The organism is Rhodococcus sp. B50 (assembly GCF_013602415.1).
GTDB lineage: Bacteria > Actinomycetota > Actinomycetes > Mycobacteriales > Mycobacteriaceae > Rhodococcus.
In genome coordinates, this window is record NZ_WPAG02000003.1 from 230,687 (window position 1) to 288,053 (window position 57,367).

At 64.4% G+C, this 57,367-nt stretch carries 49 protein-coding genes and 8 pseudogenes (2 of these 57 cut by a window edge); 31 read left to right on the plus strand and 26 right to left on the minus strand.

Translation table 11 applies throughout. The annotated features are described in order from the left end of the window. The 6 genes and pseudogenes from acuI to GON09_RS25540 all read left to right on the plus strand — a co-directional run. On the plus strand, positions 1-565 hold the 3' portion of the coding sequence (gene acuI / locus GON09_RS25515; protein ID WP_213934798.1) for an acrylyl-CoA reductase (NADPH). It extends 419 nt beyond the left edge of the window; the window shows 565 of its 984 coding nt (coding positions 420-984); its start codon lies off the left edge, out of view; its stop codon occupies positions 563-565. Between the two features lie 27 nt (positions 566-592). Next, positions 593-1,786 (plus strand): MaoC family dehydratase, encoded by a 1,194-nt coding sequence (locus GON09_RS25520; protein ID WP_213934799.1) that lies wholly within the window; start codon positions 593-595, stop codon positions 1,784-1,786. A gap of 34 nt (positions 1,787-1,820) precedes the next feature. Continuing rightward, a complete protein-coding gene (locus GON09_RS25525) occupies positions 1,821-3,536 on the plus strand; it encodes a class I adenylate-forming enzyme family protein (protein WP_213934800.1) in 1,716 nt (571 codons plus the stop codon). Positions 3,537-3,771: 235 nt separating this feature from the next. Further along, positions 3,772-4,149: pseudogene (locus GON09_RS25530) on the plus strand (aminotransferase class III-fold pyridoxal phosphate-dependent enzyme); the annotation flags it as partial. Between the two features lie 25 nt (positions 4,150-4,174). Further along, on the plus strand, positions 4,175-5,647 hold the full coding sequence (locus GON09_RS25535) for an NAD-dependent succinate-semialdehyde dehydrogenase (protein ID WP_213934801.1): 1,473 nt from the start codon (positions 4,175-4,177) through the stop codon (positions 5,645-5,647). A gap of 238 nt (positions 5,648-5,885) precedes the next feature. Then, positions 5,886-6,689, plus strand: coding sequence for a FadR/GntR family transcriptional regulator (locus GON09_RS25540; RefSeq protein WP_213934802.1), 804 nt, complete (start codon positions 5,886-5,888; stop codon positions 6,687-6,689). An 86-nt stretch (positions 6,690-6,775) separates the two neighbouring features. Here the strand turns inward: GON09_RS25540 and GON09_RS28510 are convergent, their stop codons facing one another. Continuing rightward, positions 6,776-7,099 (minus strand): hypothetical protein, encoded by a 324-nt coding sequence (locus tag GON09_RS28510; RefSeq protein ID WP_244867025.1) that lies wholly within the window; start codon positions 7,097-7,099, stop codon positions 6,776-6,778. Between the two features lie 167 nt (positions 7,100-7,266). Between GON09_RS28510 and GON09_RS28515 the strand changes: the two genes are divergently transcribed. The 3 genes and pseudogenes from GON09_RS28515 (at position 7,267) to GON09_RS25555 (ending at position 9,167) form a co-directional block, all read left to right on the plus strand. Further along, the gene (locus tag GON09_RS28515) at positions 7,267-7,614 is read left to right on the plus strand and encodes an FAD-dependent oxidoreductase (RefSeq protein ID WP_244867026.1); all 348 of its coding nucleotides are present in this window, start codon (positions 7,267-7,269) and stop codon (positions 7,612-7,614) included. A gap of 204 nt (positions 7,615-7,818) precedes the next feature. Further along, positions 7,819-7,995: pseudogene (locus GON09_RS28520) on the plus strand (single-stranded DNA-binding protein); the annotation flags it as partial. A gap of 830 nt (positions 7,996-8,825) precedes the next feature. Further along, a complete protein-coding gene (locus tag GON09_RS25555) occupies positions 8,826-9,167 on the plus strand; it encodes an STAS domain-containing protein (RefSeq protein WP_213934803.1) in 342 nt (113 codons plus the stop codon). 209 nt (positions 9,168-9,376) lie between these two features. Here the strand turns inward: GON09_RS25555 and GON09_RS25560 are convergent, their stop codons facing one another. Together GON09_RS25560 and GON09_RS25565 are read right to left on the minus strand one after the other, a co-directional pair. Then, positions 9,377-9,547 (minus strand): hypothetical protein, encoded by a 171-nt coding sequence (locus GON09_RS25560; RefSeq protein ID WP_213934804.1) that lies wholly within the window; start codon positions 9,545-9,547, stop codon positions 9,377-9,379. Between the two features lie 29 nt (positions 9,548-9,576). Then, positions 9,577-10,263 carry an arsenate reductase/protein-tyrosine-phosphatase family protein gene (locus GON09_RS25565; protein ID WP_213934805.1) on the minus strand — a complete coding sequence of 229 codons (687 nt, stop codon included), beginning with the start codon at positions 10,261-10,263 and terminating at the stop codon, positions 9,577-9,579. A 561-nt stretch (positions 10,264-10,824) separates the two neighbouring features. On the opposite strand from GON09_RS25565, the gene GON09_RS25570 reads away from it, so the two are divergent. The 3 genes and pseudogenes from GON09_RS25570 (at position 10,825) to GON09_RS25580 (ending at position 13,201) form a co-directional block, all read left to right on the plus strand. Beyond that, on the plus strand, positions 10,825-11,835 hold the full coding sequence (locus tag GON09_RS25570) for an ABC transporter substrate-binding protein (protein ID WP_213934806.1): 1,011 nt from the start codon (positions 10,825-10,827) through the stop codon (positions 11,833-11,835). Between the two features lie 417 nt (positions 11,836-12,252). Continuing rightward, a pseudogene (locus GON09_RS25575) lies at positions 12,253-13,049 on the plus strand (IS5 family transposase). Continuing rightward, entirely contained in the window at positions 13,046-13,201 is a 156-nt protein-coding gene (locus tag GON09_RS25580) for an MspA family porin (protein WP_213934807.1), read from the plus strand. The pseudogene GON09_RS25575 and the gene GON09_RS25580 overlap by 4 nt, the downstream one beginning before the upstream one ends. Before the next feature lie 444 nt (positions 13,202-13,645). Here GON09_RS25580 and GON09_RS25585 read toward each other — a convergent pair whose 3' ends face one another. After that, entirely contained in the window at positions 13,646-15,388 is a 1,743-nt protein-coding gene (locus GON09_RS25585) for a PEP-utilizing enzyme (protein WP_213934808.1), read from the minus strand. Positions 15,389-15,763: 375 nt separating this feature from the next. Between GON09_RS25585 and surE the strand changes: the two genes are divergently transcribed. Beyond that, positions 15,764-16,549, plus strand: a complete 786-nt coding sequence (gene surE, locus GON09_RS25590; RefSeq protein WP_213934809.1) for a 5'/3'-nucleotidase SurE — start codon at positions 15,764-15,766, stop codon at positions 16,547-16,549. A 210-nt stretch (positions 16,550-16,759) separates the two neighbouring features. Here surE and GON09_RS25595 read toward each other — a convergent pair whose 3' ends face one another. Continuing rightward, positions 16,760-17,392: a MarR family transcriptional regulator gene (locus GON09_RS25595; RefSeq protein WP_213934810.1), complete on the minus strand. Its 633-nt coding sequence runs from the start codon at positions 17,390-17,392 to the stop codon at positions 16,760-16,762. A gap of 56 nt (positions 17,393-17,448) precedes the next feature. After that, a complete protein-coding gene (locus tag GON09_RS25600; protein WP_213934811.1) occupies positions 17,449-18,957 on the minus strand; it encodes an AMP-binding protein in 1,509 nt (502 codons plus the stop codon). A 151-nt stretch (positions 18,958-19,108) separates the two neighbouring features. Between GON09_RS25600 and GON09_RS25605 the strand changes: the two genes are divergently transcribed. The 6 genes from GON09_RS25605 to GON09_RS25630 all read left to right on the plus strand — a co-directional run bounded on the left by GON09_RS25605 (position 19,109) and on the right by GON09_RS25630 (position 25,930). After that, positions 19,109-20,311 carry a cytochrome P450 gene (locus tag GON09_RS25605; protein WP_213934812.1) on the plus strand — a complete coding sequence of 401 codons (1,203 nt, stop codon included), beginning with the start codon at positions 19,109-19,111 and terminating at the stop codon, positions 20,309-20,311. Then, on the plus strand, positions 20,304-21,734 hold the full coding sequence (locus tag GON09_RS25610) for an aldehyde dehydrogenase family protein (protein ID WP_213934813.1): 1,431 nt from the start codon (positions 20,304-20,306) through the stop codon (positions 21,732-21,734). The genes GON09_RS25605 and GON09_RS25610 overlap by 8 nt, the downstream gene beginning before the upstream one ends. Beyond that, on the plus strand, positions 21,731-22,522 hold the full coding sequence (locus GON09_RS25615) for a coniferyl-alcohol dehydrogenase (protein WP_213934814.1): 792 nt from the start codon (positions 21,731-21,733) through the stop codon (positions 22,520-22,522). The genes GON09_RS25610 and GON09_RS25615 overlap by 4 nt, the downstream gene beginning before the upstream one ends. Further along, positions 22,519-24,030 (plus strand): pyruvate, phosphate dikinase, encoded by a 1,512-nt coding sequence (locus GON09_RS25620; RefSeq protein ID WP_213934815.1) that lies wholly within the window; start codon positions 22,519-22,521, stop codon positions 24,028-24,030. Before GON09_RS25615 ends, GON09_RS25620 begins: the two co-directional genes overlap by 4 nt. Positions 24,031-24,096: 66 nt before the next feature. Continuing rightward, positions 24,097-24,843, plus strand: coding sequence for a TetR/AcrR family transcriptional regulator (locus tag GON09_RS25625; protein WP_213934816.1), 747 nt, complete (start codon positions 24,097-24,099; stop codon positions 24,841-24,843). Positions 24,844-24,889: 46 nt separating this feature from the next. After that, positions 24,890-25,930 (plus strand): ferredoxin--NADP reductase, encoded by a 1,041-nt coding sequence (locus GON09_RS25630; protein ID WP_213934817.1) that lies wholly within the window; start codon positions 24,890-24,892, stop codon positions 25,928-25,930. 188 nt (positions 25,931-26,118) lie between these two features. Here the strand turns inward: GON09_RS25630 and GON09_RS25635 are convergent, their stop codons facing one another. The 3 genes from GON09_RS25635 to GON09_RS29035 form a co-directional block, all read right to left on the minus strand. Beyond that, the gene (locus GON09_RS25635; RefSeq protein ID WP_213934818.1) at positions 26,119-26,688 is read right to left on the minus strand and encodes a hypothetical protein; all 570 of its coding nucleotides are present in this window, start codon (positions 26,686-26,688) and stop codon (positions 26,119-26,121) included. A gap of 190 nt (positions 26,689-26,878) precedes the next feature. Continuing rightward, positions 26,879-27,181 carry an IS3 family transposase gene (locus tag GON09_RS29030; RefSeq protein WP_374195407.1) on the minus strand — a complete coding sequence of 101 codons (303 nt, stop codon included), beginning with the start codon at positions 27,179-27,181 and terminating at the stop codon, positions 26,879-26,881. 51 nt (positions 27,182-27,232) lie between these two features. Then, positions 27,233-27,586 (minus strand): transposase, encoded by a 354-nt coding sequence (locus GON09_RS29035; RefSeq protein WP_374195408.1) that lies wholly within the window; start codon positions 27,584-27,586, stop codon positions 27,233-27,235. Positions 27,587-27,826: 240 nt separating this feature from the next. Between GON09_RS29035 and GON09_RS25645 the strand changes: the two are divergent. Next, positions 27,827-28,015: pseudogene (locus tag GON09_RS25645) on the plus strand (AAA family ATPase); the annotation flags it as partial. Between the two features lie 64 nt (positions 28,016-28,079). Here GON09_RS25645 and GON09_RS28800 read toward each other — a convergent pair. From GON09_RS28800 to GON09_RS25670, 5 genes are read right to left on the minus strand one after another with little or no spacing between them, the layout of a single operon-like run. Continuing rightward, complete coding sequence (locus GON09_RS28800; protein WP_307854543.1) at positions 28,080-28,499, minus strand: OsmC family protein; 420 nt, start codon at positions 28,497-28,499, stop codon at positions 28,080-28,082. A 38-nt stretch (positions 28,500-28,537) separates the two neighbouring features. Next, positions 28,538-29,875 carry an LLM class flavin-dependent oxidoreductase gene (locus tag GON09_RS25655; protein WP_213935219.1) on the minus strand — a complete coding sequence of 446 codons (1,338 nt, stop codon included), beginning with the start codon at positions 29,873-29,875 and terminating at the stop codon, positions 28,538-28,540. Between the two features lie 50 nt (positions 29,876-29,925). Next, on the minus strand, positions 29,926-31,005 hold the full coding sequence (locus tag GON09_RS25660) for an NrtA/SsuA/CpmA family ABC transporter substrate-binding protein (protein ID WP_213934820.1): 1,080 nt from the start codon (positions 31,003-31,005) through the stop codon (positions 29,926-29,928). Between the two features lie 40 nt (positions 31,006-31,045). Further along, complete coding sequence (locus GON09_RS25665) at positions 31,046-31,798, minus strand: ABC transporter ATP-binding protein (RefSeq protein ID WP_213934821.1); 753 nt, start codon at positions 31,796-31,798, stop codon at positions 31,046-31,048. Beyond that, positions 31,795-32,634, minus strand: coding sequence for an ABC transporter permease subunit (locus GON09_RS25670; RefSeq protein ID WP_213934822.1), 840 nt, complete (start codon positions 32,632-32,634; stop codon positions 31,795-31,797). The genes GON09_RS25665 and GON09_RS25670 overlap by 4 nt, the downstream gene beginning before the upstream one ends. 218 nt (positions 32,635-32,852) lie before the next feature. On the opposite strand from GON09_RS25670, the gene GON09_RS25675 reads away from it, so the two are divergent. The 4 genes and pseudogenes from GON09_RS25675 to GON09_RS25685 all read left to right on the plus strand — a co-directional run. Continuing rightward, entirely contained in the window at positions 32,853-33,488 is a 636-nt protein-coding gene (locus GON09_RS25675) for a GntR family transcriptional regulator (RefSeq protein WP_213934823.1), read from the plus strand. A gap of 1,575 nt (positions 33,489-35,063) precedes the next feature. Then, positions 35,064-35,222: pseudogene (locus GON09_RS28530) on the plus strand (NAD(P)H-dependent flavin oxidoreductase); the annotation flags it as partial. Between the two features lie 175 nt (positions 35,223-35,397). After that, positions 35,398-35,607 (plus strand): three-helix bundle dimerization domain-containing protein, encoded by a 210-nt coding sequence (locus GON09_RS25680; protein WP_244867027.1) that lies wholly within the window; start codon positions 35,398-35,400, stop codon positions 35,605-35,607. 1,047 nt (positions 35,608-36,654) lie between these two features. Next, positions 36,655-36,765 (plus strand): annotated as a pseudogene (locus tag GON09_RS25685) (aldehyde dehydrogenase family protein); the annotation flags it as partial. A gap of 215 nt (positions 36,766-36,980) precedes the next feature. On the opposite strand, the pseudogene GON09_RS29120 reads toward GON09_RS25685, so the two are convergent. The 4 genes and pseudogenes from GON09_RS29120 to GON09_RS25705 form a co-directional block, all read right to left on the minus strand. Further along, a pseudogene (locus GON09_RS29120) lies at positions 36,981-38,033 on the minus strand (IS110 family transposase). A 587-nt stretch (positions 38,034-38,620) separates the two neighbouring features. Next, positions 38,621-39,731, minus strand: a pseudogene (locus GON09_RS25695) (alcohol dehydrogenase catalytic domain-containing protein). Between the two features lie 89 nt (positions 39,732-39,820). After that, the gene (locus GON09_RS25700; protein ID WP_213934824.1) at positions 39,821-40,438 is read right to left on the minus strand and encodes a cysteine hydrolase; all 618 of its coding nucleotides are present in this window, start codon (positions 40,436-40,438) and stop codon (positions 39,821-39,823) included. A gap of 24 nt (positions 40,439-40,462) precedes the next feature. Continuing rightward, positions 40,463-41,536 carry an LLM class flavin-dependent oxidoreductase gene (locus GON09_RS25705; protein WP_213934825.1) on the minus strand — a complete coding sequence of 358 codons (1,074 nt, stop codon included), beginning with the start codon at positions 41,534-41,536 and terminating at the stop codon, positions 40,463-40,465. 270 nt (positions 41,537-41,806) lie between these two features. Here GON09_RS25705 and GON09_RS25710 point away from each other — a divergent pair, with 270 nt between their 5' ends. From GON09_RS25710 to GON09_RS25730, 5 genes are all read left to right on the plus strand, one after another. After that, positions 41,807-42,547, plus strand: a complete 741-nt coding sequence (locus GON09_RS25710) for a GntR family transcriptional regulator (RefSeq protein ID WP_213934826.1) — start codon at positions 41,807-41,809, stop codon at positions 42,545-42,547. Positions 42,548-42,927: 380 nt separating this feature from the next. After that, on the plus strand, positions 42,928-44,304 hold the full coding sequence (locus GON09_RS25715) for an MFS transporter (RefSeq protein WP_213935221.1): 1,377 nt from the start codon (positions 42,928-42,930) through the stop codon (positions 44,302-44,304). A 5-nt stretch (positions 44,305-44,309) separates the two neighbouring features. Further along, positions 44,310-46,217 carry an FAD-dependent monooxygenase gene (locus GON09_RS25720; protein ID WP_213934827.1) on the plus strand — a complete coding sequence of 636 codons (1,908 nt, stop codon included), beginning with the start codon at positions 44,310-44,312 and terminating at the stop codon, positions 46,215-46,217. Beyond that, positions 46,214-47,083 (plus strand): alpha/beta fold hydrolase, encoded by an 870-nt coding sequence (locus GON09_RS25725; RefSeq protein WP_213934828.1) that lies wholly within the window; start codon positions 46,214-46,216, stop codon positions 47,081-47,083. The genes GON09_RS25720 and GON09_RS25725 overlap by 4 nt, the downstream gene beginning before the upstream one ends. Before the next feature lie 138 nt (positions 47,084-47,221). After that, entirely contained in the window at positions 47,222-48,181 is a 960-nt protein-coding gene (locus tag GON09_RS25730) for a 3-carboxyethylcatechol 2,3-dioxygenase (RefSeq protein ID WP_213934829.1), read from the plus strand. 235 nt (positions 48,182-48,416) lie between these two features. Here GON09_RS25730 and catA read toward each other — a convergent pair whose 3' ends face one another. The 4 genes from catA to GON09_RS25750 all read right to left on the minus strand — a co-directional run bounded on the left by catA (position 48,417) and on the right by GON09_RS25750 (position 52,253). Next, complete coding sequence (gene catA / locus GON09_RS25735) at positions 48,417-49,268, minus strand: catechol 1,2-dioxygenase (RefSeq protein WP_213934830.1); 852 nt, start codon at positions 49,266-49,268, stop codon at positions 48,417-48,419. Between the two features lie 328 nt (positions 49,269-49,596). Next, complete coding sequence (locus tag GON09_RS25740) at positions 49,597-50,133, minus strand: flavin reductase family protein (protein ID WP_213934831.1); 537 nt, start codon at positions 50,131-50,133, stop codon at positions 49,597-49,599. Between the two features lie 57 nt (positions 50,134-50,190). Continuing rightward, on the minus strand, positions 50,191-50,991 hold the full coding sequence (locus tag GON09_RS25745; protein ID WP_213934832.1) for an alpha/beta fold hydrolase: 801 nt from the start codon (positions 50,989-50,991) through the stop codon (positions 50,191-50,193). Then, positions 50,988-52,253 carry an LLM class flavin-dependent oxidoreductase gene (locus GON09_RS25750; protein WP_213934833.1) on the minus strand — a complete coding sequence of 422 codons (1,266 nt, stop codon included), beginning with the start codon at positions 52,251-52,253 and terminating at the stop codon, positions 50,988-50,990. Before GON09_RS25750 ends, GON09_RS25745 begins: the two co-directional genes overlap by 4 nt. A 167-nt stretch (positions 52,254-52,420) precedes the next feature. On the opposite strand from GON09_RS25750, the gene GON09_RS25755 reads away from it, so the two are divergent. Beyond that, complete coding sequence (locus GON09_RS25755; RefSeq protein WP_213934834.1) at positions 52,421-53,359, plus strand: LysR family transcriptional regulator; 939 nt, start codon at positions 52,421-52,423, stop codon at positions 53,357-53,359. A 275-nt stretch (positions 53,360-53,634) separates the two neighbouring features. On the opposite strand, the gene GON09_RS25760 is transcribed toward GON09_RS25755, so the two are convergent. The 4 genes from GON09_RS25760 to GON09_RS25775 all read right to left on the minus strand — a co-directional run bounded on the left by GON09_RS25760 (position 53,635) and on the right by GON09_RS25775 (position 57,008). Beyond that, entirely contained in the window at positions 53,635-53,871 is a 237-nt protein-coding gene (locus GON09_RS25760) for a hypothetical protein (protein ID WP_213934835.1), read from the minus strand. Positions 53,872-54,120: 249 nt separating this feature from the next. Further along, complete coding sequence (locus tag GON09_RS25765; protein ID WP_213934836.1) at positions 54,121-55,566, minus strand: NAD-dependent succinate-semialdehyde dehydrogenase; 1,446 nt, start codon at positions 55,564-55,566, stop codon at positions 54,121-54,123. Between the two features lie 130 nt (positions 55,567-55,696). Further along, positions 55,697-56,566: an alpha/beta fold hydrolase gene (locus GON09_RS25770; RefSeq protein WP_213934837.1), complete on the minus strand. Its 870-nt coding sequence runs from the start codon at positions 56,564-56,566 to the stop codon at positions 55,697-55,699. A 34-nt stretch (positions 56,567-56,600) separates the two neighbouring features. Beyond that, positions 56,601-57,008 (minus strand): hypothetical protein, encoded by a 408-nt coding sequence (locus GON09_RS25775; protein ID WP_213934838.1) that lies wholly within the window; start codon positions 57,006-57,008, stop codon positions 56,601-56,603. Positions 57,009-57,225: 217 nt separating this feature from the next. Here GON09_RS25775 and GON09_RS25780 point away from each other — a divergent pair, with 217 nt between their 5' ends. Beyond that, positions 57,226-57,367, plus strand: partial view of a LysR family transcriptional regulator gene (locus tag GON09_RS25780; protein WP_213934839.1) — the 5' end (the start) only. The gene runs 827 nt beyond the window's last position; the window shows 142 of its 969 coding nt (coding positions 1-142); the start codon lies at positions 57,226-57,228; its stop codon lies off the right edge, out of view.

Genomic DNA, 57,367 nt, shown 5'->3' on the forward strand with positions numbered 1-57,367 from the left:
GAACAACGGAGTACGTCCCGACCAGGGTGAAATCTTGGTCACCGGAGCCACCGGCGGCGTGGGCAGCGTAGCAATCGCCCTGCTGACAAAGGCAGGCTTCACCGTGGCCGCATCTACCGGCAAGAGCTCCGAGGTCGCGTACCTGAAAGAACTTGGTGCCACCACAATCGTCGACCGCGGAGAACTCTCAGCCAAAGGCAAGCCACTGCAGACGGAGCGTTGGGCCGGAGTCGTCGACTCGGTCGGTAGCTTTACTCTCGCCAATGCCTGCGCTCAGACGCGGTACGGCGGAACAGTGACCGCATGCGGACTTGCCCAGGGCATGGACTTCCCCGCGTCGGTGGCACCTTTCATCCTCCGGGGCGTGTCCTTGCTGGGTATCGACAGCGTCATGGCCCCCACGGAACGACGGCTAACCGCCTGGACCCGACTGTCCAATGACCTCGAGCCCGCTGCCCTGGACGCAATCGCAGCCGAAGTCTCCCTAGAAGAATCGATAGCCGCCGCCGGCCGACTCATGGACGGTACCGTACGTGGCCGCATCGTCGTCGACGTAAATCGCTAACCCATCACACCAGCCAGGAGCAACTCCATGACGAGTGAAATCGAGGCCGTGCGCGTTGAGCTCGACCTGTCGGACGTCGACCATCGCGTAGGCAAACCCGTTGGCGGCGGCCAGCTCCATGAGCCGTGCAGCAGTTCCGACATCCGTCGTTGGGTCATGGCGATGGACAATCCGAACCCGCTGCACTGGGACAAGGAGTTCGCCGAGAACACTCGGTTCGGCGGCCTCATCGCGCCGCAGTCGATGGCGGTTTCATTGGATTTCGGTCACGGAGCCCAACCGGCGCTGGTCGGCAAGATCCCGGGAAGCCATCTGATCTTCGGTGGCGAGGAATGGTGGTTCTACGGTACCCCGATCCGCCCCGGCGACAAGCTGTTCCAACAACGCCGCTTTCACGACTACAAGGTAACCGACACCAAATTTGCCGGCCCGACGATGTTCTCCCGGGGCGACACCACTCACACCAACCAGTACGGTGCCCTCGTCGCCAAGGAACGCTCGACAGGTATCCGCTACCTGCAAACCGAAGCCAAAAAGCGTGGCATGTACGACACCCAGATCGGTGCCATCAAGAAGTGGACTGCTGCCGAACTGGCCGAGGTCGACAAGCTGCGTACCGAGTGGCTCATGTCCAACCGCCTGGGCGTATCACCACGCTTCGACGAGGTCAGTGTCGGTGACAAGCTCCAGCGACGTGTCATCGGCCCCCACAGCATCGCCAGTTTCACCACCGAATACCGTGCCTTCATCTTCAACATCTGGGGCACGTTCGGATGGGTTGCACCCCCCGGTATCGAAGACCCCTGGATCAACCAGGATCCGGGTTGGGTCGAGGGCTTCGAGTTCGATGAAGAAGGCGCCAAGATCGACCCCCGGCTACGGGACGGACTCTACCTCGGCCCTTCTCGAGGCCACATCGACGCCGACAAGGCCGACGAAGTGGGCATGGCACGCGCCTACGGCTACGGCGCCACCATGGGTGCCTGGTGCACCGACTTCCTGGCCAACTGGGCCGGCCATGACGGCATGGTCCGACACACCAAGGCCGACTTCCGAGGACCCGCCTTCGAAGGCGATGTCACCTACTTCGACGCCGAGATCATCGACAAACAAGCGGAATCGACCTGGGGTGTACCACTGGTCCAGATCAAGCTCAAACTCACAGATCAGAACGGCGTGACACTCGTGTCGTGCATCGCCGAGGTCGAATTGCCATTGTGACGGCCTGTTCTCTGCAACGACAGCGAGGTCAGTAATGAGTACCACCCCTACATTGCCTGCAATCGTCCGTGGCGCACCACTCGAGGACGAGCCCGGTCTCGGCAGTCTCACCCTGCCGGGATTCCTGCGCGAGGTCACCGAGACCTTCTCCGAGCGCGAAGTACTCACGATGCAGGTCGATTCGGAGATCGTACGCTGGACATACGCGGACCTGTGGGAGCGTGCAATCGAAGTCGCGCAAGCACTCCGTTCGACTGGACTCGGCAAGGATGGCCGGGTCGGCGTCCTGATGACCAATCGTCCGGAGTGGCTGTCCGCGGTCTTCGGCACCTCGCTGGCCGGTGGAGTTGCTGTCACTCTCAGTACCTTTTCGACTCCAGCCGAGCTCGATCATCTGCTGAAGGTTTCCAGCGTGTCCGTACTGCTCTTCGAGGGCCAGGTGCTGAAGCAGAATTTCGCCGAAATACTGACCGACCTGGAGCCCAGAATCGCCACTGCGGCACCCGGCGCGCTGCGGTCGTCGAAATATCCGTTCTTGAGGCATCTGGCTGCAGTGTCGGACACAACGCCGGCGGACCGATCAAGCGACGGTTCGATCGAGTCCTGGCCGACCTTCTTGGCACGCGGGGTGAACGAATCACGGGAGGAAGTGGAGGCATGTGCCGCCACCACTGCGCCCAGCGACACCGCGGTGCTGTTCTTCTCTTCTGGCTCAACCAGTAAGCCCAAGGGCATTCTCAGCGCACATCGCGGTGTTGCCATCCAAATGTGGCGCTTTCGGCGAATGTACGATCTGTCACCTGAAGACAACGTCCGCTGCTGGTCGGCCAACGGTTTTTTCTGGTCCGGTAACTTCGGCATGGCTCTGGGCTCAACACTGGCAAGCGGCGGTAGTTTGGTCCTGCAAAGAACATTCGACGCCGACGAAGCGCTTCTTCTGATGGACGCCGAGAAGGTGAACTTCCCTGTTGCCTGGCCGCACCAGTGGGCTGCGCTCGAGGCCTCCCCCAATTGGGGCTCTGTAGACCTGAGCAGCATGCGTTTTGTGGACTTCAATACCCCCATCGCAAAGCACAAGACGGTGTCCACGATATATTTTGAACCGGGACACGCGTATGGAAACACCGAAACCTTCACCATTTCCACCTGCTTTCCTGCCAACACACCCGATGAGGAGATTGCCGGCAGCAGCGGAATACCGCTGCCCGGTAACTCGGTCAAAATCGTGGACGCGCTGACCGGAGCCACTTTGCGCATCGGAGAACGCGGCGAGATCTGCGTCAAAGGTCCGACTCTGATGCTCGGTTATGTCGGCACCCCCCTCATGGAGACTCTGGATGCCGAGGGCTTCTTTCACACCGGCGATGGCGGTTATCTCGATGATTCTGGCAGATTGTTCTGGGAAGGCCGACTCACAGACATCATCAAGACCGGTGGCGCCAACGTGTCACCGCTCGAAGTCGACGAAGTCATTCTCGGCCTTCCCGGCGTGAAAGTCACGCGCACGGTAGGAGTTCCACACGAGACCCTCGGGGAAGTTGTCGTGTCCTGTATTGTCCCCCAAGACAGTGCGACCCTGGACCCGGAGGCGATCCGCACTCTCATCAAAGAGAAATTGGCTAGCTACAAAGTGCCCCGCCATGTACTTTTCTTTTCCGACAACGAGATCAGCATGACAGGTAGCGCCAAGATCAAGACCGATGAACTGCGGAACCTTGCCTCGACAAGAATCGATACCACCCATTGGTAACAGCCGTCCCCTGGCTTCTCACTCATGTGGCCTGCTATAAAGCACTGACGTCACCGGCGAACGGTACGCCCCATGGACGCTATCCTCAAAAGTTTGCCGACGAATGATTGGTATCACCACTTGGATATGAGCGAATGCGTGACGCCAACTCAAATCCGGGTCGCCGGGTCCCACCACGTCGAATCGCCGAGACCGCTGCCGACACCATCCGAAACGACATACCCTCGCCTGTGCCGCAACGCTCGCCGCGATCGACGAGATCATCACCCAGGATCTACCTGACCGCGCACGTCAGATCGAAAGCCTGATGATCACCTCGTTCACGACATTCGCTGATCAACTGAACACCGAAGGACACGGTGTGATCGGTGAGGTGCGAGATCGCGGAGTGGAGATCACTATCGAGTCGGGTCAGACCCGGCAGCGCCGAGCCCAATCCCGACCGGCCGAAGATGTTGGCGCAGCGGCATTGCAAGAATACGCCATCGTCCTGACGTGCGGCACGTACGGCAATGTCATTCGAGTGCTGCCACCGTTGGTGATCACCGATGATGTCCTGACCCAGGCCCTCGACATCCTCGGCTCGGCCATCAGAACCTGCGCCGCACGCTGACATTCGACACACCACGAAAGAACTGATGATTCCTACACACCTATCGGACTTCGCGAAGAAGGTCCTCGCAGCAGCACCCACCGGCCTCTGGATCAATGGCCAGTCGACCCCGGCCGAGGGCGACGCCACCTTCGACGTGATCGACCCCGCCACCGAACAACCGCTGGCGAAGGTTGCCGACGCATCGGTGGCCGATGCCCACCACGCCCTAGACGTCGCGGTCGGCGTCGCCGACGAGTGGGCTGCCACAGCACCACGCAAGCGCAGCGAAATCCTGCGTCGCGCCTTCGAAATCGTGACCAATCGGGCCGACGAGTTCGCCATGCTGATGACCCTGGAACTCGGACGCGCCTTACCCGACAGCGTCGCCGAGACCCGATACGGAGCCGAGTTTCTGCGCTGGTTCGCTGAAGAAGCGGTCCGCATCGACGGGCGCTACACCACCTCACCGAACGGCAGCGGCCGGATCCTGGTCACCCACGGTCCGATCGGGCCTTCGTTGGCGATCACCCCTTGGAACTTCCCCCTGGCCATGGGCACCCGGAAGATCGGCCCTGCCCTGGCCGCTGGCAACGTGATGGTCGTGAAGCCGGCCGGGGAAACACCCCTGACCATGCTTGCTCTCGCCGAGGTCTTCACCGAAGCCGGATTGCCAGCCGGAGTCCTCTCGGTCCTCCCCACCTCACACAGCAGCACCGTGTCCTCCGCACTCATCAACGATGACCGGATCCGCAAGATCAGCTTCACCGGCTCAACTCCGATCGGACGAATCCTGTTGAGCCAGGCCGCGGAAAGGGTTCAACGAACATCAATGGAACTCGGCGGAAACGCACCTTTCCTGGTCTTCGACGACGCCGACATCGATGCGGCTGTCGAGGGTGCATTCGCCGCCAAGATGCGCAACGGCGGCGAGGCCTGTACCGCGGCCAACCGTTTCCTGGTCCAGTCGACGGTCGCTGAGGAGTTTACCGATAAGCTGACCACGAAAATGGCGGCGATGCAGCTCGGTCCCGGATATCAGGACGGCATCACCCTGGGACCGCTGGTCAACGCGTCACAGCGCGACAGCGTCGCAGCCTTGGTCGACACCGCCGTCGCGGCCGGCGCCCGAATCCGTCTCGGCGGCAAACGGCCCGAGGGTGCCGGGTTCTATTACCCCGCGACCGTACTCGATCAGGTTGATCGCGGGTCACCGGTGCTCCGTGAAGAAATCTTCGGACCGGTGGCCATGATCAGTACGTTCGACACCGAAGTCCAGGCGGTCTCCGCGGCCAACAGCACCGAATACGGTCTGGCAGCCTACTTCTACAGCCAAGGCGCCGAACGGTGTAACCGCATTGCCGCAGCCCTCGACGCAGGCATGGTCGGAGTCAACCGGGGAGTGATCTCAGACGTCGCGGCACCTTTCGGCGGCGTCAAGCAATCAGGAATCGGACGTGAGGGCGGAAGCGAAGGTGTCGCCGAATACCTCGCTACGAAGTACATCGCCCTCACCTGAACGATCCTCGCTACCCTCCTTCGACAACCGGTTCTCGCTCGGAGACCCACTGTGACCACCACGCAGAGCCGGTCCACGCCGGGAACCTCCCCATCGAAGCCAAAGACTTGGCTCGACACCACTGCCAGACCATGCTGCCGTGCGCGCTCCTTGCATCGTTGATCCATACCTGCTATCATTGCTAAGCTTGAAGGTTAGGATGATCGGGTTACCGATAGAATGCAGATTAAGGGTGTGCATGACTCCCCCCCAGACCCGCAGAGTCCCACAGCGCAGAATCGCTGAAACGGTCGCGGACGAGCTCCGCAACGACATATTGGCAGATGACAACTATCGCCTTCCGACCCAAGACCAGCTCGTTAAGGACTTCGGTGTCAGCTACCCTTCGATTCGAGAAGCTCTCCGAATTCTCGAGACCGAAGGCTTGGTGACTGTTCGCCGAGGCAACGTCGGCGGCGCGGATGTACGCAGACCCGACGAGACTTCCGCCGCCTATCACCTCGGCCTGTCGTTGCAGGCCGGTCGCGTTACGTTGCGAGACTTGGCAGAGGGGTTGCAGATGCTGGAACCCATGTGTGCCGCCGAATGCGCAAAACGAGAAGACCGGCTCGAAGTTGTAGTTCCAGCACTGACTGCAGCAATTGACGCTTCCGCTAACTTCACAAATTGCGGACTGGATTTCACCAACACGGCCAGAGATTTCCATACCCTGATTGTTGGATTCACACCGAACGCGACGATTCGTTACGCGGTAGGTAGCTACGTAACGCTCTGGGCCGCGCAAGAAGAGGCCTGGGCAGAGTCACGCGTCAAACATGGTGACTACCCTACTGAAGTGGAGGCGGGAGCTGCGGTACAGGCGCATCGTCGGATTGTCGACGAAATTGCTGCAGGAAGGCCGGATGAGGCCGAACGGGTGGCCCGTGCACATCTCGCGGCTACACAAGCGCTAGTGCTCGTCCATCACGCCGACCGCGTAGTTAATGCGTCGTCCGCGATGTCGCGTCAGGCTATTCGATCCAATCGTCGTTCCCGAGTCTGATGCGAACGCACCGCACCACCACCTGAGGTATCAGGTGGTGGCGACGCTTGAAAACTGGACAGTTCCGCTCCCCGAGAAGTGAACACTCAACAGGCTTGGAGAGTGATCACTTTGGAAGACTGGGCGTTGATCAGAAGGCTCGCGGCCCACGGTGTCCCGAAGGCCCGGATCGCGGCGCGGTTGGGGATCTGCCGAACCATGGTGGTCAAGTCGGTGCAGTCGACGGCACCACCGAAGTACGAACGTCGGGCGGCCCCGACGTCATTCACCCCGTTCGAGACCCGGGTGCGGACATTGTTGGCCGCCGAGCCGGACATGCCGGCGACGGTGATCGCCGAGCGAGTCGGCTGGACGGGCTCGCTCAGCTGGTTCCGAGCATCGAGTTCACGCCCGCGCTTCCCGACCAGCACTACGGACTTTCCCGCAGCTGGCGCCTGGGTGCACTCAGCAAAGCCTTCGTCGCGTACGACTGGCCGTTCTGGCGCGACCAAGGCCTGTCCGGAGAAGCGATATCGGACAACGAGACGGTCTTTCTCACCTTCGACGTCAGCCCACCCCTGACGGCCCCGGCATCCTCATGAGCTTCTGCGACGCACGCGGCTTCGACGCCTTCCACCACAACGAGCGCCGCCATCGCGTCGTCCACCATCTCACCCATCTCTATGGAGAGCCCGCACGCCATCCCATCGACTACACCGATTTCTGCTGGGGTAACGACACATTCGCACCCGGCGGCCCCAATCCCGCACCCGGGCCGACCGTGTGGACGACCTTCGGACGATTTCTGCGCGAACCGGTCGGCCTCATCCACTGGGCCGGCACCGAAACCGCCGACGAAACCTCAGGCACCATGAACGGTGCGATTCTCTCCGGGCAACGCGCAGCGGCGGAAATAGCGGCTCGGTTCAATTCCGGACGCGTGTGATAACCGCCCCCATCGACCTCCCTGCCTCACATGAATTTACGCAGGGTCGGGGCGGATAACCGCCGTTACATTAACTAACGGGAGTCCGGCACCCCTCCCGCACGCCCTTGATGGGCCCTCGAGACCCTCCCGGGACAGTCCATCGCCTCGTTGGGCCAGCGCACCCGAGACAGCACCGCGACCGGACCGGGTTGACCATCCGATGTGACGTGGCGCGCCGGCCGTCCTCGCCATGTCCCGCCAGGCGGAGCCGCGACCATCATCACCATCGTCGGCAATCTGACAGCCGACCCCGAGCTGCGATTCACCCCCGCGGGCACCCCAGTCGCGAACTCCACCGTGGCGTCCACACCCCGCAACTTCGACCGGCAGTCGAACGACCCCACGAACTGCGCGGCGACACCGTACGCGGGCAGCGGCTCGGCCGACCTCGGGGCCCCTCCACGGACGTCGCCGCAGCGCTCTGCCCGGGCACACACGCAGGGATACTCCAACACTGGTCTTTTCCCGACAGGGGGTGGTCGGCGTGTCACCGCGGGTACATCGCTGCGATCGTCCCCGACGTAACCGTCGGCCCGGGGCCGAACGACGAGGTGGGCTCCGCCGGCGCGGCGACGACACACAGCCACGCCGACGGAGCGATCCCGCCGCGACAGGGGGCAGCGGTCGGGACACGTGTCGATGCGCGGGGGGACGGGCATCGACACGCTACGCCCCTGGCGGTATCGATGCCGTAGGGGGATCGGCGCTCGACCGACCGCGGGGCGCACATCCGGCTGGTCCTTGCCCTCCCCGGCAAGCGAGCACGCCGAATGTCCGAGACGCTATCCCGGTGGTGTGAAGAACGGCAAGAGGATCCGGAAAAGTTGGGACAGAGGACCGAGGGATCTGTACCGATACCGCTGCGTGAGCGGGAACGCCGGAAATTTGTTCGGACGCTGCGGGAATGGGTGTGCCGCTCTGATGCCCGACATGGCACGATGTCCGGGCGGAGATGTCATGCCGCGCCCCGCGCGTGGACCGGATCGCCGCCGAGCACCGTGACCCTTTCCTGTCACTTCCGGTGCGTGTTATTCGAATTCATATATACAGTAGCGTTTTTCGCCGTCACATGACCGTCGCACGGCACCGGTGCGCTCCTGCTCGGTGCCATTCGGTGTGACGGACCCGATTACGGGTACGCCCCTGTCGGAGGCGAGACGGGAGAGAACATGCTGCGCTGCGACGAACAGATCCGCGACGGTGTGCTGGTGCTCCGCCCCATCGGTGCGGTGTACGGATACACCGCGACGCTGCTGCGCGCACGTCTGGATCGGGCACTGACCGACCATCCCGCGGTGGTGGTGGATCTGGCAGCGACCACGACCTTCGATTCCTCCGGTGTGGGGGCATGTGTGTATGCCACCACACGCGCATGGACACAGCATCGTTCGCTGAGCTTCGCCGCACCCACCCCGAAGGTACGCGCGCTGATCGACAGGACCCGGCTCCAGACCGTGCTGCCGCTCGCCGAGACGGTGCAGTCAGCGATCGAGCGCGCCTGCGCGCCGTGACTTCAGGCAGCGCCTCCCAGGGCAGATCAGTGCGCCTCCGCCACGGCCCTGGTCCCACATCAGAACGGAAGTCACTGGTGTCATGGCGAGATCGCCCTCACCCGGCCGCCGTCCTGTCGTCATCGCGCGGACTGTTCTTGCCGTACTCGGCGGGTGTGCGACCACCGGCCCGCAAAGCGCTCCGCCACCCTTCGGTGACCGGACCCTCCTCAGCCGGGACAGCATCGGCGACCCCTCGAGCGTCGACACCGGCGGTCGAGGATCTGTGCGGGCTGCACCTCGGCGCCGACGGGCACACCACCGAACTCGGCGTCGTCGACGATGACTTCACCACCGTGGCCGGGGCGGTCGGCAGCGATCATCTTTTCGCGTCCGGACATCCCCGCAACCGGCCGGGACATCCTGAACCTCAGAGCCGGCGCCGGGGTTGAGGCCGAGGAAGCGGCATCGGAGGATCGCTTCCTCGGCGCACGCGGGGTGCAGGACGGGTCCACGCCTCCATCGCCGGCGCCTGTGTCCGAGTGCGCGAAAAAGTCGATCGACGCTCGGGACGCACGGGGTAGGTGTGCCGATCCGTTCCGGCCGCAACCAGCACGTCGAGCAGCGGCAGCAGCGCCGCGGCGATGCGGTCCCCGGTCTCGACGAACGCCCCGGCGGGCAGCCCGGTCGGGTCGGGGATGTTCGGGGTGTGGGCCGCGCCCCGGTGGTCGCGGCGGGCGTCGAGCCGGGCGATGGTGTCCGCACCGGTGACCGTCGCGATGCGGTGCGCCTCGGTGAGGGTGAACGATTTCGTTGCGGCGCCGACGGTAAGGGCGGCGACGCGGTCGCGCTGGCCCTCGGTCATGGCCAGGATCAGATCTGCCCTGTCGATCATCGAGGTCGTGACGCGGCGGGCGCGGAAGTCACGTGGATCGGCGCCGAGCCCGGCGATAACCGCTGCGGCGGCAGGCTCGACGGGATATCCGACCAAGGCCCGGAGGCCGGCGCTCTCGGCCGTGAGGTCGGAACGACCGGAGGCGTCTGCGTAGGCGCGCGTGAGCCGCTCGGCGATCACGGACCGGCAGACATTGCCGGCGCAGACGAACAAAACGTGCACGGGCGCACGGTAACGGCCCGAAATCAGACAAAAGGGGCACTCGCCTCGGACACCCTATGTTGTTCACGGAGTGTTGGGGACGCCGATGCGTGTCGTTCACCCGGTTCGATCCGGACCGGTTCCGTCGTCGACCGGCGGCGTCACCCTGGGCCGGAGCGGCGTCGACGCGACCGGGCTCGCGCCATTTCGCACCGCCGGCGTGCCTCGGGCGCTGCGGCCGCCGTCGGACGCTCCGGTACCGGTGCGGAAAAGAAATTGTCGAACACCACGGACGACTAGTCCACGCACCGACGCACCCACAGCACCTCGCCCAGATCGAGGACCCCACCGGTGCGGGGGGACCGGATCCGCTCCTACCTCCCGCCGCGGACCCCGACCTGACCTGCTCCGACTGCCGCCGGAGCCGTGCAGTGGCCTAGGGAGGGGACACCGCCCCCCTGTTTCTCGCGGCCCGGCAGCGTGGGGTGCCCCGTCGCCGAACAGGTACCGCGGCGCGGTTGATGCTCCGATACGCTCGCCGCCCACTCCGCGCCCGCTCAGAAGGCAGGGTAGCCTGCCCTCATGTCCACGATTTGGTCCCGTCTGGGCGCTGCGGCCCTGGCAATGGTGTTTCTCGCATCCTGCGGCACCTCGGAGCCTGCCAGCCAGTCCGCCGGCAACGCCGATGTGGCCACCGGAGGCACACTCTTCGCCACAGCCGACACCGAAACCGCCAAACTCGGTAGCGACGCCGCACCCGGGGTTTTCCCGCGCACCGTCACCCACGCCCTCGGCGAGACCGTCCTCGAGAGCAAACCCACCCGGGTGGTCGTCCTCGACGGGGGTGAACTCGACGACGTGCTTTCCCTCGGTATCACCCCGGTCGGTCTGGCCAACCCCGAAAGCGCCGCCGGTCAACCCTCGTATCTGGCCGACAAACTCGACGGGGTCGCCGATGTCGGCACCATCAACAATCTCGATCTCGAAGCGATCGCCGCCCTCGATCCGGACCTGATCCTCGGTTCGAAACTGCGGGCCGACCAGCTCTATCCTCAGCTGTCACAGATCGCCCCGACCGTCTTCTCCATCCGCCCCGGCTTCCCATGGAAAGAGAACTTCCTACTCGTTGCCGACGCGATGGGTGAAGAGAACGAAGCCGTCGATGTCCTCAACACCTACCAGCAACGCGCCGACCAGATCCGCGCCTCGATCGACGGGACACCACCGACCATCTCCCTCGTACGGTTCATGTCGGGCAAGATCCGCCTGTACGGGAACCTCTCCTTCATCGGCGTGATCCTTCAAGACGTCGGGCTGCCTCGCCCTGCCCTGCAGGATGTCGACGAGCTGGCCGTGGAGGTCAGCCCCGAAACCATCACCCAGGCAGAAGGCGACCGCATCTTCTACACCAGCTACGGCCGCCCGGAAGACACCGGCGAGGCGACGGTCGTCGCAGGACCGCTCTGGAATGAGCTCGAGGCAGTGAAGGACGGTCGCGCAACGCGGGTCAGCGACGAAACCTGGTTCCTCGCACTCGGCCCGACCGGCGCCATGCTCGTGCTCGACGATCTCGAGAAGATGCTCGGCTCCTGAGCATCTTCCGTCGGCGCACCCGGCACGGGCGCCCTGCCGTGACCGCGAAGTACCACCGCCACGATGGCTCCGGGTCAGAACACTCTGGCGGCGATGACCACGGCCGAGACGCCGACAACGCTCCGCACCCGAGGGGCCTCCGAGGCACTCTCGCGACGAGTACGGGAATCGCCGCGGGCGTCGCGATTGCTGTGCGGACATCGGAACCCGCCTGCCTTGTTCCGGGGGACGCAATTGGCGTCTGAGAATGCAGCGATGATCGCAACGCGAGCGCGACGCGAATCCCGGAACCTGAGCACCGTGTCCGCTCCCGTCTTGACTCGTCATGTGCCCGTAGTTATACGTGCGTAGAAGAGCTTTCGTGCTAAGAGCATGTCTCTTATGGGTGGGATCTCCTGTGCGGCATAATGCACCGTCGTGGTCGATGCGTTGTCTTCCCGGCTGGTGCCGGATGCGTTGTGGGAGATCATCGAACCGCTACTACCCGGCTTCCGGGCGCGGCCGCAGGGCGGCGGCCGCGCAGCGCTCGATGATCACTGCCACCGTCTATGTGCTCACCAGCGGGTGTGCGTGGCGGCACCTGCCACCGTCGTTCGGGGTCGGCGTTCCCACCGCGCACCGCCGCTTCACGACCTGGGCCCGAGCCGGAGTATTCGACGAGCTGCACCGGCGCGTCCTCGATCGGCTCGGCGCCGGCGGGGATCTGGACTGGTCTGCCGCGATCCTCGATGCCGCTCACGTGCGGGCGAAAAGGGGGGATCTTTGACCGGTCCCAGTCCGGTCGATCGCGGCAAGAACGGCTCGAAGATCCACATTCTCTCCGACGCCGACGGTATCCCACGGGTCACTGCGGTGACCTCGGCGAACACCCACGACAGTGTCATGCTGCAACCCATGGTCGCCGCTATCCCTGCGGTGCGCTCGCGTCGCGGGCCGCGTCGCCGCCGACCCGGCGGCTGCGGACGGACAAGGGCTACGACTATCCCGTCCAGCGCCGGTGGTTGCGCGCACGGAGCATCGTTCCGCGGATCGCTCGCCGTGGCGTCGACAGTAGCGAGCGTCTCGGGCGTTACCGGTGGAAGATCGAACGCACCCTGGCGTGGCTGAGCGGCTACCGCCGGCTGATCATCCGCTACGAACGTCACGGTGAGCACTTCGCCGCTTTTCTCCAACTCGCTGCGGCGTTGACCTGCTTCAAGGAGCTCACCAAATGAGACACGCTCTTAGAGAACCCCCTGCACAGAACTCAACCCTCGGGTTCACCGGGTGCGCGGGCGACGCTCAGGCTGGCAGCTATGCGAAAGTCGCCGTTGACACTTCGACGGCCACCCAGCAGGTCACCCTATGGGGACAGCCCTCAGCATAGGCTGGCCGACCCTTGGGACTGCCCCGCTGCCGAGAACCTCATCCTCTCGACAGCGGGTCGTTGCTCGAAAGCACAGAACTGGAAAGGATCCGACGACGGACTGTCTTTAAGGGCAGACCCTCGAAGATCACAAACGCTGGCCGGTGCGAAACTAGGTCCGAGCGGACCGGCCACAGAGGTCGAACCATGCGTCTCGACTCCGGTCGCGAACGTGCGCGGAGCGATTCTCCGGCCACTGTCCGTTCACATCTGCGTGCCGCAGCACGAGGCATCAAGGACCTTCGCGCCACGGTGACTATCGACCGATTTGCGGACCCCAACAGTTTCCGGACATGTCAAGTCGCCGTGGCCGAAACAGCCACGGCGAAGCAATGAGGATGACGATGATCGAACGGCGTTTCGAGTGGGTCGAGGGATCAACCCGTCGACCCACCCGAAGCGTGGTCAGTCGAGACCGAGAACTGTCACCACACCGGTAGCGCCGTCGACCTCGATCAGGGCACCGTCGGGGATACGTTTGGTCGCATCGGTCGCCGAAACGACGCACGGGATGCCGATTTCGCGGCTGACGATCGCTGCGTGCGAAAACGGAGCTCCCACATCGACGACCACTGCCGAGGCGGCGACGAACAGCGGCGTCCAGGACGGATCGGTGATCGGAGCGACGAGAATTTCACCGGGCTCGAGTGCGGACGGATCGTCGGGTGTGGTCAGCACGCGGGCGTGACCACGAACGGTTCCGGTGCACCCGGAGACGCCGGTGATGGTCTCCCCCACCGTCACTGTGGTGTTCGTTGCTGCTGAACGTCGCTCCCAGGTGTCGAGTGCCGGCACATCACCGGCCACGACGAAGGGAGGTTTGAAGTCGAACAGTTCCAGGTAGCTGCGTTCGCGTTCGCGCACGATGTCGGTGTATTTGGCGGGATCGGCCAGATAGTCGTCGAGTTCGTCGGCGAAGAGCATGAAGATCTGTTCGATGCTGTCGAGCGCTCTCGATTCGACGCCACGTCGACCCAACTCGCGTGCGGGCAGTCGGATCTCGTGGATCACCATGGCCGCTGTGGTGCGTGCGCGCTCACGTCCGCGCTGCCAGAGGGCAGCAGCGTTGAGGGTCGCCTCGAACTGCGCCGAGGCCTCGGGGTCGGCGGAGAGGTTCTCGCGGATCGCAGCTGCCGCGCTTTCTCGTTCCTGGGCTCGGATCGCGTTCTTGCCGTCGGGGGCTTCGGCATCGTCGACCTGACGCATCCGGTCTATGGTGCCCAGCGCCAGTTCCGGTTTGACGCCCCAGGTCTGGGCCCGGATCTCCCACTCGGCCGGGCCACGGAAGTCCCAATCGGCGAGGAAATCGTCGAGGTCGGCCAGGAAGGAAGCTGCGACCGGATCGTCACTGTCCGCCAACCGGTTGTAGAGCCCGTTGATGCCCTGGTCGAACAGTGCAGCGACTTCGGGTGCCTGGGCGGCACGGCTGAGGGTCCACATGCGCTTGGAGGGGACTGTCGAATCGACGTCGCCGATACCACTGACCAGGATGAGTGCGAGTTCGGGCTTGCCGACCTCCGCGGCGACCTGGGCGATGGCCCCGAGGCCTACACCCGATTTGAGGCTGGCTTCGATGTGGTGCTTGAACAGTCGGCGCAGGAGGGGGTCGAAGGAGCAGATGCGCTCGCGTAGCTCCTGATCGGTCAGGGTTGTCATGTTTGGGCGTTCGGCGCGGAGCTTGAGGACCTCGTCGCGGTCTGCGTCGTATGCGGGCAGGCCGGTTGCCCCGATCACCTCTTCGAGCAGCCATGCGCCGGCTGTTTCTTCGAACGCGGAATCCTGGTCGAAATCGCGTTTTTCGCTGTCGTAGCTGGGGATTCCGGGCATGTCGCCGAAGTACTGCAGGTCGACCGCTTCGGGAGACATGCCGGGTACGCGGACACCGAACAGGCGCATGAGCGACATGTTGATGTAGAGGTAGCTGCCGAAGGCCGGGAGGATGTTCTTGTCGACGGTGGTGTCGTAGAGATCGTGATTCCACACCCGGCACGCGACGAAGGCATCCCGCCATCCGGGCTCGAGGCTGTGCTGGAAGCCTGCCGAAGCGTTGAGCGGGCTGATGGGGTCGGGAAAGATCTCGCCCACGTTCGCTCGCGAGTACAGCGGGAACACCTTCGAGACGGTGTCGTTGATGGGCCACTCAGCCATGCGATTCCTTCTTCCAGGACAGGAGTGTTGGGAGGGTTCGACCAGCGCCGGCACGTACGCCGACCTCAACTTTTAGCGACTCAGTATTCACATTCTTATGTGAGTCGAATCACGATGTCAAGACGTTCGATGTTGCGAGTACGCACACCGATACCGCGCTGCGTAATGCAGGCGCCTGCAACCGGAAGCAGCATGACCCGCACTCACCCCGATTCTTGCCTTCACGACCTCCAGTGCTTGCGGGCCATCCCGCACCATTCCCGAAACCGGACGGACGAGCAGGTATGGACAAAAGTGTGAACGGTCAGTCACAATCTTGGCAGTGCCGATTGCTGACGTCCGAGCGCGGAGGTCGGCGGGAAGGAGAGCGCTCGGATGCGCATTTTGGTGACCAACGATGACGGGATCGACGCGCCGGGGTTGCATGCGCTGGCTCAGGCCCTCGCCGCAGACGGACACGAACTGATGATCGCGGCACCGGACGTCGAGTACAGCGGAAGCGGCTCATCGCTCGGAACACTCGAACACGGTGCTGAGATCGCATACACCCAGCGCAACTTCGATGCACTTCCGAACGTCCCGGCGATCAGCCTCGAGGCACCTCCGGCCTTCGCCGTGTTCTGTGCCTGCGCCGGCATCTTCGGACCACCACCGGAACTGGTCGTCAGCGGAATCAACCCCGGTCACAACACGGGCAAGATGATCATGTATTCGAGCACGGTGGCCTCAGCGCTGAGCGCAGCGGGGTTCAACGTGCGCGGCCTTGCGGTCAGCTGCGGATTTCCCCCCGACCACCGCTTCGACACCGCCGCCACGATCGCGGTAGAAGCTGTGCAATGGATGATCGATCGCAGCGCGCCGCAGACCGTGCTCAACATCAACGTGCCGGATGTCGACCTCAGCGAGGTGAAGGGCGTGCGTATGGCCCCCCTGGCATCACGAGGTCTTCTCGGATTGTCCTTCGACAAGGGCCCGGATGTGATCCGGCTGCTGCGCTACGCCAATACCGAGCGCCTGGGGACCGATACCGATTCTGCGCTGGTCCGGGACGGTTACGTCGCGGTCAGTGCACTCGGGACAATCGATGCGCTCGAGCCGATTCCGGATGTCGCCGCCTATCTCGAAGCCGGTTTGCCCCTCGCATCGGCACTCGAGATCTGATCGGTGTGCTCGGCCGCGCAGGCGAAGGGTCTGCCGGACGGCCGCTCCGGCGCGGCGCCCGCAGCCAGCACCGTCCATCGCCCCTGCCGATCGCATACGACAGGCGTATGCGGTCGGCAGGCGGCGTCTTTGAGGTATCCCTCTTCCGGTGAACGAGAAGGTGCGGGGTCAGTCCCTTGCCGGACCGACCCCGCACCTTCTCGTAGCAGCTCAGCCTTCGTCCGCCGCCCCACGGACGCGGCCCGAACTCAGGATGAGATCTTCGTGCAGTTCCATCCAGATGTCGTGGTAGCTGTCATAGAGCGGGCGGGCGAACGCGGCGTTGTCCCCGCCACGGACCCGCTCGAGCGCAGCGGACAATCGCGGTAGGTATCGACCGAACCGAGGCAGAGATTCCGCCAGTTGCTGCAGCGGCGGACGCAGCGCCGCGTCGGAGGTGGCGAGCTGTTCGATGACCTGCGCGTCGTATGCCGCGTCGGTGTGATCGTTGGGCTGGTCGTCGCTGCGCATCTGCCAGCGCTGGCACACCTGCTTGAACTCGGAATTGACCGGCAGGAAGACAGCATAGAACTCGTCGAGGGCATCCGCCGCCGAACGGGTCTCGTCGTTCTCAGCGAGGAGCCGGCGGTGTTCTTCCTTACCGGCGGGCGTGAGCATCGAACCGGCCATGCGACCTTCCCTGCGCACGACGAGACCCTGTTCGACCAAGGGAGTCAGCAACTCCGGCAGATCGCCGACGGGCACCCCGGACAGAGCGCTGAGAACAGCGTCGTTGGCCAGCCCTTTCACGCGCAGCGAGTGAACGATGTCGAACGTCGACGGCTGATGTTGGGTGTGGACCATCTCGAAGCTCCTGGTGATCGAAGGTGGTGGCCGGTCGGCACGATACGAGTCCGTGATCAGGAACCGACCAGATACAGCGAGCGAAGTGCTTTCTTGTTGAGTTTTCCTGTCGGGAGGCGGGGAAGATCGTCGACGAAGTCGATCGATTTCGGTGCCTTGTAGGCTGCCAGCACGCTCTTGCAGTGATCGATCAGGGCGGCGACGGTGTCGTCGTCTGCAGGCACGTTCTCGTGCAGCTCCACCACGGCCTTGACCTGTTCGCCGAATTCCGGATCCGGAACGCCGAATACCGCGGCGTCGGCGACTGCAGGGTGACGCAAGAGCGCCGCTTCGACCTCTTCCGGGTAAATGTTGACCCCGCCGGAGATGATCATGAAGCTCTCGCGGCCAACGAGGTAGAGATATCCGTCCTCGTCGAGGTATCCCCGATCGCCCATACTCTTCCAGGTGCTGGGCGCGGTAGCGTCCCGGTCGTTGACGTAGGCATTCGACGTCGGCGGTTCGAACCAGACCCGCCCGATTTCATCGGGTCCGAGCGGATTTCCGTCTTCGTCGGTGATATGAACCTGGGTCCCGCCCAGGGGACGGCCGACAGAGCCGGGGCGCTCGGCAGACTCCCGAGCGGAGATGTAGGTGTGCCCGTAGCCCTCGGAGGCGCCGTAGTACTCGTGCAAGATGGGTCCCCACCACTGGTTGATCCGGTCTTTGACGTCCACCGGGCAGGGAGCGCCGGAAGTGACCGCCGTCGTGTGGGTGGGTGAGAGTTCGATCGAGTCCCGCTCGGGTAGGCGCAACATGCGCAGCAGCATGGTTGGGACCCATTGCGAGTGGGTGACTCCATGCACCCTGATGGCCTCCAGGGCAGCAGCAGGATCGAACCGCTCCATGCACACGACCGTTCCGCCGGCTGCCATGGTCATCAGCTGGAAGGTGAAGGGGGCAGCGTGATAGTTCGGCGCGGGTGAGAGCAGTACCGTCGTGCCGCCGATACCCAACTCGGCGGCAAGCCCCGCGTGCCGCACCGGTGCCTGCGAGGGATGGACATCGAGGAGCTTCTGCCGAAACGCTTTGGGCCTACCGGTGGTGCCGCCGCTGTAGAGCACGCGGGCACCGAAGCGCTCGTCGGCGATCGGAGTGCGCGGGTGTTCCGCGAGCGCTGCGGCTACATGTTCGAAGTCGGTGCCGGGGTCTGTACACAACACCACTGTGTCGTGCCCGGCGGGCAAGGCGGTGGCCACGGTGTCCGCGAGCATCGCGCTGGTGACCAATACGGCCGGTGCCGCCTCCTCGAGGATCGCCGACAGCTCTCCTGCAGTCAGGTGCCAGTTGACCGGGGTCACGAACAGTCCGGAGCGCATTCCGGCGGCCACGACCACGGGCCATTCGATGCGGTTCTCCATCATGAGTACGACACTGTCCCCGGTACGCACGCCGCGCGTGCGTAACAGGTGGGCGAGCTGGTTGGATTGTTCGTCGAGCTGGCGGTACGTCAGCGACGCACCCGAGCCGGCCATGACGAAGGCGAGCGAGTCTGGGTGTTCGGCTGCGATGGTGGGTGGGTACACGGGGCCTCTTTTGCGAACGATTCGTCACATATTGATCTCAGGCTACAAGTGGATTCATAGTCTTACAAGGGGTGTTCTCAAACCGCTCGACTTGTGGTTTAGTGAAGTTGTCGTCACAAACCACGTGACCTCGGCCACGGGAGGTATCCACATGACCACCAGCAGCGACATCGACCTGATGAACCTGCAACCTTTCGCAACCGGATACGCCGACGAGATCTTCAAAGACCTCCGCGACCACGATCCGTTGCACTGGAACGCCGAACCGGACGGTCCCGGTTTCTGGTCGGTCACCCGCTATGCCGATGTCAAGGCCGTCGCCTCCGACTACGCAACCTTCACCGTCACCGAAGGCACTCAAATCGCCAGCCGCCGGGCCGAAGGCGAGGGAGCGCGCAGCATTCACCACGTCGATCCCCCGGAACACGGCCCCTTGCGCAAGATCGTCACCCCCTCCGTCCGTCCCGCGAAGGTCAAGAACCTGACCCCGGACATCGAAGCCGTCATCGACGAATTACTCGACAAGACCGTCGGCGCAGGTCCGCTCGACTTCGTCGCCGAAATCTCCTCCCAGCTCCCACTGGTGATGATCGGCCGCCTGCTCGGCGCCCCCCTCGAGGACTGCCCACACCTGCTGCGCTGGACCAACCAGATGGCCTCGGAGGACCCCGACTATTCCGAGGGACCCGAAACGGCGGTGCGCGCCCGCGACGAAGTCTTCACCTACTTCCGCGGCCTCGAGCAACAGCGCCGAGCCTGCCCCGCCGATGACCTGGTCAGCATCCTGACCGCCGCCGAGATCGACGGCGTTCCCCTCTCCCGCGGCTACCTCGACGCCTACTACCTCATCCTGATGGTCGCCGGAAACGAAACCACCCGCAATCTGCTCTCCGGTGGTGTGCTCGCGTTGCACGAGAACCCCCAGTGGTGGCAGATGCTCCGCGAAAATCCCGGCAAGATCCGCACCGCCGTCGAGGAGATGGTGCGCTGGGTCTCCCCCGTGCTGTCGATGCGCCGCACCGCCACCCGAGACGTCGAGATGCACGGCAAGACCATCAAAGCCGGCGACAAGGTCGTCATGTGGTTCTGCTCGGCCAACCGCGACGAACGCGCCTTCGACGACCCCCACGTCTTCCGACCGGACCGATTCCCCAACGAGCACGTGGGATTCGGCTGGGGTGAACATGCCTGCCTCGGCGCCAACCTCGCCCGCCTCGAAGCCAAGCTGTTCTTCACCAAACTCGTCGAGCGGGGCATCGACATCTCGGTGGTCGGCGAGCCGAAGCGGCTGCAGAGCAACTTCTTCCGGGGCATCAAGACCCTGCCGGTAACCCTGGAGCAGACCCATGGCTGATACCTTCGCCCCTGCCCGTTGCCTGATCGACGGTCAATGGTCCACTCCCCCAGGACCAGTGGTCGAGGTGATCGACCCCTTCACCGAGACGGCAATCGGACACGTCGCCGATGCCGGCGCCGAACTCGTGGACTCCGCGGTGCGCTCCGCCCAAGCGGCCCACCGGTTGTGGTGCCGCACCGACGTCGACGAACGCGCCGCCGTCCTCGAACGGACCGCAGACCTGCTCGAACGCGACGGAGAGACGATCGCCGCGGTGGTGACCCGGGAGATGGGCATGCCGATCTCCCTGGCGCGTGTCACACAGGCCGAACTGCCGGCCGCGGTGCTACGCGCGACCGCCCGAGCAGCACGCACCCTCGACTGGAATACCGACATCGACGGTGCCACCCTGCTGCGCCGCGGCAGCGGCGTCGTCGGCGCCATCACCCCGTGGAACATGCCCGTCCACCAGATCGTCGCCAAAGTGTCCGCCGCCCTGGCCGCCGGTTCGACCGTGGTGCTCAAGGCATCGGAGATGACCCCCTACGACGCCGAGATGCTGGCGGGACTGTTCCTCGAGGCAGGACTGCCCGCCGGCGCGTTCAACCTCGTCACCGGCGTCGGGCCGACCACCGGTGCGGCGCTGGCCGGACACGACACCCTGGCACACATGTCGTTCACCGGCAGCGTCACCGCCGGCCGCGCCGTTGCCGCGCTCGCCGGGCAAGCATTGACCCGCTGCACCTTAGAACTCGGCGGCAAGTCCCCCGCCGTGATCCTGCCGGATGCAGACCTGCCCACGGCAATTCCCGGCGCCCTCGCCTCCGGTCTGGTCAACTCCGGTCAGGCCTGCAATGCCCCCACACGTCTTCTGGTGCCGCAGTCTCTGGTCGTCGAGGTCACCGAACTCATCCGCGCTGCAGTCGCCGAGCACACCCTCGGCGATCCCACCGATCCGGCGACCAAGCAAGGACCACTGGCCTCCGCCCGCCAACGAGACCGAGTCCTAGACTATGTCGCCGGCGCCGTCGACGCAGGCGGAGAACTACTCACCGGGACGGGCAAGCCCTACGACGGATCGGCCACCGGTTTCTTCGTCGAGCCGACCGTCATCACCGGCCTGAACGAGAACGCCCGGGCCGTCCGAGAAGAGATCTTCGGTCCCGTGATCGCACTGCAGACCTACACCGACATCGACGACGCCGTACGGATCGCCAACGACAGCGCCTACGGACTGTCCGCGGAAGTCTGGTCCGGTGATACCGACCGGGCCCGCGCCGTCGCGAGCCACCTCGACGTCGGCCAGGTCAAGATCAACGGCGTACGCACCCGCACACGCCCCGCAGTGCCGTTCGGCGGAGTCAAGAATTCCGGCTACGGCCGCGAACTCGGTGCCCTGGGAATCGAAGAGTTCACCGATGTCACGGCGGTGATGGCATGAACGCCCCCATCGTCGTCACCGGAGCCGGCTCCGGGATCGGTCTCGCCGTGGCCGAACAACTGCACCGGGCCGGCACACCGGTCATCGGGCTGGATCGCCGCAGCTGCCCGCTCGACGGTGTGCACACCGTCGAGTGCGATCTTTCCGACCCGGCGTCGATCGATGCCGCAGCAGCAGAACTGCCCACGGTGATCGCAGCACTGGCGAACGTCGCGGGGGTACCCGGCACCGTTCCGGCGCAGACGGTACTTGCCGTCAATCTGCTCGGCGCCCGCCGATTGACCGAGACGCTGCTCCCGCGGATGGCCGGCGGTTCCGCCATCGTCAACGTCGCTTCGGTTGCAGCCAATCGCAATACCCAATCCCCCGAAGCGATCGACGAACTTCTGCGAGTACGGGACATCGAAGCGTTGGAACACTGGCTGCGCGCACATCCGCTCGACGGCCCCGCCGCCTATGACACCTCCAAACGGGCACTCGTCGACTGGACCCAACTCCTCGCCGCGAAACTGACCGGGCGCGGAATCCGCGCAGTGTCCGTCAGCCCCGGCCCCGTCGAAACACCCATCCTCGCCGACTTCGAGGCCAGCATGGGCACCGAAGCGATGCAACGATCCCAGGCCGCCGTGGGCCGACACGGATACCCCCACGAGATCGCGGCAGTCGTCGCGTTCGCGCTCTCCCCCGCCGCGTCCTGGCTCAACGGCATCGACATCCCCGTCGAAGGCGGCCTGTACGCCACGCGCGCCGCCGCCAATTCCCCCGTATTCGAAGGACTCACACCATGACTTCCTCCGCGCCGACCTCACCGGTGACTGCCGTGTCCGATGTGATCTTCCTCGACGGCACCTTCCCCGGCAGCCGAGACCTGCTCGGCGGCAAGGCATACAGCGTCAACAAGATGCAAGCGATGGGACTACCCGTCCCTCCCGCCTTCGCATTGCCGACCCACGTGTGCGCGATCTACCACGACAACGGCCGGGCCCTGCCCGAACCGATCTGGCAGGACGTCCTCGAGCAGTTGCACCGGCTCGAAGCCGACACCGGACGTACCTTCGGGGCAGAACCGTCGCCTCTGCTGGTCTCCGTGCGCTCGGGTGCTGCCCAATCCATGCCCGGCATGATGGACACCGTCCTCAACCTCGGCCTGACCCCCCAGCTCTGCCGGGTCCTCGCCGACGAAACCGGTGACCAGCAGTGGGCCGACGACACCTGGCAGCGGTTCCGGCACAGTTACGCCTCCATCGTCGCTGGCGATCCCACCGCCGAACCACCGGCCGATCCATTCGAACAGCTGCGAGCTGCGATCGGCGCGGTATTCGACTCGTGGACCAACGACCGAGTCAAGGCCTACCGCGCCCGCCACAACCTCGGCAATGGGGCCGGGACCGCAGTAACGGTGCAGGCCATGGTCTTCGGCAACCGTGACGAGCACTCCGGCACCGGCGTGATGTTCAGCCGCAACCCCGCCACCGGCGAGAACACGCTCTACGGCGAGTGGCTGAGCCGAGCACAAGGCGAAGACGTCGTCTCCGGCGAAAAGACCCCGTCCCCGCTTCCCACAGTCTCCGAAATCCTGCCGGAGATCTATCCGCAACTCGAACAGGTTGCCACGATCCTCGAGCATGAACACCGCGACCTGGTGGACATCGAATTCACGGTCGAAAGTGGCCGCCTGTATGTCCTGCAGTGCCGCGCCGGCAAGCGGTCTCCTCGCGCAGCTGTGCGTATCGCGGTCGATCTGGTGCGAGAAGGCGTCATCGAGCCCAAGGAAGCCCTCGCCCGTATCTCGCCGGAGCAGGCAGCCGCGCTGGCCGACAATCACGGTGTGCACGAGCACCACCTGGTACTCGCATCCGGTATCGGAGCAGGCCCGGGTGCCGCGGTCGGGCACGCCGTCACCGATGTCGACGAAGCACGCACCCTCGCCGAGGCCGGCACACCGGTCGTCCTGGTCCGGCCGTCGACCGCTCCCGACGACGTGCCCGCAATGTTCGAGTCCGTCGCCGTGGTCACCGAACTCGGCGGCAGCACCTCCCATGCAGCGCTGGTGTGCCGCGAGATCGGTCTTCCTTGTGTGGTCGGCGCCGGAGCAGGCACGATGACGGCCCTGGCCGGACGCGTGGTTACCGTCGACGGCGCCTCCGGAACCGTCTACGACGGTGATGCGCTGAACACCGACCACTCCGGCGCCCGGGACGAGCACCTCGACGAACTGCTGAGCTACCTGCCCGGCCCGGTGCCAGCCGAACACCCACTCGCCCCTTTGACCAACACGGATCAGGAGCGCGCCTAGGATCTGCGCGCGGGTCCATCACAGACGCGATGACCTGTTCACAATCGGGAAGACGAGGAAGCAACGATGGCCGCTACCACTCCGCCAGGCCGCAGCGAACCACGCACACTCACCGAGGCCTACACCCACGCGGGGTTGACCGACCGCGGTACCAGCAGCGGCAAAAGGCCGAACAAGCGCGGTGAGGCCACTCGCGAACGCATCGTGCAAGCGGCAATCGAATGCTTCAGCGAATACGGCTACACCCGTACCCGCATTTCCGATATCACGCATCGCGCCAAGACCGCACAAGGCAACTTCTACCGACACTTCAACGACCTCGACGACGTGTTCCTGGCAGCGTTGCACACTGGTCTGCAGGAGCTCGCCGAAGCTACCGGTCGGCGAACCAACAGCAGCGGCGAACTCGAGGCCCTGATCGACGTCAACATCACGTACCTGCACGCCTACTCCCGCCACCGGCACATCCTGCGTTTGTTGCGCGAAGCCGCCGCAGCCAGCGCCAACGAGGGCTTCCAGCAGCTATGGCTGCAACTGCGCGGAGACTTCGTCGCTCGCACACGACGCTGGCTCCAGCGACTCTACGACCGCGGAGAGATCGGCGACACCGACTTCGATCTCCTGGCCGAAGCCCTAGGGTGCATGACCGAGCAAATGGCGTACGTGCACGTCGGCCTACCCGCCTCAACCCCCCGACGGGAACGCATCGACGAGCTCGGCCGTGCCCTCGGCGAATTCTGGTACCGATCTCTACCGCCCGCCATCAAGGACACCCAACTCGACTCGCGCTCCACCGCCGCGCTCGAGTCGTAACTCGACAGCACTACCTCCCGCGGTAGTGCCAGCCGAAGGAACCACCATGACCTCTCTCGCGCCCGAACTCCTCGGACACACCGTCGGTGTGCGACAGGTAATTCAGGAAACACCCGACGCCTGTTCGTTCGTCCTGGACGTCCCGGCCGAGCTGACCGAACGATTCACCTACAAGCCGGGGCAGTTCGTCACCGTCCGTATTCCCAGTGAGCGAACCGGTTCCGTCGCGCGGTGTTACTCGATCGCCAGCACCCCCGCGACAGACCAGCACATCAAGATCACTGTCAAACGCACCGCCGACGGTTACGGGTCGAACTGGCTCTGCGATCACATCACCGCCGGGGACACCCTCCACCTGCTTCCCCCCTCCGGAACGTTCGTACCCGATCGGCTCGACGGCCCCCTTCGGCTGTTCGCAGCCGGCAGTGGAATCACTCCGGTGATGTCGATCCTCAAGTCCGCGCTGGCCACCTCGACCGGCACAATTGCGTTGTACTACGCCAACCGCGACCGGGATTCGATCATCTTCGACACCGAATTGACCGAACTGGCACAGCGTTACCCGCACCGCCTCACCATCGAGCACCGACTCGAGGACGAGCACGGCCTGCCTACCAAGGACAGCATCGCGTCCTTCACCGCTGACACGGTCGACGGCGAGGTATTCATCTGCGGTCCGGCCCCGTTCATGTCGTTGGTCAAGAACACCCTCGTCACCTGCGGATACGACCGACACAGTATCCACATCGAGGAATTCCGCTCCCTCGACGGCGACCCCTTCGCTCCCATCGCACAACTGGCGATCACGGACCCAAACGCCTCCACGGTCGACGTCACGCTCGACGGAGATACTCACACCTTGGACTGGCCCGCCGATGCCACCTTGATCGACGTCATGGTCAATGCCGGCATCGATGCCCCCTATTCCTGCCGCGAAGGAGAATGCGGTTCCTGTGCCTGCACCCTCGTCGAGGGCACCGTGAACCCGGGCAACACCGAAGCGCTCGACCCCGACGACGTCGCCGACGGTTACATCCTCGGATGCCAGGCGAGGCCAACCAGCCCCACTTTACGAGTCGAGTTCTGAGACGCGAGACAGCCTTTCGCGGACCATCGATGAACCGAACCAGCAGTCCTGGTTCGGTTCATCGACACGATTGTCCGGTTGTCAGCTCTTCGTGGGAGGCGCCAGGCCATCGGGAAGCGACGACGGGACATGTGGTCCCATCGCAATGTGTTCGAAGATGCCGATGCCTTCGATGCCGTCCGAGCGTCTTACCACGCAGAGTTGTCGTGCATGGACTTTTCCCTCGCTATCGGATCGAGGTCTGCGATTCTCCATTGCACGCGGAGCACGGATTCGCGTCCATGATCTCGACCCTGCCCGCGTTGCGGATGGTAGTAACCCAGACCCTTCATCTGGAACACGGACCGCGGTTCGACCTCGACAATGAAGTCCATCGGCCCGCGGGGTCCGACTTTGATGGAAGCGTTCGACGGGCGACGGGTCCCTGGGACATAGTCGATATCGACCAGTACGTCGTCGGTACGGCACAACTCGCTGATCGGCTCGACTTCCTGGGGGTGCACACGCGGGGCACTCATAGCCAGACGCACATGGCTTACGCCATCAGGCGCTTCATGAACCGTGGCCTGAAGGAACGAGTCAGGAAAGTGCAAGACGCTCCACACGGCGTAGATCGGTTTGACTGCGCTGTTCATCATGTCTTCAGCTGTCGCTTGCCGGCGACAGGTCACCGACGCCCTGCCGGTCGAGCAGGTAGCAGATGGTTGCCCGGCCCTCGCCTCGTCGTCGGTCAGTCGACCGTCATAGGTGGCGTCCACATCGCCCTGAGCCCGAGCACGTCGGGGACCAGGCCCGTACACAGGTGACCAGCGATCGACCACCTCGCCAACCGTCACGAGCTCAGATCCAGCACCGTCGCCAGATACAAACCCACCGCCATCAACTAGAGATAGATGAGGTCACCGACGTATCGGGCGTTCGGTGCGTTTGCGGTGAAATTCCCTCGGATCAGGTCCGGCACCGCGTCCGCGTCGGGATCGGGGCGGTGATGCGCACCGATTTGCACAGGTACACCCCAACGATCCCGTGCTCACGTATGACCCGCTCGACCCGCTTGTAGTTCACCTCGATCCCGACCTCGCGCAGTTCAGCCGTGATACGTGGGGCACCGTAGATGCCGTCCGAGTCGGCGTGCATGACGCGGATCCGCGTCGCGATCTCCGCGTCGGCCCGGACGCGCTCGGCACGGACCGGCGCGGCGGCAAGCCACAGGTAGAACCTCGAGTGGGAAACGTCGAGAATCTGGCACAACCACTTCACCTTCAGCAATGTCGCGGTGGTGGTCGACGAACTGGAAGCGGCTCACCAGTTGGTCTCGCCCGCGAAATATCTCGCCGTCCTCCTCAGGATCTCCCGCTCGGTTTCGAGCTTCCGGATCTCGGTCTTGAACTGCTTGTCTTCTTCCTCCAAAACCGGACTGGGACGATATCTCCCACGCCCGGGCCGCCGACCGCGCGCCACCCCCGGGGCCTGGAGTTCGGCCGTGGAGGTGCCGGTGCGTTTGCGTGCGGCCCGCGCCCAGTTACGCAGAGTCTCGCGGCTGACGCCCAGGTCGTTGCCGATGCCGTCGAAGGTGTGGCTCGGGTCGGACAGGTACAGCGCAACGGCATCGGCCTTGAACTCCGCCGAGTACGCCTTCATCACCATCAGTGACATCTCTTCTTCTGGAACCTTCCCGACCCAGTGTTCACGAGATCCTCACTCAGGGAACCCCTTCAAGCGGCGATTGCTGCGCACCTGCCATCTCGCTGCCCTGTCGAGCCTGAACACAGTCTTACTTCACGCCGGTTCTACGACCGCACACGTGCCGGAGGAAAAAGCCACAAGTAGGCGTTGGTCCCACGTGCACGCCGGCGGATCACTACCTTGTGGGCGTTTCCGCGCGCCCCCCGCCACCGCGAACAGAACCTTCTGAAACCACCGGAGGTCTCCGAATCCCTCGATTGGGCGCGCGCACTGCTCGCCCTCGACCGCGACATCCTCGACGCGGCGACTGCCGCCGCGACACCCGGTGCCGTGCTGAAGTATCGCGAGGACATCGACCGGGTCACCCGCGCCGGACTCGACAACCAGGCCGTCGAATGAGGTCGAATGAGAATGGGGGATGACAGCGGTGGGGCGACGATCGCCGTCACCCCACCGCGGGCCGTCATTCCGTGAACAGGCACCCATTGATCGTCAGTTCGATCCCACTCCCCCGCTTGATCGTGTTGTAGATCGGGCACGCGGCGACGAACTTGCGCCCGAGCGCAACGGCGTCCTCGTACTCGACTCCGCAGACCTGGATCTCGAGCACGGTACGGTCGTACCGGGTCGGATCCACGGTGCCGCGGGTGTGGGCGGCGCGGGTGACGATCCCGTCGATCTGCAGGCCGTCCTGCTTCGCATTGTGCTCGAAGTTGGCCATCGCACAGGACGTGAGTGCGGCCAGGAGCAGTTCGCCCGCGTGCACGGCCTCACCCCCGGCGAGTCGCGAGTCGGTGACGAGATGGTTGCTGCGGGCACTGACGACGAAGCGTCCGGTCTCGGTGGTCACCGTTCCCGTGACCACCGCATCGTGCTCCGTCACGTTTCCGATCCCGGGAGCATCCGTCCGTCCGGCCGCGCTCATCCCTGAACCCCGGAACGCCGCTGCCATTCACCGGAGGCGGGGCGGGTCAGCCCGAGATTCTCCCGCAGGGTCGAGCCCTCGTACTCGGTGCGGAAGATGCCGCGCTTCTGCAGCTGTGGCACGACCTGCCGGGTGAAGGTCTCGAAGCCACCGGGCTGATAGGGCACCTGCAGGGTGAACCCGTCGGCGGCGCCGTCCTCGAACCAGTCCTGCAGACCGTCCGCGACCTCATCCGCGGTTCCGATGAAGTTACCTTCGTACCGTCCGCCGTACTGCTTGCCGAGCTGCCGCAGTGTCAACCCCTCGCGCTCGGTGATCTCGCGGACCTCGTGGTAGTGCCCGGCCACACCGGGCACCTCGACCTCGGGGAGACGCTCGTCGAGCGGGAAGGTCGAAAGGTCGACGTCGAGGTGGTATGCGAGCGTGGACAATCCACCGATCGGCGGTACCAGTTCGAAGATCTCGTCGGCGAGTTCCTTCGCGCGTGCGGTGGTGGACCCGACCACCGGCGTGATCGACGGGAGGATCTTGATCTCCTCCGGATCGCGCCCGAACGTCGCGGCCCGCTCCTTGATCTCGGTGTAGAACGCCTGCGCCGATTCCTTGGAGGCGTGGCTGCAGAAGATCACGTCCGACCAGCGGGCGGCGAAGTCCTTGCCCTTCGAGGACGCGCCGGCCTGAATGAGCACCGGATAGCCCTGCGGTGGACGGGGAACGTTCAGCGGCCCCTGCACCGAGAAGTAGCGGCCCTTGTGATCAACCCGATGGACTTTGTCGGGGTCGGCGAACAGGGGCTGCTCGACGTCGAGCACGAGGGCGTCGTCGTCCCAGCTGTCCCAGAGCTTGCCTGTCACCTCGAGGAACTCGTCGGCACGCTCATACCGCGTGGAGCGGTCGAACTGCTCGTCGAGGTTGAAGTTCCGCGCCTCGGACTCCTGGAAGGAGGTCACGATGTTCCACGCCGCACGACCACCGGAGAGGTGGTCGAGGCTGGCGAACGACCGTGCCACGGTGAACGGTTGCGCGTAGGTCGTCGAGACCGTCGCGGCGAGGCCGAGGTGACGGGTCACGGCCGCCATCGACGCGATGACCGGCAGCGGATCGATCCGCAGGGACCCGAGGGCGCCGTACCGCAGTTGCGAATCGGTGCTGCCGCCGAAACGGTCCGGCACAGAAACGATGTCGGCGAAGAAGGCCAGGTCGAACCGGCCGTCCTCGAGAGTGCGGGCCATGTTCTGGTAATAGCTCGCATCGAGCCAGCCGGGCACCGAGTCGGGCAGGCGCCACCCACCGGGGCGGCCCGGTCCCGCGGTGATGAACGCGGCGAGATGCATCTTCTTGGTCACGAGAACTCCTGACTTGCTGTGTACCGGAGAGAATCCGGTCAGACCTTCGCCAGTTCGGCGTTGACGGCGGCACGGACGGAGTCGAAGCGGCTGTCGGACAGCCAGCTCCGCACGTCGACCGTCTCCGGGTACACCCCGAGGGCGTGGAAGTTGTCGGCGAGGTCCTGGGTCCCGTCGATCGCATCGGTGTCCACCACGGTGAACTCACCTGCCCCCGAGTAGGACAGGCGGCGGTCGACGACGAGATCTCGGTAGACCTCCTTCTCGAGTTGCGAGTCGCCGAAGCCTCCGAGAGCGGCGAACTCGTCGACCGCGACGTCGGGCTGCGCCTCGATCCAGCGCTGCGCGTCGCGGACGTTGCGTGCGAGCTTCGCGGCGATCTCGGGATGCTCGAAGGCGAACTTCTCACTGGCGACGAAGAACGCGTAGTCGTAGGTCTTCACGTCGGGCAGCGTGTCGGCGTCGTGCTTGCGGCGGGCCAGCTCGATCGTGGGCTGCCAATTGATCCACGCGTCGACCTTGCCCTGCGCGAAGGCTGCCTCGGCGTCGGCGGCGGTGAGATTGCTGTACTCGATGTCGTCGAGGGTCAGACCCGCGGTCTCGAGGTACTTGACCAGGCTGTAGGTACCGGTAGTGCCCTGCTGATCGGCGACCTTGCGGCCCTTCAGATCCGCGGCGCTCCGGATGTCGGACCCCTTGGGTACGAGGATGTCGACCTCGTTGCTCGGCAGCGGGTAGGCGACGAGCGGCACGAACGGCACGTTGCCACCGATGCCGTAGATCACCGCGGTGGCGGTGGCAAAGGAGAAGTCGATGCTGCCGGCCTTGATCGCCTCCATGACGGGGAGGGATGCCGTGAAACCGGACTGGAAATTCACCGGCACACCGAGATCGGCGGAGACGTCGAATCCGCCGATGTTGTGGGAGAGCACGGCGCCGGGTTCGGCCTTGCCGTCGCCGATGAGTGCGTACCGGACCTCCGTGAGCTCACCGCCGTTCGCAGAATCGTCCGAGCCGCACGCGCTGAGGGCACCGAGGCCGGCGAGTCCGAGCGCGCCGATGCCTGCGGCACGCAGGAACCCGCGGCGGTCGAGGACGGGACGGGGCAGAGCATTCATAATACTGGGGACCTTTCGGGGGATCTGGGACAGCGAGGGGTCAGGATCCGGTCGCTGCATGTACCGCGCGGTCGGCCTCGAGCAGACCGTCGAGCAGCTCTTCCTTCCACGCCGCGAGCTGCGCATCGCCGCGGTGACGCGGGCGTGCCTGGGGCACACGGAGATCGCGCGTGATGCCCTGCGGGGTGAGCAGCAGAACGCGATCGGCGAGAACGAGTGCTTCCTCGACGTCGTGGGTGACGAGCAGGACGGTGCGCGGATGTTCGGCGAGGATGTTCTCGAGGAGCTGTTGCATCGTGACCCGGGTGATGGCGTCGAGCGCGCCGAACGGTTCGTCGAGCAGCAGGACGTCGGGGCGGTGCATCAGTGCCCGGGCGAGCGCGACACGCTGGCGCTGTCCGCCGGACAGCTCTGCGGGCCAGGCCTTCTCACGGCCGGTGAGACCGACCTGTGCGAGCAGTTCGGCGGCCTTGTCCCGCTGCCCCTTCGTGCCCAGGGTGACGTTGTCGAGCACCGACTTCCACGGCAGGAGCCGATCCTCCTGGAACATCATCCGAGCGGTCGGCCCGCCCGCCGGTACGTCCCCGATCGGAGTCATGGCGCCCGAGCTGGGTTCCTCGAGTCCGGCGAGGATGCGCAGCAGGGTCGACTTACCGACGCCGCTGGGGCCGAGGATGGCGACGAAGTCGCCGGGGTCGATGGTCAGGTCGAGATCACGGAGAACCTGGTTGTCGCCGTAGCGGCGTCCGATGGAGGCCAGTTCGAGGCCGACGAGTCCGCGGGCGGTGGTCATCGTGCCGCCTTCCGGTAGTTCGGATTCCAGCGCAGCACGCGGGCCTCGATGAAGCGGGTGATCTGGTCGGCGAGCAGGCCCGCACCGGCGTAGAGGACGATCGCGAGGACGATGCGTTCGTTGCGGAGCATCTCGCGGCCGTTCTGCGCGAGGTAGCCGATACCTTCGCGGGTGGCGATGGTCTCGGCGATGACGAGGGTCAGCCACGCGACGCCGAGGGCGTACCGGATGCCGGTGAGGATCATAGGCATCGCGCCGGGGACGATCACCTCACGGATCAATTGACCACGACCGAGCCCGTACGACCTGCCGAGCTGGATGAGCTTCTCGTCGACCGTGCGGATGCCACTGACGGTGTTGAGGTAGACCGGGAAGATCACGCCGAGGGTCACGAGCAGGACCTTGGGCATCTCCCCGATACCGAACGCCGCGATAAGCAGCGGCACGAGGGCGAGATGGGGCAGCGCGCGCACCATCTGGAGGGTGCGGTCGAATAGGCCTTCGGCGATGCGGGACAGGCCGACGGCGAAGCCGAAGGCGAGACCGATTGCGGCGCCGACGACGAATCCGACGGCGATACGGCGCAGGCTCACCAGGATGTGCGGTTGCAGTTCACCGGTCGACCACAGCGACCGCGCGGCGTCGATGACGTCCGTGGGCGGCGGCAGGATCGCCGCGGAGATCACACCGGTGCTCGACGCCCACTGCCATCCGACGAGGACGAGCACGGGCACGACCCAGGGCAGCAGGGCCGTCCAGTGCGGGGTGCGCAGGCGGCCGAGGCCGCGGCCCGGTGCCGTGACGGCGGGCGCGACGGAAACGGTGGCGTCGCTCATCGCCGGTTCCCGAGGCCGGGTCGTGCGGTGTGGTCGGTCATGTCTTCTCCCTGTCGGTGATGCGTTCGCACGGCACGCTACGTTCGAATGAACGCAAATGTCGTCATTTGTATACACATGAATTCAAAAGGTGTACAAAGCATGCACCCCGTGGTAGTCCTGGTCCGGCGGTCCGGGATCTGAGACCGGTGCCACACCAGTCGGCAGGAGGACACGAGATGGCGATCACGACGGGGAATCCGTACCGCGAACTGCGAAGACGGATCCTGGACGGGGTGCACCCGCCGGGCGATCTGCTCGTCCCCGCCACGGTGGGCGAGCAGCTGGGCGTGTCCCGGACACCCGTTCGCGAAGCCCTCATGCGCCTAGAGATCGAGGGTCTCGTGACGAAGGTCTCACGCGGATTCCGGGTCCTCGAACGCAGCCAGGAGGAGATCCTCGACATCTGCGAAGCGCGGATCGCACTCGAATCGGCCGTCGCCCTGTCCGCCGCGCAACGGCGCACCGAACTCGATCTCGCGAGACTGCGCCGCAGCCTCGACGAGGCCCGCGCAGAACGATTCCCCGCCAGCCGGCTGCGGCTGCACGCGGAATGGCACGTGGCGCTGCGACTCGCCGCCCACAACCCCACCATCGCCGAACTGATGGAACTGCTCGACGCCCGGCTGCACGTCTACGACGGCAAGGCGTCGCGAACCCCGGCGAATCTCGACCTCATCGAACGCGAACACGAGGCCCTCTACGAGGCCATCGCCGAAGGAGACGGCGAACGCGCCCAGGAACTGATGGTCGCCCACCAGAGACGCACCCGGGACCTGCGGATCGCCGAGATGGCCGAGTCGTCGAATCGCTGAGGCCTTCTCGCAAGATCTGTCGCATCCGACAACCGAGAGGTGACACGAGCAGTGCCGCCGGCGATCGAGACCCTTTGCGAGGTTCGTCAGGACGTGAGCAGGAGGACGAGTGGCCGCAGTTCGTAGATCCCCGCGGGGGATCGACTCACACCGGTGCAGCAGTTCGCCGTAGACGGCACGAATCTGGTGCGGTCCCCCACCAGTGCGTAAGCGCTGCGGTTGGCGCGGTGCGCCCACGCGCATCCGATGTCCTGTTCGGCTCGCCGCGCAGCCTCAGCTGCGCTGCGCACTGCTTCGTCACTGGCTCGTCATCAACCCGTCGAACCGCAAGGAGATCGATGCGATCGCCCATGGCCGGTACTGCTCGCCCCAGCGAGGTCGGCATTCAGACGCCACTTCACTGGCACGAACACGAGGTTCGGTCGGAGGTCGCTTATCTTTCTGTGACGATCGAGCGGTGCGTGCAGGGCGCTGGTTACCTCAACGGACGACTCTCCTGCCCCCGGGAGGAACCCGATGCGCACTGGCCGTCTCATCCTCCCCGCCTTCCGCATGGTGCTCCAGTACCGGGAGGACGGCAAAAATCTCGTCGCCGCCGAGGACACACTCGATATCCTTTATGAGGCGGAATCATCCGAGGCGACGGACACACGCCGACACCATGAGCACCCGCACACCGGTGATCACCGTCGACAGTGCGGACCTACCGGGACGCGCACCGTCACGGTCGGCACGGCGATGCGGTAATCACCTCGACCGGGGGTGTGTCGCGTAGGAGGCGGTCGCGACCGGCATGACTTGCTATGCAGGATCCGGCAAGGACTGCGCACTGAACCCCAGAACAGTGCCTCGGCGGCGAGGCCGCTTGACTCCAGCCCACATTGCGAAACAAGTAGCCACGTCAACCGCAGAACGTTGCTCACACGGCAGATGTACGCGGCCGACCCGGTTTCGGCCCGCTCGGCAACCGAGTCGTGTTCGGTCACGGACACACCCGCCAGGCGGGCGCCGGGTGGCGGCGTGCACCGCCGCGTCGAGTCGAATAGGCGCAGCAGGTCGGCTTCATCCCACCCGGCTGCGGCACCGACCCGAGTGCACCACCCACTCCACCGAACGAGCGCCATCGCCACAAATAGTGGACAACCCTCGGCCACGCGTCCAAGGGCAGCTGGTGCCGCATTGATCACGAAGCTACCCTCGCCGCACTCTGTCCAGGGCACCCGCAACGTTCCCAATGCCTATCGCACCCTGCGCGATTGCGTATTGGACAGTGCCGAGGAAGGGTCACACAGGGTACCAAGGATCACTGTCATCCATAGGAGGAAGTCTGAGTCTGCCCAAGGCGTGACGTCGTCAGAGATCCGCGGCGAAGACCTCAGCGGGATTCTCAGGCAAATGCGGGCGCCCGGCCGAGGCGTAGTCACTCCTCGCCATGGGAAAACAGCCACACGCGCGTCATCTCTGCCGAACACCTGCGTCGGGACGTGCGTTGGTCAGGCGTTGGCGAAGGACCTAGCGGGGTACAACGCTTGGTGATCGGCCGTCGCCTCCTGTCGAACGCGCGTAAGGGCTGACATCGCTTTTCCTGCCGTTCTCACCGACAAACTGCGTCTTTCTGTTGTCGCGTCCCCTGTGTTTCTTGTATCGGGACCGGAACTCGTCATCGCTCAGCGCATCTCTGGCATCGTCGGTTCGTTTCCCACGCTGAACGCAAGACCTCAAAGAGCGTTGCGATCGGAGACGGTCATTTGTGGGGAAAGGCTCGACCAATTCCCCGCCTCGTTCGTCGGCTGAACCCGTACAGGTCGCCAGTCCGGCACCGTCACAAGTCGATATGCGATGCCGCCGCGTCAGTACTGTTCATTTTTCGTTCACGTCATCGTCGTGGAGGCCGGGAATGACTTTGGCCATGAGCGACATTTACACCGACCATGAAGCACACGGTCTCGAACGCGCAGTCGCGTCACTCGTTCAGCAGTTCCCGCAACTCCCTGAAACGGTGGTACGCCAGGCCGTCGCAGAGGCTGTGCGCGCCTATCAGGGACGTCCTATCCGCGAATTCATCCCCTTGTTCGTCGAACGCCGAGCACGCCGAGCACTTGCCGCTGACAGCCACTAATCCGTATCCGTGGGTCTGTCATATGCCGTTGGGCGACACGGAGCTGTCGACCGCCGTATTCGTCGCGCCCGTAAGCCAAATCCCTGCACTGCCAACTCTGTATGACGAAACCCGGCCTGGCAACATGCTTCACGAGTCTCGGAACGTCGGTTGACATAGCGTCCATCGCCAGTTCGCTGTCGTGGTGGCAACGTGGGATTCTCAATACCGCGGCTCGGTCGCCAACGAGTAGGACGTACACGAGGCAACGGCGAGCGGGATCCGCGGCGCATCCGGATCTGCAAGGACCGTGGCGCCCTGCCCTCGGTGACAAAGCCGCATGCCACCGATAGGGCTTTCGGACGCACAAGCATAGAACGAGAGGACCTGACCCTGATCTTGGACACACGGAATCCAGCACGACCGCTCCACTGGAACGCCGACTGACCACCGATAACCAGGAACCAGGACAGAGACCACAGCACGATAGCCTTCCGACGTGGATTTCTCGCCGTTGGGTTTGATCGTCGCGTTGGCAGTGCTTATGCCCAACATGCTGCTCATTTGGTTGCCCCCGCGAGCTCCTGCACCGACGGTATCGGTGCCACACCCGTGGGGAGTGGCGGAACGGGTGGGTCAGGTGCTGTGCCTGAGCGTGCCCGCGATCACGCCCCCAGGAGCACTCGTCTGGTGGTGGTCGGTTCCCACCTTGGTCGCGCTTGCCGGATACTACGCACTGTGGGCGAGATACCTCGTCCGGGGACGAGCAGCAACGGCACTGTACCTACGATGGTGGATCTTGCCGGTGCCCATGGCAATCCTTCCCATCGCAGTATTTCTTTCCACTGCAGGGTGGTTGAGCAATCCATGGGTCGCCATTGCAACGGTAATATTCGCCGTCGGTCATGTCCCTACCTCGCTGATCGTCGCCCGAGCAGTCGGCAGTCGCACATGACCTCCTCCCACTGAGGAACGAACCACCTCCACCTGTTCCTCGCCGGGCGATGAGGAACACTTACCTCGAGCCCGAGCAACGAACACTTCAGATGCGAAAACAGCCCCTCCGATGGCTCGACCGCCGCCGGACGTGCCATCGGCCGTACCTGCGGCGAATTGCTTCGTCCGGTCACCTTAGAACTCGGCGGCACGTCCGCGGCGGTCGTGCTCGACGATGCCGAGGGCGTCGAGCTCTGCGTCTGGGAGCGGCCAGCATGCCAATGCCGGAACAACTCCATCAGATCGGTCATCGTCCACGTTCTCCTTACCACCGTCGGGCTCCTTCTAGGCCCTCGGTGGATCTTGGGAAGAAGCGAACCTGGACCAGCACCCGGTGCCCCGGTCGAGACGCCTCGAGGGTAAGCAATGACGTGACGGCCGGGGTGCCTCTCTGTTTGTCAAGCGGCTTTGACGGATTGATTCGCGCCGGGTCGATGACGACGCTTTTCGTCGGACAGCATGATGCGATCGGACAGGTGACGTTTGAGGGCGCGCCTCGCTGCAGCGGGTTTTCTGCCCTCGGCTATTTTCTTGTCGTATAGGCACGCCCGGCGCTTGCGGGCATCCGGATCTGCACCACAGCGACGGTGTAGAGCGCGCTGTTGAGCTGTCGGTCGCCGTAGCGGGAGAGGCGGTGCCGGTCGGCATCTGCGCTGGCGATCTGTACCGGTGCCGAGCCGTTGTAGTTCGCATAGACCGCCGCGGTCGGGAAGCGATCGGGCCGGCCGGTGCGGCCGATCAGCCGGGCCGCGGTCACCGCGCCGATCCCGTCGACCTCGCGCAGGCGGGTCCCGTGCTCGTCGAGCGCCTGGGACATGTGCTTCTCGTTCGCCGCGAGCTGCCCGTCGAGGCGTCGGATGTCGGCGATGAGTTCCCGACACAACCCGACCCGCATCCGGTCGACCGCGCTGCGGGCACGCAAAACCCCGCAACAGGACGGTCGCCGCAGCGGCGGTCAGCGAGGTCGGAGCACCCCCGGCAAGCAACTGTCGAAACAACGCATGGAGTTGATTCATGCTGCGAGTTCTACTGTTGGACAGATTTGTTCGTCGCTCGCCGAGGAGCCCGAGAATTTCTGCCGGACCCTCCGGGTCGACCGGGCGGGCATCGCCCTGCATCGCGGCCACACACGCCGCCGCGGCTGCGTCGATGCGGTCGTTCTTGCGGCGTCCGCCGCGGGAGAACTCGCGCACCCGGGCGGTGGCGGTGGCCGGGACGTCGACGACGAGTTCCTCGAGGACGAGCAGCCACTGGACGAGGTGATGGCCGAGACCGTGGGCGTTCTCCACCGCCCAGGTGCGCTGCGGCCACGTCTTGGCCCAGGTGATCAACATCCTGTAGCCGGCGAGGGTGGCGTCGATGCGGATCGAGCCGAGATCGGTGTTGGTGGCCGGGTCGACCGCGGTGGCGGTGTGGCTGGACTTGTGCGGGTCGATGCCGATGACGATCATGGAAGGCGGTTCCCTTCGCTGTCGGGATGGGGTTCCGCGGAGGACAATCCGACTTCAAGTACCTCTCACAGCAGCTTGGGTCACGCCTCTCGTCAGTCACTCCGCGAACGCAGACCGGAAGGGTTCGACACACCCAAGGCGGTCAACCCGACGATCCGGGCGACAGGAATTACACGAGTCAGCCCTTCCGGTCTGCTACGGAACGCTGCGGGTAGCTAACCCGGTCACGACCGCTGCCACTCATACAAGCGGATTTATAGCTTGTGCCCGAACCGTTCGCCGCCGCGTTGCGGGCGGCCAAGTCCGCACTCGACCCGGCGGGCATCTTCGACCCGGCGTCCTCATCGACCCCACCCCGGGCACAGCTCGGGCCATGATCACCACAACCGCCGGCAGCAACCCATCCTCGGGCCTGAGAGCTCGGTCGCCTCCACCGCGACTGTCATCGGGCACCTCAGCGTCGAGGCCGAAGTAGGCATCTTCTACCACGCGGTGGTGCGCCGACCTGGAATGAATGCCGATGGCCTCGGCGTCTCGGGCGCCGAGATCATCCGCACCAGGGGCTCATCTACTTTTCTGCCATAACGTCAGGGAACGCTGATGAAGTTCGAAAAGCCACCGTGTCGGGCCGGCAGGTCGGCGAGTGCTTCGTTGATCTTCTCGAGCGGGAAGCTGTGGTGTTCGAGTGCCGAGAGGTCGAGGACGCCAGCGCCGGCAAGGTCGGCCATTGCTTGGGCTTCTGCGGTGGAGAACCACAGGCTGCCCAGGACGCTGATCTGCCGGCACATGAGCGAGAACATGTCGAGGGCAGGACGTTCCATCATGCCGCCGATGTCGACGGCGACCCCCCCCGCGGCGGAGGGTGGAAATTGCGTCGAGGAACGATTCGGCGGGTGCGCCGGGGCCGAGTGCGTCGATTACGGCGTCGACGCCTTCGCCGTTGTTGTGGTCGTGGGTCCAGGATCGCAGGTCGCCCGAACCGGCGGCGAACACGTGGATTCTGTCGGGTGCAATGGCGCGGACCTCGTCGAGCAGGTCGGCGTTTCGTCCGGTCCCGAAGATCCGGGAGGCACCGAGCGCGAGCGCGCTGAGACAGGTTCCAAGGCCGAGCGTGCCGGAGATGCCGTCGATGAGGACGGTCGAGCCGGGTCCGACGCCGGCCTTGCGCAGCGCCGCGTAACCGGTTCCGAGATACCCAAATCGGGCTCCTTCTTCGAAGCTGACCGAGTCGGGAAGCTTCACGAGGTTGCGTTGGGGGGCGGTGAGGTATTCGCTCAGGCCGCCGTAGGGGTAGGCGTCGAAGCGGTCCTGCCCGTTCGGTCCGAAGGCGAAATACCCCATGAAGGTATAGGAGTCGCAGTTCTGGTCCTGGCCTTGTCGGCATGCACGGCAGGCGCCGCAGGACAGGCCGGGGTTGACGTAGACCCGGTCGCCGACGGCGACGTCGGTGACATGACTGCCCACGGCGGCAACGACTCCGGAGGAGTCGAGTCCGAAGACCGCAGGGAGCTTCGGGAGCGGCAAGTAGGGAAACTATTCGTTGTAGGTGGCCAGGACGTTGCCGAGGTTGGGGACGACGTTGCAGGCCTTGACCTGGACGAGGACATCGGTGGGCCGCGGCTCGGGGATGGGGAGTTCCTCGATTTTCATCGGCTGGTTGATCTCGTGCAGGCGGGCAACGCGCATTGTCGCGGTCATGTGTGTGGTAACTCCTGTGGAAGGGGTGGTGCGGTGAGGCAGTTCGCGGGCATTTCGGGTGTGGGCCCGGTTGGGTGGGTGGAGCGGTGTCAGGCGGACTCGCCGACAGGAAGGTGCAAGGCCGTCTGTATGTCGGCGACGGTGGTGATCTCGGCGAGCAGACTCAGCGAGTTGATACTGGCTTCGTGGGCTTCGGTGGTCGCCGCCGAGCATGCGTCCGCTACGACGATGACGCGGTATCCGAGATCGCTTGCCACTCGGGCGGTTCCCTCGACGGAGGCGTTTGTCGCGACTCCGGTGAAGATGAGGGTGGTGATGCCCTTGCTGCGGAGCGTTGCGTCGAGTTCGGATTCTGCGAAGCCGCCGATGCGCTGATGGGTGATGACCAGGTCGTTGCTACGCGGGGTGAGTGCGTTGACGATGTCGGCCAGTTCGTTTCCCTCTTTGAGGCATCCGGATTGGGCCACGATTTGCAACAGTGGGGAGTTGGCCTCGAGATCGGAGAAGTCCGGCTTCCACGCGACTCGGGTGTAGACGACGGTGCCGCCGGCTTCGCGGATGGCGTCGTTGACGGCGGCTATCTGGTCGATGACGTTGCGTTCGATGATCTGCTGGTGGAAGAGGTCGGCGAAGGCGCCTGTTGGGCCGACGATGTCCCCTTGACAGTGAACGGCGACGGTGGCGGTGGTGCGGGGATCGAGTTCCATGTAGATCTCCTGGTGCGTTGGGTATTACGCGTGGGCGAGGATGGAGTGGCCGATGTTGTCGATGTCGCGTTCGGCGGTGAACGGGTTGGACAGGAACACCTGGAGGATGTCGACACCCGCTTCGCGCATCAGCGCCGCTTTTTCCCGAAGGTCTGCGGGCGAGCCGTACAGGCACCAGTAGTCGACGAGTTCCTTGGTGATGATCGGGCGGTGCCGGGGGTCGAGGCCACGCAGGTACTTCGCCCAGACGTCGAGGTAATGCGGTTGGTCCGGGGCTTTCGGGTCCCCGAGGTACTGCTGGGCGGCAGTGAGAGAGGCGTCGACGATCGAGTCACCGAGTTCGTCGCGGTGCTGGTCCATCAGTCCGGCGTTGGTGATGCATGAGCTGATCGGACCGGATCCGAAGCCGTGGGTGACACCGTCTTCCCAGGTTTCGCCGTTGCCGAGTTGGTAGAACCAGGACAGCGAGACGAGCTTGACCGAGCCGGGTGCTCGCCCGGCATCGGCAACGGCCTTGTCGAGGCGGCGGCGGATCAGCTTGATCATGTCGACGTTCGGTCCGAGACAGTAGACGACGGCGTCGGCGTATTTGGCTGCCTCGGCGAGGCCACGAGGCCCGCCGGCGGCGACCCAGATCGGGATGTGGTCGGTGACGTTGTAAAAGCCGTTGTCCTTGTCGAGGAATTCCACTTCTCGGGACTGTCCGAGCCAGTTGTGGGTGACCCGGCGGCCGGCCATCAGTTCCCGGGAGACCTCGATGGCGTGGGACAGTTCGGAGATCTTCGCGGTGCGGTTGCCCATGGAACGCAGCGCATTGTTGGCGGTACCGATACCGAGAAAGGTTCGACCTGGTGCTAGTGCGTTGAGGGTGGCCATGGAGTTCGCGGTGACCGGGGCGATGCGGGTCAACGGGTTGGTAACCATGGTGCCCAGGTGGATGGCGGTGGTCTGCTGCGAAGCTAGGGCGAGGAACTGGTACGGGTCCGAGAACAACAACGGGCCCTCACCGACGCCGAAGTGGGTGACGCCGAGATCCTCGGCCTGCTTCACCATCTCGACCTGATCGATCTTGGCGCAGGTGCCGATACAGAATTCCATGTTCGTCTCCTTGCGGGCGGCCCGGTGGTGTACTCGACTCGTCCCACCCGTGGCCGGGTGTGTGTCCGAGGGCCTCACTGAATGTGTGTATGCCTCCGGAATGGATTCCGCGATCGGTTACGGTGCCTGCCAATCGCGAACTGGAATGCTAGCGTTCCAGATGAACGTAGCTCACAGTGACCCGCACCACAAGTACTAGAATGCAAGATGCTGCCTTCAGCCTCCCAGCCACAACGGAGCCACTCGAGAAACGACGGAAAGCCTGAGCCGATGACCACGACCGATCCTGGCCCTACGGCAAGCACCGAGGCCGCCGCCCTTCTCACCCAGTTCCGCACCTCCGGGGCGCGCCTGTCCTCCGCGCTCTACGACATCCTCAAGACCCGATTACTCGAAGGCCGGTACGCAGCCGGCGAGAAGATCGTCGTCGAGTCGATTCGGCAGGAATTCGGGGTGAGCAAACAGCCGGTCATGGACGCCTTGCGCCGTCTCTCCAGCGACAAACTGGTCTACATCGTCCCCCAGGTCGGGTGCGAGGTCGTTTCCTACACCCCCCGCGAGGTCGAGGACTTCTACACCCTGTTCGGCGGTTTCGAAGGAGCCATCGCGGCGGTAGCGGCCGCACGGCGAACCGAGGCGCAGGTGCGGGAACTGGACCTGATCTCCGCACGCGTCGACGCGTTGATCGCCTCCCACGATCCCGAGGTCCGCGCACATGGATACCGCGTCCACAACCGGGAATTCCATGCCGCCATCCATGCGATGGCGCATTCACGGATCATGGAGGAGACCAGTCAGCGGATGTGGGACCTGTCGGATTTCCTGATCAACACCGCTGGCATCACCAACCCGCTCGCGAGCGCGCTCCCCGACCGCCAGCACGACCACCATGAGATCGCCGAGGCCATCCGCAACCGCGATGCAGCTGCGGCGCGCGAGGCGATGGAGCGCCATATCGTCGGCACGATCGCGGTCATCCGCGACGAATCGAGCGCTCAGCCACCGCGCTGACGGTGAGCCGACTCCCCATACCCGGTTCTGCGCGACCGGACAGGCGTACTCGTTCCGGCCGCGCCGACGGCGCTGCACCTTCACGCAGCGTCGCTTCACACTGATCGCCACCGGAGCGAAGAACTAACCCTCCGACAGAGACTTGCGTCACCATTCGCACCGGAGTAGCTTCGCAGCTAGACGTCTAGCATTCTAGTTACCTCCGCTGCTCCCTTTGCGGCAGCTCTCCTCTACATCCCAGACGAATCTCAGACGAAAGGCGCGGCCATGACGACCGCATCGCACCCCGCATTCTTCGGAGCACCAGCCTGCCCAACCCCTCGAATTGAGGAAACCACGCCGTGAGTGCCACACCGACTTCCACGACGAAGACCTCCCCTATGCGGGTTGCCCTGGCCAGCTTCGTAGGGACCACCGTCGAGTACTACGACTTCTTCATCTACGGCACCGCAGCCGCACTGGTCTTCCCCACCTTGTTCTTTCCCGATGTCTCACCCGCGATCGGAATCCTGTTGTCCTTCGCCACCTTCGGCGTCGGATTCCTCGCCCGACCCCTCGGAGGCATTGTCTTCGGCCACTTCGGTGACCGGGTCGGCCGCAAGCAGATGCTCGTCATCTCACTCGTCGGCATGGGCGCCGCCACCGTACTGATGGGACTGCTGCCCGGTTACGCCCAAATCGGCATCGCCGCCCCGATCCTGCTCACCCTCTTGCGCCTGGTTCAAGGCTTCGCCGTCGGCGGCGAATGGGGTGGCGCCACCTTGATGGCCGTCGAACACGCCCCCACCGCGAAGAAGGGATTCTTCGGGTCCTTCTCGCAAATGGGCGCTCCTGCCGGGACAAGCATCGCAACCCTGGCGTTCTTCGCCGCTTCCCAACTCCCGGACGAGCAGTTCCTCAGCTGGGGTTGGCGGCTGCCGTTCCTGTTCAGCGCGGTCCTGATCGTGATCGGGCTGTTCATCCGCCTGTCCCTGGCCGAAAGCCCCGACTTCGCCGAGGTGAAGGCACGAAGCGCCGTGGTGCGGATGCCGATTGCCGACGCCTTCCGCAAGCATTGGAAAGAAATCCTGCTCATCGCAGGTACCTACCTGTCCCAGGGAGTGTTTGCCTATATCTGCATGGCGTATCTCGTCTCCTACGGCACCACCGTCGCCGGCATCAGTCGCACCTTCGCCCTGGCCGGGGTATTCGTCGCCGGCGTCGTCGCGGTCGTCCTTTATCCGGTCTTCGGTGCCCTGTCGGACACCTTCGGTCGCAAGACCATGTACCTGCTCGGCGCGGTCACGATGGGAGTCGTGATCGGCCCGGCCTTCGCGTTGATCAACACCGGCAATCCATGGCTGTTCATGACGGCGCAAATCCTGGTCTTCGGTATCGCCATGGCCCCCGCTGCCGGGGTGACAGGGTCGCTGTTCACCATGGTCTTCGATGCGGACGTGCGCTACAGCGGCGTCTCGATCGGATACACCCTCTCCCAGGTCGCCGGTTCCGCGTTCGCTCCCACAATCGCGACCGCCTTGTACGCCTCCACCGGCACCAGCAACTCGATCGTGCTCTATCTACTGATCATCTCGGCGATCTCGATCGTCTCGGCGATCCTGCTGCCCGGTGGCTGGGGACGCAAGGGCGCTGCACATCAGCTGCTGCGCGACCAGAGCGCCTCCGCTCCGGATACCCCTGTTACCGAAACCTTTACGAATCCGACGCTTACAGATACGGACACCACCGCAGAGTCCCTACGAGTCCTCGACAAGTGAAGTGAATGATTGAGATGAGCAACCACGATTCCACCACCTACGACACCGACGTGGTCATCGTCGGCGTGGGCCCTGCCGGCGGCACGGCCGCGCTCGCCCTGGCCACCTACGGTGTGCGCGTCCACGCCGTCTCGATGTTCCCGTGGGTAGCGAACTCGCCCCGCGCGCACATCACCAATCAACGCGCCGTCGAAGTACTCCGCGATCTGGGCGTCGAAGACGAAGCCCGCAAATATGCCACCCCCTGGGACCAGATGGGCGACACACTGTTCACCACGAGTCTCGCCGGTGAAGAAATCGTCCGGATGCAAACATGGGGTACCGGAGCACGCTACGGCGACTACCTCGCGGGGAGCCCGTGCGCGATGCTCGACATCCCTCAACCCCTGATGGAACCGGTCCTGATCAAGAACGCTGCCGAACGCGGCGCGGTCATCAGCTTCAACACTGAATACCTCGACCACACCCAGGACGAGAACGGCGTGACCGTACGCTTCCGGGACGCACGCTCCGGTGTCGAGTTCACCCAGCGCGCCCGATTCCTGCTCGGCTTCGACGGCGCCCGCTCGAAGATCGCCGAACAGATCGGCCTACCCTTCGAAGGAGAACTTGCCCGCGCGGGCACCGCGTACATCCGATTCAACGCCGACCTGAGCAAGTACGTCGCCCACCGGCCGAGCATCCTGCACTGGATCTTCAACTCCAAGGCCGGCTTCGGAGAGATCGGCATGGGTCTGCTACGAGCGATCCGGCCGTGGGACCAGTGGATCGCCGGATGGGGCTTCGACATGGCACAGGGCGAACCCGATGTGTCCGATGATGTCGTGCTCGAACAGATCCGGACCCTCGTCGGCGACCCGCAGCTGAACATCGAGATCGTCTCCCGGTCCTTCTGGTACGTCAACCAACAATGGGCCGAGCACTATCAGTCCGGCAGAGTGTTCTGCGGTGGCGACGCCGTACACCGACACCCGCCGAGCAGCGGACTCGGATCGAACACCTCCATGCAGGACGCGTTCAATCTCGCCTGGAAGATCGCCTACGCCGTCAAGGGCTACGCAGGGACGGGACTACTCGAGTCCTACTCCCCCGAGCGTGTCCCCGTCGGCAGGCAGATCGTCGCGCGCGCCAACCAATCCCGCAAAGACTATGCGGGTCTGCGCGACTGGTTCGACCACGATAGCGACGACCCGGTCACCGCCGGCCTGGCGAAGCTCAAGGACCCTTCCCCCGAAGGGGTGGCGCTGCGAGAACGCCTGTACGAGGCACTCGAAGTCAAGAACACCGAGTTCAACGCTCAGGGCGTCGAACTCAACCAGCGTTACGTCTCGCCAGCGATAGTCCCCGATCCCGACGCCGGCCAGGAAGTGTGGGCACGCGATCGCGAACTGTATCTGCAGCCCAGCACCCGTCCCGGCGCCAAGCTGCCGCACGCCTGGCTGGTCGGCGCGGACGGCACCCGCATCTCCACCCTCGATGTCACCGGCAAAGGTCGGATGACCCTGCTCACCGGCATCGGCGGCCAGGCCTGGAAACGTGCCGCTACCAAACTGGATCTGCCGTTCCTGCGAACCGTGGTCATCGGCGAACCAGGAACCATCGACCCCTACGGCTACTGGCGACAGGTCCGCGAGATCGACGAGGCCGGTGCCCTGCTCGTACGCCCGGACGGCTACATCGCCTGGCGGCACGCGGCCCCGATGTGGGACGACAGCAAAGCCCTCACCAACCTCGAGAGCGCACTGACCGCGATCCTCGACCGTGCACCCCACGAGAACCAGGTCGCCGTGGCCGGTAACGAGCCGCAGTACAGCACCCAGGGCGTGCCGATCGTCGTCCCCCACATCACCGCCGAGGACGCCACCCCGGACCCCGCCATCAGCACCACAACAATCGAGGGAGCACACTCATGACCCGCCCGTACACCAGCGTCTGGGACGACCTGAATCAGGTCGAGTTCAGCCAGGGATTCATCCAGGCCGGCCCCTATCGCACCCGCTACCTGCACGCAGGCGATGCATCCAAGCCCGCACTGATCCTGCTGCACGGCATCACCGGCCATGCCGAAGCCTACGTCCGCAACCTGCGTTCGCACGCCGAACATTTCAACGTGTGGGCAATCGACTTCATCGGCCACGGCTATTCGTCCAAGCCCGATCACCCCCTCGAGATCAAGCACTACATCGACCACGTCCTGCACTTCCTCGACGCCATCAGCGTCGAGAAGGCATCCTTCTCCGGCGAGTCGCTCGGCGGGTGGGTCACCGCCCAGTTCGCGCATGACCACCCGGACAAAGTCGAGCGGATCGTGCTCAACACCATGGGCGGCACCATGGCCAACCCGCAGGTGATGGAACGCCTCTACACCCTGTCGATGGAGGCGGCGAAGGACCCGAGCTGGGAGCGGGTCAAAGCACGCCTCGAATGGCTCATGGCCGACCCGACCATGGTCACCGACGACCTCATCCGCACCCGACAGGCCATCTTCCAGCAGCCCGACTGGCTCAAGGCGTGCGAGATGAACATGGCCCTGCAGGACCTCGACACCCGCAGGCGGAACATGATTACCGACGCCACCCTCGAAGGCATCACCGTGCCGGCGATGGTGCTGTGGACCACCAAGGACCCCTCCGGTCCGGTCGATGAAGCCAAGCGCATCGCCTCCCACATCCCAGGAGCCAGGCTCGTGATCATGGAGAACTGCGGCCATTGGCCCCAGTACGAAGACCCCGACACCTTCAACAAGCTGCACCTGGACTTCCTCCTCAATCGCAACTGACCTAAAACCCGGGCGGCGCCGCCCCCCTGCATCCCCCTGGCGGCGCCGGCCGGACCCCACCTACCCCGGCACACCTCTTCCGCTCTCGTCCGCGCGCTCCGGGCCGAGGCCGTCGAGCAGCAGCAAGGAGACCCCGCGATGCCTGTAGCGCTGTGCGCGATGTCGCATTCCCCCCTGATGGGCCGCAACGACCCCTCCCGAGAAGTCATCGAAGCCGTCGACGCCGCGTTCGACAACGCGCGCCGGTTCATCGCCGACTTCGCCCCCGATCTGATCATCATCTTCGCCCCCGACCACTACAACGGGGTCTTCTACGACCTGCTGCCGCCGTTCTGCATCGGTGCCGCCGCCCAGTCCGTCGGCGATTACGGCACCGAAGCCGGCCCCCTCGACGTCGACCGGGACGCTGCCTATGCCATCGCCCGCGAAGTGCTCGCCAGCGGCATCGATACCGCGTTCTCCGAACGCATGCACGTCGACCACGGTTTCGCGCAGGCATTGCAGTTGCTGGTCGGGTCGATCACGGCCGTGCCGACTGTGCCGATCTTCATCAACTCCGTCGCCGAACCGCTCGGCCCGGTCAGCCGGGTACGTCTGCTCGGCGAAGCGGTCGGCCGAGTTGCAAAGAATCTGGACAAGCGCGTGCTGTTGATCGGATCCGGAGGACTCTCCCACGACCCGCCGGTGCCACAATTTGCCACTGCACCCGAACCGGTTCGTGAACGGCTGATCGACGGCCGCAATCCCAGCGACGCCGAACGCCAGGCCCGTGAACAACGAGTCATCAACGCTGGACGAGACTTCGCCGCCGGCACCGCCACCATTCAACCGTTGAACCCCGCCTGGGACCGACACCTGCTCGAAGTGCTGTCATCCGGAGAACTCGAACAGATCGACAACTGGACCAACGGCTGGTTCGTCGAGCAAGCCGGTCATTCCTCCCACGAAGTACGCACCTGGATCGCCGCCTACGCTGCGCTCGGCGCTGCCGGCCGGTACCGCGTCTCGTCGAGCTTCTACCGCGAAATCCCAGAGTGGATCGCAGGATTCGCTATCACAACCGGCGTCACCATTTCCGAACCTGTAACCCAGGCATGATGCCACGCGGCAACACTCAGGCGGCTTTGGTCACCGACGCCAATCGACGTGTCGGAGCAGCTATCACACGGACACTGGCCGTCGCCGACCACGGCGTCGTCATCCATGCAAACCGCACTCATGACGCAGCGACGGCTTTACCAGTGAAATCACCTTCGGCTCAACGGATCCATCGATTCCCCGACAGGCCTACAACATCGTTCGCAGGACCATCAGGCCGTGCCCGTGGTCCGGATCACGATTCCGGGTCGAGCACGAAGTTGTAGGTCACCTCGGCGATGCCGTCGGCGTTGGGCTGCGGATCCAGGATGAGCTCGGGCTTGACCGCTGTCGCGACGTCGTCCTCGACCCACTCGCCGCCCTGGAAGTACAGCTGGGTGGTGATGGCGCGCTTGCCGGGAGCCTTCACCATCAGGTGCAGGTGCGCGGGACGCCACGGGTGTCCGCCGTAGGACTTGATGAACCAGCCGGTCGGGCCGTCGGACGGGATCTGATAGGGAGCCGGCTTGAGCGTGGTGATCTCGAAGTTGCCGTTCTCGTCCACCTCGACGGTGCCGCGCAGGTTCCACTCGGGGATACCGGGGGCGAACTGCGAGTAGAAGCCCTCTTCGTCCGCGTGCCACAGCTCGACGGTGGCGCCGGGCAGACCGTTGCCCTCGAGGTCGGTGACCTGGCCCTTGAAGACCAGCGGCGGGGCGACCTTGTCCTTCTCGCGCATCGGCATGGTGCACTTCGACGGGAGCTTGGGGCTGTCCGGGACGTAGTAGGGGCCTTCGATGGAGCCCTTGGTGCCGGTGAAGCCCTTGCGGTTGTAGTGCACCTTCTCGATCTCGTGCTCGAGGAAGACGTCGAGCCACAGCGGCCACTCGCCGTATTCACCCACGTCGATGAGCCACTGCTTGAGCACGCGGTACTCGTCGTAGGTCACCTGGTGCTTGTCGACGATGCCGGCGAGAGCGTCCAGCAGGTCCTTGTAGATCGCCGACGCGCGCTCGACCGAGGTGTCGGACGTGACCCGCTCGGACTTGAACTTGTCGGTCGCAGCGTTGCCGGACCCGTGGGCGGTGGGGTTCTCCATGGTGGTCATGGCTCTCCTCGTGAGGGACTGAACTATCGGAAAGTGTGGGGTTTCGATCCGCCCGAGGTGGCGAGGACGGAACGCCGACGAACTGCGTTCCTGGACGGGGAACCATCCGCCCGTCATGGTGGACGAAGGCGAGAACTTCGTCGGATCGACTGCAGCACATCGGAACTGATTTCCTTGGTCGGCACTCGACATCGATCTCATGCTCGCAGTGGTGTGCGCTGTGACGGGACGTGTGCGGGCGCTGGTACCGGTAGGTCAGGGAGGGTCCCTGAAGATACGGGGCGCGTCATCATGGGTGGTAGGCACCGGATGTCGAACGAAAGGGTTCCTACGTCGGTGTGTCGCTACTGTGCAAGTGGGACGTCTGTCCGCGGTAATACACCAGCGGCCGGTTGTCACTGAAGTCGACATGGGTGACGCGGCCGATCATGCCGAGATGGTCACCGGCTTCGAAAACCCGGTCCTGTTCGCACAGCATCGTGCTCACCGCTCCCTGGATGGTGGGGATGCCGTGGTGGTACTCCCATTCGCCGACCTCGAACTTGGCTCCGTCGATTCGGGCGAAGCCGTGGCAGACCTCGGCCTGATCCTCGGCGAGGACGTTGATGCAAAAGCGTTGGCTGCAGCGTAATTTGGCGAACGTCGACGAGCCGGAGAAGGCGAAGAATGCGACCAGGGGCGGATCGAGGGAAACCGAAGTCAGCGATCCGATGGTCATCCCGATCGGTTCCTCGTCGCAGAGGGCGGTAACGACCGCAACCGAAGTGGGTACGCGGCCCATGGCCCGGCGGATCGTTGCCGCATCCACCGCCTGGTCATCGTCCTGTCGGATATCGCATGGGGGAGGTTGCACGGCTGTGGTCATAGTCGGCCTCCTGGCGTCTCGGGGACCCGGTCGAGATGACATCGGTGTCTGCTCGGGTCAGAGGAGGAATTTGTCGACGGTTTCGCGGGTTTCGTCGAGTTTTTCCACCTGGGGAATGTGGCCACAATTCTCGATGATGGTCACGGTGCTGTCGGTGATGAGATTGTGGAACTGTTCGGCATAGATCGCGGAGACGAGCCGGTCGTCGCGGCCCCACACGATCAGTGTCGGTGCGGTGATGCGGTGCAGTCGATGACGCAGACCGCGGTCGGGGATGGGCCAGGCGAACTTGCCGGTGCACCCGAAGGCCCACACCATCGCCGCGGCGGCAGCCTGTTGCTGTTCGATGTCGTCGGATGGTGCGAGCATCGCCTGTGCTGCGGGAGCGGAGGGATCGTGGAACAGCAATGCCGGCAACTGCTCGGGTGGTGTGGCGATCCAGTTCGCGGTCGGGGCGGCTTCGCTCCACAACCCGATCGGATCGAGCAGAATCAGCTTGTCCGGCAACGCCGGGAAGGCGGCGGCGAGTTCGGCTGCGAGCATGCCTCCGAAGGACTGACCGACCACGACGGGGCGGTCGAGCCCGAGGGCGCGGATGAGTTCCTCGTAGGCCAGCACCATGTCGCTGAGGGTGTCGATGGTGTGGATTGCGTACGGATTGCCTTCGCTGGTCCCGGGGAACTCCGGGGCGTAGACGGTGTATCGCGAGGCCAAATGGGACAGGAACGGATCCCAGGCCAGGCCGGCGGCGGGGTGCAAGTACAGCAGCGGCGTTCCGGCGCCGGCGATCTTGACGGTGATGCTCAATCGACCGCCCCAGACGTCGATGGTCTGTTCGGTGATGGTGGGGGTGCTCATCGGGTGTTCGCTCCTGCCTTCGTGGCGGTCGTGTAGGAGGTGGGGGTGCCGCCGAGCCGACGCGGCCACCAGTGATGCTGATGATCGGTCTCGGTCCACAGGGTGCGTAGTCGCGGCAGGACCTCCTCGGCGAAGAGTTGGATGTTCTTCATCACCAGGTGGCGAGGCAGGGAGCCGAAGCCCAGCATGGCGTGGAGGTTGCCGATGCCGTATTCGCGGCAGAAGTCGAGCAGTTGTTCGGCGACGGTATCGGGGCTGCCGACCACGACAACCCCGGCGTCGACCAGATCGTGGAAGGTGGCGGTGCGCATACGGTGGTACAGGCCGAAGTCGCCGGGATCCTTGATCAGGGCCTTGACGCCGTTGATGTCGATCGCCCCGGGCAGGCCGAGTTTTTCGATCGGGATCGATCCCAGTCCTTTACGGAAGGCGTATTCCGCGTGCCGGCCGTACTCGATCTCGGCGCGTTCGTCGGTTTCGGACACGGCGACGGTCTGCAAGAACCCGATACGGTAGGGGTTACGAGCCACCCCGGCCTCGTCGGCCTGTTCCCACATGCGGTCGAAGATGCGTTTGCCGGTCAGCTTGGCACCGAACCAGCTCAGATAGTTGAAGCCGAATCCGCGATCGAAACACATCCGCATGGTGCGCGGGTTACCGATCCCGGTGATCCATGTCGGGACGTTCTCCTGCAGCGGGCGGGGCCACATGTTCACCATCGGATACTGGGAGTAGCGGCCGTTCCACGCGAACGGTTCCTGCTCGCGCCAGGCACGCAGCACCAGTTCGAGGTTCTCATCGAAGCGGGGACGGACCTCGATGGGCGGCACACCGTTGTTGATATTGGCGTCGTAACTCAAGCCCACGGTCAGACCGGCCACCAGGCGACCGCCGCTCATCACGTCGATCATCGCGTACTCTTCAGCGGCACGCAGCGGCTCGCGGGCTTTGCCCAACGACCGGCCCATCGGGTAGATCGCCACGTCGAGTCCCTCGGCCTCGGTCATGTAGGCAAGTGCACTCGAGATCAGATCCGGATTCGGAATCATGTCGTAGCTGCTCTGGCCATGTTCGGTGATCGCGACTCCGTCGAAACCGCTACGCGCCCCGAGCATCAGCTCGTCCATGAAGTCCCGAATCGACGAGTACATCCCGTCCCGGGTCACCAGCGAATACGGAATGCTGCACACCGACTCGTACTTGCTCTCGAAGTCATCGGGCAGGTACCGGTAGGGCGCCTGTAGGAACAGGTTGACCTTCACGTGTTCTCCTTCGCCAAGGGGGCAACTGGCTTCGAAGCAAGGAATGCTTCTCACGCCCGAATGGTGTGATCCACTTCACTCCGAAGGCTATGGCTGTCTCATCTAGATGTCTAACACTTGTTTTGTTGGTCATTGAGACTTGAGATATCTGAATGCGAGAATGACGTATGGAGTTGCGTCACATGAAGTACTTCACCGCCGTTGTCGAGGAGGGCAGCTTCACCCGGGCGGCCACGCGGTTGTCCATGGCCCAGTCACCGCTCTCGCATCAGATCCGCGCACTCGAGCGAGAGATCGGCGTGCAGTTGCTCGAACGCACCACCCGCTCGATCGCGCTGACCGAGGCAGGGCGGGTGTTCTACGACCGTTGCGTCGCCATGCTCGACGCCGCCGAGGACGCCGCGGAGTCCGCGCGCAAAGCCGATCGCGGAGAAATGGGTGCACTGTCATTGGGCTTCACCGGATCGGCCACCTACGACCTGATGCCCAATCTGGTGCGCGCCTACCGTGAACGCAATCCCCTCGTCGAGCTGACTCTGCGCAGCGAGATGCTCACCCCCGCCCAGGTCGACGCCCTACTCGACGGCACCTTGTCCGTCGGCTTGCTACGTCCTCCGGTGAAAAGTCCAGGGATTGTGGTCGAGCTTCTGCGCCACGAAGCGTTGCTGGTGGCTTTGCCCGTGCAACATCCCCGTGCCACCGCTACCACCCTCGACCTTCGTGATCTCGCTGAGGAAGCCTTCATCGGCTACTGTCCGTCGACCCTGCACGACACCTTGATCACCGCCTGCGAACAGGTAGGCTTCGCCCCCGACATCCGCCAACAGGTAGCCGAAACCTCCACTCTGATCGCACTTGTCGCTGCCGGCCTCGGCGTCGCACTCGTACCGGAATCGGTACGCCATCTGCGCATGAATGGAGTCACTTATCGGCCATTGAGGACCCCCCGCGTGTCTGTACCCCTGGCATTGGCCTACCGCGAAGATGCCATCGGACCGCTCATCCGCCGCTATCTCGACACCGTGCGAACCGTCCTGCGAAGCAAGAAACTCCTCGATCCGAGCCCCCACCCGGAGACATTCGGTCAGTACATCGACACGATCTGAATTCGCCAGTCGCACGCCTGCAGTGGATCTCAAGAGACTACGCGAACCTTGAAGGTGTTCATCCGCGCGCCTGCCGTACCTCCAGTTCCGGAGGAACCGGCCCTATTCGCCGCCAGTCAGGTCGTCGATGGTCATCCTGGACACGGCGATGCTGTCGAATGCCGTCGCCACCGCAGGGCTGACCCATCCACTACGAGGCATCCCCTCGAGAACTCGCACATTCATCAGCACTACGGAATTCAAGCCAGTCCACACTTCGTACCACCAGCCCCACCTCACACACTCGTTCGGTCGGGCGAACACTTGCGGCGCCCGCGAACAGCGAACTGGACCCGTTTGACGTCGACCACCGTGAATCCGCGGTCGTCGAGGACAGTGACCTCGTTGGGTTGGCTGCTACCGAAGGATGGCGCCTCCTGTTCGGTGCCCGCGGCGGACACACCGCACTGTTCGCGAATAGCACGGGCGAACAACTCGTCGAGGTCGATATCGAGCACCAGCGCGGGCCGCATCACCGAGTATCTGCTGCGCACTCCGATGCCGACGGGTTCGCGGCCGCGATCACGTCGAGTTGGCCGGCGATGTTAACGTGCAGGGTAACGCACTGCGCTCGAACCACGTCGATGTCGGGGTGGGGCGCAGACCGAAAGCGAAGCCGTATTCAGTACGGGCACAACGTTTTCTGCGTGTCCATCAGATTCGTCTGATGATGACTCCTTGCACGAGCCGGCAACACTTCCGGACCCCTCTGTCGCAGGTGATCAGCGTGCGATGTACTTCGTGTCGAGGTACTCGTCGATACCTTCGACGGATCCTTCCCGACCGAATCCGGATTCCTTCACTCCTCCGAAGGGTGCAGCCGCGTCGGCGATGATGCCTCGGTTGATCCCAACCATTCCGGTCTCGAGTGCGTTGGCGACTCGGGAGGCTCGGTCGAGATTCTGGGTGTAGAAGTACGCAGCGAGGCCGTATTCGGTGTTGTTCGCCGCCGTGATCGCTTCGTCCTCCGTGTCGAAGGTGGTGATCGCGGCTACCGGGCCGAAGATCTCCTCACGCAGCAGACGCGCGTCGGGACTCACGTGGTCGAGAACTGTCGGGGCGTAGAACGTTCCCGGGCCGTCGGGACGGACGCCGCCCGCGCGGATGCGTGCACCCTTCGCGACGGCGTCTTTGACCAGAGCCTCGACGGTGGCGCACTGTTTCGCCGTGATCAGTGGTCCGATGTCGGTTCCCGCTTCGAGACCGTGTCCCGTGCACAATGCACCGATTCGTGCCGTGAACTTCTCGGTGAACTCTTCTGCGACGCTACGTGCGACGTGGAATCGGTTGGCTGCTGTACATGCTTGGCCGCCGTTGCGGAATTTTGCTGCCATCGCGCCGTCGACCGCTGCATCGACGTCGGCGTCGTCGAAGACGAGGAAGGGGGCATTGCCTCCGAGTTCCATCGACGTTCGCAGGAGACGGTCCGCTGATTGGCGAACCAGCAGCTTCCCGACGCCGGTGGATCCGGTGAACGTGATCTTGCGCAGATCAGCACTGTCGATCAGTGGTGCGGTCAGTGCTGCGGCATCGGAGGTGGGCAGAATCGACAGCACACCGGCGGGCAGACCCGCATCTGCGAAGATTTGGCCGACGAGCAGCATCGTCAGGGGCGTTTCGGCCGCTGGTTTGACGATGATCGGACAGCCGGCCGCCAGTGCTGGACCGATCTTGCGCGTGGCCATGGCCAGCGGAAAGTTCCAGGGGGTGATGGCCAGTACCGGCCCTACCGGTTCCCTGGTGACGACAATGGTGCCGGTTCCCGATGGGGACGGTGAGATTCGCCCGCTGATACGGGTGGCTTCCTCAGCAAACCAGTGCAGGAATGACGCGCCGTATTCGATCTCCGCATACGCTTCGTGGAGCGGTTTGCCCATCTCGAGGGTAATGGTGCGCGCGAAGTCATCTGCCCGCTGGTGAATGAGTTCGAATGCGGTGCGCAGGATTTCGCCGCGTCGACGAGACGGGGTCCGCGCCCAGTCCCCTTGCACGGTGGTGGCGTGTGCGAGAGCTCGGAGTCCGTCGTCGGGCGCAGCGTCGGCGACATGCGCAATCGCGGCACCGGTCGCGGGATCCTCCACGGGGAAGGTGTTGCCGGTAGACGAATCGACGAGCTTTCCACCGATCCAGAGTTGGGTCGGGACGCCCGCGGGGAGAGTGTGGGTCATGGCTCCTGCCGAGTGTGTGGAAGTTCAACGCCGCACCGACCAATCGGCACCAAAAGGGCACCGAAAGCGATTCCGTCGCCCGGGCGTGGCCACCGTCAGTCAGCGACCACACCCAAGCGAGCGTCGGATACTAGCTGGTAGTGACTGCCTTGCCGGCCTTGTCCTGAAGGACTTCGAGAGCCCGGATGAGGTAACCACGGAAGACAGCGTGGTTTTCACTCATCGGGAAGTGGCCGATCTCCTTCATCTCGATGAACTCGGCGTTCGGGATCTGCGCCGCGGTGCGTGCACTGTCCTCAGGGGTGGTGAGGTAGTCGTAGTCGCCGGTCAGCATCACGACCGGGCACCGGTCACCGTCGATGTCTGCAAGCTTTCCGCGCAGGTCGTGATCGACCGAGTAGAAGTGCAGGTCACCGCGGAAGGACTCGGAGCCCTGGCTGTAGTAGAACCACGTCTTCCAGCGGTCGGCCTCCGGCGACTGCGGGGCCATGAGGTCCCATACGCCGCTGGCGCAGACCTGTGCTGCGTTGGCATGGGGGTGCTGCCACCAGTCGAGGTAGAAGCCGGGCGAGTAGTCGGCACCCTCGACGGGAATGACGCCGGCGAAGCGGTCGGGGTGACGAAGCGCAAGCTGCAGTGCGATATTCCCACCGAACGAGGAGCCCATGAAGATGGGGTTCTCGAGTTCGAGCGCATCGCACAGCGCCACGATGAAGTTGGCGAAGTGGTCCGCAGAAAGCTTGTACTCCTCGGTCCACCATTCGGTGTTCTCCGGCGGATCCGACTTGCCGTGCCGCGGCAGGTCGTAGGCAATGACACGGTAGTTCTCGGTGATCTCCTCGTCTTCCAGGAGACCGCGCCACTGGTGGTTGTGGCATCCGGCGGTGTGCTGGCACACGAGGGGTTGCCCGGTGCCGTTCTCGAGGTAGAAGACCTTGTACAGCAATCCGTCGACGTCCACGTCGACGTAGTGGCCGGTGACCGGGGAAATCTTGCTCATGAATGTTCCTTACGGCTCAAGGGGTGAGAGAGGTTCAGACCGGGACGCCCACGGAGCGCAGAAGCTCGATCTGGCGGGTAATACACCGCAGGTTCTGCATCAGCACCAGAATGTCGCCTTCGAGCTTCATATCGCGCTGGAAGCTCGCGGCCCAGATGCCGTGGTACATCGGGGCGGGCACCGAGACGCCGAAGTTACGCCAGGTGTCCGCGCTGGCACGGAGCGCGAACTGGTACGGCACATCCAGCGGCCCGGGGTCGATCGCGATGTCCACCACGTTGCCGCGGCTCATCTGGATGACGAACGTGTGGTCGGTCATGTCGAGCAGGTAGGAGCAGGTGAAGTACTTGCCGTGCGCCTGGATCTCGGGGTCGGTGTTGTTCGCCTCGGTGAACGAGGCAGCCCAGTCGGCCGTGTCGAGGGCACGCGTAGTGACGGTCATATGGGATTCCTTCGATGAGGGAGACAGCGAGGCCGAGTGCGAGCACTCGCTCCGGTATGCCGACCAGAATCCGAGAAGTGCTGCAATCCCGGATGCCGCGCCGGCCATGACAGCCATCACACCCCCTACCCGTCGGGTGCGTCCAATACCTATCCAGCCCGGATCGATAGGCAACGACTACTGGTCTCCTCCGGTGGCATTGTCTAACCTCGGAACCATGCAACCCCAGCTCGACCTGCGACTTCTGTCCTATTTCGTGGCAGTTGCCGAAGAGCTGCACTTCGGGCGCGCAGCCGCTCGACTGCACATCGCCCAACCCTCACTGAGCGTGCAGATCCGCAAGCTCGAGCAGAACCTCG

Excerpts from the sequence above, each read along its gene's own strand:
- GON09_RS25520 (WP_213934799.1), top strand. The coding sequence starts at position 593 with ATGACGAGTGAAATCGAGGCCGTGCGCGTTGAGCTCGACCTGTCGGAC.
- GON09_RS25525 (WP_213934800.1), top strand. The coding sequence starts at position 1,821 with ATGAGTACCACCCCTACATTGCCTGCAATCGTCCGTGGCGCACCACTC.
- GON09_RS25535 (WP_213934801.1), top strand. The coding sequence starts at position 4,175 with ATGATTCCTACACACCTATCGGACTTCGCGAAGAAGGTCCTCGCAGCA.
- GON09_RS25540 (WP_213934802.1), top strand. The coding sequence starts at position 5,886 with ATGACTCCCCCCCAGACCCGCAGAGTCCCACAGCGCAGAATCGCTGAA.
- GON09_RS28515 (WP_244867026.1), top strand. The coding sequence starts at position 7,267 with ATGAGCTTCTGCGACGCACGCGGCTTCGACGCCTTCCACCACAACGAG.
- GON09_RS25555 (WP_213934803.1), top strand. The coding sequence starts at position 8,826 with ATGCTGCGCTGCGACGAACAGATCCGCGACGGTGTGCTGGTGCTCCGC.
- GON09_RS25560 (WP_213934804.1), bottom strand. The coding sequence starts at position 9,547 with ATGTCCGGACGCGAAAAGATGATCGCTGCCGACCGCCCCGGCCACGGT.
- GON09_RS25570 (WP_213934806.1), top strand. The coding sequence starts at position 10,825 with ATGTCCACGATTTGGTCCCGTCTGGGCGCTGCGGCCCTGGCAATGGTG.
- GON09_RS25580 (WP_213934807.1), top strand. The coding sequence starts at position 13,046 with ATGAGACACGCTCTTAGAGAACCCCCTGCACAGAACTCAACCCTCGGG.
- GON09_RS25585 (WP_213934808.1), bottom strand. The coding sequence starts at position 15,388 with ATGGCTGAGTGGCCCATCAACGACACCGTCTCGAAGGTGTTCCCGCTG.
- surE (WP_213934809.1), top strand. The coding sequence starts at position 15,764 with ATGCGCATTTTGGTGACCAACGATGACGGGATCGACGCGCCGGGGTTG.
- GON09_RS25595 (WP_213934810.1), bottom strand. The coding sequence starts at position 17,392 with ATGGTCCACACCCAACATCAGCCGTCGACGTTCGACATCGTTCACTCG.
- GON09_RS25605 (WP_213934812.1), top strand. The coding sequence starts at position 19,109 with ATGACCACCAGCAGCGACATCGACCTGATGAACCTGCAACCTTTCGCA.
- GON09_RS25610 (WP_213934813.1), top strand. The coding sequence starts at position 20,304 with ATGGCTGATACCTTCGCCCCTGCCCGTTGCCTGATCGACGGTCAATGG.
- GON09_RS25615 (WP_213934814.1), top strand. The coding sequence starts at position 21,731 with ATGAACGCCCCCATCGTCGTCACCGGAGCCGGCTCCGGGATCGGTCTC.
- GON09_RS25620 (WP_213934815.1), top strand. The coding sequence starts at position 22,519 with ATGACTTCCTCCGCGCCGACCTCACCGGTGACTGCCGTGTCCGATGTG.
- GON09_RS25625 (WP_213934816.1), top strand. The coding sequence starts at position 24,097 with ATGGCCGCTACCACTCCGCCAGGCCGCAGCGAACCACGCACACTCACC.
- GON09_RS25630 (WP_213934817.1), top strand. The coding sequence starts at position 24,890 with ATGACCTCTCTCGCGCCCGAACTCCTCGGACACACCGTCGGTGTGCGA.
- GON09_RS29035 (WP_374195408.1), bottom strand. The coding sequence starts at position 27,586 with ATGTCACTGATGGTGATGAAGGCGTACTCGGCGGAGTTCAAGGCCGAT.
- GON09_RS25655 (WP_213935219.1), bottom strand. The coding sequence starts at position 29,875 with ATGCATCTCGCCGCGTTCATCACCGCGGGACCGGGCCGCCCCGGTGGG.
- GON09_RS25660 (WP_213934820.1), bottom strand. The coding sequence starts at position 31,005 with ATGAATGCTCTGCCCCGTCCCGTCCTCGACCGCCGCGGGTTCCTGCGT.
- GON09_RS25665 (WP_213934821.1), bottom strand. The coding sequence starts at position 31,798 with ATGACCACCGCCCGCGGACTCGTCGGCCTCGAACTGGCCTCCATCGGA.
- GON09_RS25670 (WP_213934822.1), bottom strand. The coding sequence starts at position 32,634 with ATGAGCGACGCCACCGTTTCCGTCGCGCCCGCCGTCACGGCACCGGGC.
- GON09_RS25675 (WP_213934823.1), top strand. The coding sequence starts at position 32,853 with ATGGCGATCACGACGGGGAATCCGTACCGCGAACTGCGAAGACGGATC.
- GON09_RS25680 (WP_244867027.1), top strand. The coding sequence starts at position 35,398 with ATGAGCGACATTTACACCGACCATGAAGCACACGGTCTCGAACGCGCA.
- GON09_RS25700 (WP_213934824.1), bottom strand. The coding sequence starts at position 40,438 with ATGGAACTCGATCCCCGCACCACCGCCACCGTCGCCGTTCACTGTCAA.
- GON09_RS25705 (WP_213934825.1), bottom strand. The coding sequence starts at position 41,536 with ATGGAATTCTGTATCGGCACCTGCGCCAAGATCGATCAGGTCGAGATG.
- GON09_RS25710 (WP_213934826.1), top strand. The coding sequence starts at position 41,807 with ATGACCACGACCGATCCTGGCCCTACGGCAAGCACCGAGGCCGCCGCC.
- GON09_RS25715 (WP_213935221.1), top strand. The coding sequence starts at position 42,928 with ATGCGGGTTGCCCTGGCCAGCTTCGTAGGGACCACCGTCGAGTACTAC.
- GON09_RS25720 (WP_213934827.1), top strand. The coding sequence starts at position 44,310 with ATGATTGAGATGAGCAACCACGATTCCACCACCTACGACACCGACGTG.
- GON09_RS25725 (WP_213934828.1), top strand. The coding sequence starts at position 46,214 with ATGACCCGCCCGTACACCAGCGTCTGGGACGACCTGAATCAGGTCGAG.
- GON09_RS25730 (WP_213934829.1), top strand. The coding sequence starts at position 47,222 with ATGCCTGTAGCGCTGTGCGCGATGTCGCATTCCCCCCTGATGGGCCGC.
- catA (WP_213934830.1), bottom strand. The coding sequence starts at position 49,268 with ATGACCACCATGGAGAACCCCACCGCCCACGGGTCCGGCAACGCTGCG.
- GON09_RS25740 (WP_213934831.1), bottom strand. The coding sequence starts at position 50,133 with ATGACCACAGCCGTGCAACCTCCCCCATGCGATATCCGACAGGACGAT.
- GON09_RS25745 (WP_213934832.1), bottom strand. The coding sequence starts at position 50,991 with ATGAGCACCCCCACCATCACCGAACAGACCATCGACGTCTGGGGCGGT.
- GON09_RS25755 (WP_213934834.1), top strand. The coding sequence starts at position 52,421 with ATGGAGTTGCGTCACATGAAGTACTTCACCGCCGTTGTCGAGGAGGGC.
- GON09_RS25760 (WP_213934835.1), bottom strand. The coding sequence starts at position 53,871 with ATGCGGCCCGCGCTGGTGCTCGATATCGACCTCGACGAGTTGTTCGCC.
- GON09_RS25765 (WP_213934836.1), bottom strand. The coding sequence starts at position 55,566 with ATGACCCACACTCTCCCCGCGGGCGTCCCGACCCAACTCTGGATCGGT.
- GON09_RS25770 (WP_213934837.1), bottom strand. The coding sequence starts at position 56,566 with ATGAGCAAGATTTCCCCGGTCACCGGCCACTACGTCGACGTGGACGTC.
- GON09_RS25775 (WP_213934838.1), bottom strand. The coding sequence starts at position 57,008 with ATGACCGTCACTACGCGTGCCCTCGACACGGCCGACTGGGCTGCCTCG.